Origin of the sequence: Streptomyces sp. NPDC053541 (assembly GCF_044544705.1) — a bacterium.
In the GTDB taxonomy this organism is placed as follows: Bacteria; Actinomycetota; Actinomycetes; order Streptomycetales; family Streptomycetaceae; genus Streptomyces.
In genome coordinates, this window is the sequence record NZ_JBITXM010000002.1 from 283639 (window position 1) to 339433 (window position 55795).

The window sequence follows — 55795 nt, forward strand, 5'->3', positions numbered from 1 at the left end:
CCCGCCGCGGGCGGTGCTCCGGACGTCCGGCATGTTCGGCATGTCCGGCTGACGGCGCCCGGTCGCGGGGCCCGGTCCACCGGATCCCACCGGGCCCCGTCCACCGGGCCCGGTGGACGGGAGGTACCGGTTCCGTACACCCGTCCGACGCCCTTCGGACCCTTTCGTCCACCCCTCGCCCACCCCTATGTCCACCCTTGTCGACCCTTGGAGCGGTCAGCTCGCCGTATAGCGGACGGAGTTGGCCGCCCTTCGGACAACGGTTGGTCAAATCCTTGTTGCATACCTGTCAATCAGGGCTGCTCGCTGGCACGCTGCACCCGCACCACCCCCCACACGAAACCCCCACGCTTCATCAGCGAAGGAGCCCGCGTGATCCGCCAGCAGTCCTCGCGCCGTACCTCTCGTACCACCGCCCGAGCCGCCGCCCTCATCGCGTCCGCCGCCATGGTCGTCGTCGGCGTCCAGACCGGTTCCGCCAACGCCGACGCCCAGCGCGAGGCCGGCGCCACCGCGATCGTGCTCAGCGGTGCCCAGCGCGCCGCCGCCATCCAGGAGGCGCAGAGCGGTGCGGCCGGCACCGCGAAGGCGATCGGCCTGTCCGACCAGGAGAAGCTGGTCGCCCGTGACGTGATCAAGGACGCGGACGGCACCGTCCACACCCGTTACGAGCGCACCTACCAGGGCATCCCGGTGCTCGGTGGCGACCTCGTCGTCCACCAGAAGAAGAACGGCACCCGCTCCACCACCAAGGCGACCAACGCCCGCATAGCCGTGGCCTCCACGAAGGCCGCCGTCGCCCCGGCCGCCGCCGCGGACGCCCGCAAGGTCATCTGGGCGGCCGACGGCAAGCCCGCCCTCGCCTGGGAGACCGTGGTCCACGGCACCCAGCACGACGGCACCCCGAGCGAGCGCCACGTCATCACCGACGCCACCTCGGGCAAGGAGCTGTACTCCTACGAGGCCATCGAGACGGGCGTCGGCAACACCCAGTACAGCGGCCAGGTCACCCTGGGCACCTCCGCCGGCTACACCCTGACCGACGCCGCCCGCGGCGGCCACAAGACGTACGACCTCAAGGGCGGCACGTCCGGCACCGGCACGCTGTTCACCAACAGCACCGACACCTGGGGCAACGGCAGCCCGAGCAACCGCGAGACCGCGGCCGCCGACGCCCACTACGGCGCGGCCGTCACCTGGGACTTCTACAAGAACGAGCTCGGCCGCAACGGCATCCGCGGCGACGGCGTCGCCGCCTACAGCCGCGTCCACTACGGCAACGCGTACGTCAACGCCTTCTGGTCCGACTCCTGCTTCTGCATGACCTACGGCGACGGCACCAACAACCTCAAGCCGCTGACCTCGCTCGACGTCGCCGGCCACGAGATGTCCCACGGCCTGACCGCCTCCACGGCCGGTCTCAACTACCGCCGCGAGTCGGGCGGCCTGAACGAGGCCACCTCCGACATCCTCGGCACCGCGGTGGAGTTCTACGCCAACAACACCACGGACGCCGGCGACTACCTCATCGGCGAGAAGATCGACATCCGCGGCAACGGCACCCCGCTGCGCTACATGGACAAGCCCAGCCGCGACGGCAACTCCGCCGACTACTGGTCCTCCACCGTCGGCCGCCTCGACGTCCACTACTCCTCGGGCCCGGCCAACCACTTCTTCTACCTGCTGGCCGAGGGCAGCGGCGCCAAGACCCTGAACGGCGTCAGCTACAACTCCCCGACCTTCGACGGCTCCACCGTCACCGGCATCGGCCGCCAGAAGGCCTACCAGATCTGGTACAAGGCCCTCAGCACCTACATGACCTCCACCACGGACTACGCGGGCGCCCGCGCCGCCACCCTCTCCGCCGCCACCGACCTGTTCGGCGCCGGCAGCGCGGAGTACAACGCGGTCAACACCGCCTGGGCCGCGGTCAACGTCAAGTAACACCGCCACACGGCACGGGGCCGTACGCCAGGACAGTCCGTCCTGGCGTACGGCCCCGCGGTCGTGCGCTCAGAGCAGTTCCGCCGCCTGCCGCAGCAGCTTCTCGTAGATCTCCGGGCGGTCCTCGTCGACGAACGGGTAGCCCGTGCCGAAGTCGCCGTTGATCCAGCGGGCCCGGATGCCCGGGTTCGCCGCCTCCGTGCCGTCGTGCAGGAAGACGTGCGGGCTGCAGTTGACGCGCCCGTCGCGGGCCGAGTCGTACTGGGCCATGATCGCCGGGCGGGAGGTGCCGCTGTCGAGGGCGGCGGCCAGCGCGGTGGCGTCCACCGCGCCCGTCTCCTCGGCGACCTCCAGGATCACGTGGCGCTGCGAGATGCAGCGGCCCTGCGCCCAGAAGGCGCGGCGCAGGGCGCGGTCCAGCTGCTCGCTGGCGTGCCAGCCCTGGGCCTTGGCCGCGTGGACGGCCTCCAGGGCGGGCAGCGTCGTGACCGGGTAGGTCCAGTCCGGGCCCTGCCAGAGCCGCCAGCCGGCCTCGGGCTCCAGGGAGCCGAGGACGGCGATCTCCGAGTCGACGCCCGGGCGGGCGTTGACCTCGCGGTTGAAAAGCTCCAGCGGGAAGGCGCGGAAGTCGAACCAGATCCTGCCCTCCAGGCCGAGACGCCGGCGCGTCTCGTGCAGCCGGTGCACGGCCACGTGCGCGAAGGAGCAGTTCAGGTCGGTGTAGACGGCGATGGTGTCGGGTGCGGCGGGCAGCCGCGGGTCGGTGGTCGGTGCGGATACGACGTCGGTCATGGACCCTCCTCTACACGGATCAGTCCCCACCAGCCCTCGCTGACACCCCAGTGCATGTTGCTGGTGCGGTACAGGTGGTCGCCCGGGTGCTGCGCGCGGAAGCGCACCGTCCGGGTGCTGCCGGCGGCCAGCGCGCCGATCGTCGACACGTACCAGCCGAGGCCCGTCTCCGAGGCGTCCCACACCTGCCCGTGCACCGTGAAGCCCTGGTTGCGCATCCGGTGCGAGCCGATCGCCAGGTGGACGGCCACCTGGTCGCCCGGGCGGACGGTCAGCAGCGGGGTCGGCGGCTCCGGGTCGGAGAGCACCGGGTCCAGCGGGTGCAGGGCGGCGCTGCGGTAGTTGTACGCCTTCTGGCCGGCGTCGTCCGGGCTGTCCGAGAACAGGTCGGTGACCGGCTGGGTCAGGTCGCCGTCGTGGTAGAGCCGCAGGCCGTCCTGGGTGACCAGGACCAGCTCGCGCACCGGCTCGGCGTGCGGGCGCCGGACCACGGCCCGCTCGCCGGTCCAGCGCTCGCGGCCGGTGTCCGGGTCGTACGGCGTGGCGTCGGCCTCCTCCACGACCAGCACGCCCACCAGGCCGCGCCGCGGGTGCGAGATGACGTCCGCGTGCGAGCGCAGCAGCACCACGCCCGGCTCGGCGGCGTACCACCGGTAGGTCCGCGAGGACCCCGGCTTGACCGTCGAGTCGGAGTTGCGGCCCACGTGCGCGCCGTCGTCCGTCCGCACGTCGAAGTCGAGCAGCGTCGGGTGCAGCGAGACCCGCCCGGAGACCGTACGGGCCCCGGGGTCCTCCTCGTTCATCAGCCGCGGGTCCAGCGGGCTGGCGGGCGGCGGCCCGTCCAGCTCGTTGACCAGGGTGACCTCCACCCACTCGCCGGCCCGGCAGCGCAGCACCAGCGGGCCCTCCTCCGGCCCGCCCTCGCCCTCGGCGGCGAACACCAGCCCGTACGGGTCGGTGCGCAGTGGGCTGTACTCGATGACCTGGGCCCGCGCCCGCACGGTGTGCCGGCGGACCCGGCGGCGCGGCGGCAGCGGCACCGGCGACGGGTGCCCGGGGCCGCGCCCCGGCAGCGGCGGCAGGTCCGGCTGCCGCCGGTCGTGCATCCGTAGCAGGCCCCAGCAGCCCAGCCACAGGTCGTTGCCCGCGCTGAAGGACCACAGGTGGTCGCCGGCGCCCAGGGTCGGGGCGAGCCGCAGCTGCGCCACGTTGGAGATGCCGAAGGTCTGCTGGTTGCGCCAGGCGGTGTCCTCGCGGCCCGCCCACTCCCGCCAGCGCGCCCCGGAGAGGGTGAAGCTGTGCTGGAGGTCGTGCGAGCCCTGCACGACGTGGACGCGCAGGTCCTCGCCGGGGTAGCCGCGCAGCAGCGGGGTGCCCGGGTCGCCGTGCTCGGCGCTGGAGAACCAGTGCGCCGGGTCGCCGCCGCGCTCGGACAGCGGCTCGCTGCGGTAGTTGACGCCCATCACGCCCTGGTCGTCGGGGGCGCCGGGGGCCGGCGGCGGGTTGATCGGGCCGCCGTGGTCGCCGTGCCCGTGCCGGACCATCGGCACGAAGTCGCCGATGGCCAGCACCATCTCGCGGTGCGCGGTGCCGTCGGCGTGCTTGATGACGGCCTGGGTGCCGCGCCGCAGCTCCTTGGTGTGGTCCTGCGGCGAGACCCAGGTCGCGCCCTCCGGCTCGGCCATCAGGGCGCCGAACAGACCGTGCCGCTGCCGGTAGTTGGCGAGCAGGTGGTCGTGGAAGAGGACGGTGCCGAACTCCTCGTCCACGTACCAGCGGTAGGTCCACGAGTTGTACTGGCCGAAGGCCTCCTCGCCCTGGTCGGCCGTGGTGGTCGCGGACAGGTAGTTCCAGCCCACCGCCGAGCCGTCGGAGACCAGCGGGTCGTACTTCACCAGGTGGGTGTGCAGGCCGAGTTCGGGCTGGAAGGGCAGCGGCGGGTCGAAGGCCGACTCCTTCTGCGCCCCGGCCGGCAGGGCGTTGGTGAGGGTCAGCTCCAGGACCTCGCCCTTGTTGGCGCGGATGACCAGCGGCTCCAGGGTCCGCTCGCCCGCGGCCAGCTGCCGCTTGAACGCGTCGAGGCCGCCCGCCTCCTCGATCTCCTCGGCGAGGACGTAGAAGTGCGCGTTGTGGTCGTGCCAGGTCGTGGCGTGCTGGTCGGTCGGGTCCCCGTGGTAGTAGAGGGTGCCGTTGGTGACGACCAGGTGGAAGCGGCGTACGGGCGCGTCGGCCGGCCCGATCTTGGTGAACGCCTCGCCGGGCTGCGGGTCGTCCACGAAGGCGGCGACCTCCAGGGGAGTGGGCTCGCGGCCCATGCCCGGCGGCTGGAGCGGGGTCCGCGGCGGGCGCGGGTTCTTCTGCGGGAAGGTCGCCGACTGGCCGATGAAGCCCGGGAAGCCGGGCCGCTCGGGCGTGGGCTCCGGCGGCGGCGCCCGGTGGGGGAGCGGCACGAGGGCCTGGATGGGCCGCCCGTCCGGGTAGTGGCCGGTGCCGTCCTGGAGGGTGTCGAAGATCCGGAACAGGCCCCACATGCCCATGTGGAAGTGCACGTACATGTGGCAGTGCCAGATCGAGTCGCCGACCGCGCCCTGCTTCGAGCCGAGACCGCCGATGAGTTCGAGGGTCATGGCCTCCTGCGGGCCGATGCTGACGGAGTCGACGATCGGCGCGTTCTCGTCCTCCGGGCGCAGCCGCCACTGGTGCAGGTGGGTGTGGAAGACGTGGGTGTCGCGCATGCCGCCGTGCACCAGGCGGATCACGGTCGGGTCGCCGGAGTAGCCGCGCAGCACGGGCGTGGCCGGGTCGCCGAAGAGCCAGGAGCTGTGGTGCACCTCCTCGCCGATCACGGCGTCGCGGACCGGGTCGATCTTCCCCTGCTCCAGGAGCTGGTGGTAGCGGTACATCCGCCACTCCATCGGCTCGATGCGGTGGTTGACCGGGAGCATCGCGTTGTTGAGCGGGGTGAGGTCGTCGACGGTGTCCGAGGTGCCCGGGCGGGTCGCGGGGGCTCCGGCGGCCGACGGCCGGTAGATGCCCGGGTCGGCGGGGGAGGCGGCCAGGGCGGCGTGGCCCCCGTCGCCGTGGCCGCCGCCGTCCCCGCCCCCGTGGCCGCCGCCGTGACCGTGCATCGGCGGCGGCACCGCCGGGTTGTCGTTGCTCGGGTACTCCATCATGAAGACCACGAACTCGCGGAAGCTGCGGTCCGGCAGATGGATGTCGGCGTACAGGCCGGTGGCCAGCGGCCCGCCCGTCTCCGGGTCGGTCCAGGTCGCCTCCGGCGCCTCGACCACCACCGCGCCGACCATGCCGTGGCTCTGCGAGCCCTCGCCGCGCGCGTCGGACATGTCGCCGAAGTGGAACACGCCCTCGTGCTCGCACACCCACTCGTACACCCGGGTGCCGCCCGGCGCCACGCTGCTGTCCGGGTTCGCGCCCGCCGCGAGACCGTCCATGGTCCGCACGTCGTAGCGCACGCCCTGCAGCGTGATGCCGGCCCGGCGCGAGAGTTCGTTGGTCAGCCGCACCCGCAGCCGCTCCCCGCGCCGGACCCGCAGGACCAGCGGCCGGGCGAGCGGGTGCGGGCCGGGCACCAGCTCGGGGTGCTCCAGGTAGCTGGGGAAGGGCTGCGGCCAGGAGGCCGCCAGCTCCCGCAGCACCGGAGCGTCCGAGGCGAGCGTGTACAGCGCGCCGTTGCGGTCGTGGTCGCCGAAGGCGTTGTACGCGATGGGCACGTTGAGCGCGACCACGTCGTACGTGCGGACCGGCCGCCCGTCCGGGTGCTGCTCCAGCGCCGCCCCCGCCGTTGTGCTGGTTGTCATCCTTGTGAACTCCCCCGTGTGGATTGGTTGTTGAGCCAGACGATCAGGCGTCGGAGGTGGTTGCGACCACCTCGCCGCCGGTCCCCGTGCTCTGATCGAATTCGGCCACCACGCGGCTGCCCGACAGCACCCGCCCCCGCCACGTGTACGTCTGGCCGAAGGGACTGCCGTCCCGCCCGGCCGACCGGGCGAACGTCATCGCGATCCGGTCGCCGCGCCGCACCCGTACCGGCCGCTCGATGGGCAGGTAGCAGTGCTTCCAGCTGTCCGACGTGGTGCGGCCCGCGATGTCGTCGCCGGAGATGTCCAGCGCGACGGTCTCGGAGAGCCGGGCCGCGAAGTAGCCCTTGAAGCCGGTGAGCACCCCGTCCCGCTGCACCGTGTAGACCAGCGGCACCTCGTACGAGGTCGGGGTGGCCTCCGGCCGCTCCGGCTCGTAGCGGCGGACCAGCCGGGGCGAGGACAGGTGCCCGGAGACCGGCAGGACCACGTCGTAGTAGAGGGCGTACGGGTCCTTCGCGCCGCGCTCCGCGAGCAGCGCGGCGAACGCCTCCGGACCGCCCGCGTCCCGCGGCCCCTCGCCGCCCAGCTGGGCGTGCGCCTCCTCGGCGGCCACCGGCACCAGGAAGCTGTCGACGAGCCGCGGCAGCATGGCGCCGCCGGGCCGCAGGAAGCGCTCGCGGGCGTCGTCGAGGATCGCGGAGAAGTTCTCGTTGTCGGCGAGGTTCCCCATGATCTCCGAGATGACGATGTCGACCCGCTCGGGCAGCTCCAGATCGAAGGACAGGCCCAGCAACGGCTCGAAACGATCGCCGAAGCCGGCCGCGTCGAGCCGCTCGACCGCCGCGTCGAGCACCTTCTCGTTGAGGTCGATGCCGTAGACCTTGGCGGCCCCGGCCTCCAGCGCCCACAGGGCCAGGATGCCGGTGCCGGTGCCCAGGTCCAGGACGGTGTCGCCGGGGCGCACCGCCTCCGTCACCGCGGTTCTGAACGCCTCCATACGCAGGTCGTCGCCGAGCATCAGCTCGTGGAACTCCGCTCCCCAGTCGAGCAGTTGCTCCGAGGCCGGCAGCCACACCTCCTCGGTCCGGTAGTAGCCGGGCCACACGCCCGCCCGGTACACCGGCAGCGGGTCCTCGCCCGGGCCGCCGACCGGACAGCCGGTGGCCAGGTCGAAGGCGCTGTGGTGCAGCGGACAGCTGATCCGCAGCGTCCGCGGATTGACGTAGCCGTGCACGAGCCGCCCCTTGCGGTGCGGGCAGGAGGCGCCGACGACGAACTCCTGCCCGGCCACCCGCACCCGGAGCCGGTCGCCCGGCAGCTCCTCCAGGGCCGGCTCGGGGGCGGGCCCGCCGGTGTTCCCCGCGCTCATCCGGTCACCCCGCCCGCCAGCTCCCGGGCGCGGGCCACGGCCGCGTCGAAGGCCCCGCCGATCAGCCGGGACAGCAGCCGGGCCCCGGCCCACAGCCGCGCCGGGTCGAGACCGTACGCCGCCTCGTACTCCTTGATGGCCAGCTGCATCTCCTGCATGTGGAAGGTGTCGATGTGCAGGTGCTCGGTGTAGTAGCGCCCGTGGGCGATGCCGAGCCGCTCGCAGGCCCGCGCCTGGTAGGTGAAGGCGTCCGGTATGGAGGCCTCCAGATAGGCGAGCGCGCCGAGGAAGTACTCGACGTGCGGGGCGCGCTGGGTCAGCCAGTAGAAGACGTTGAGGAACTGGAAGGTCTCGTCCGCGGTGGTGTCGACGAAGTGCTCCGGCTCCGTCGGCAGGCCCAGCTCGGCGAGCAGCAGCCGGTAGAGCTGGGAGTGCGCCTGCTGGAGGTTGCCGCAGCCGAACTCGTCGATGAGCACCCGCATCACGGCCATCTGCGCCTTGATCGGCAGCCGCGGCACGGCGGGGAAGAAGTTCTGCGCCTCGGTCAGCCCGTCGAGCGCGAACTCCCGTACCACCAGGGCGAATTCCTCTCGGCTCGCCTCGTCGGCCAGATAGACGCCGGCCGGGTTCGGCTCCCGCTCCTCGGCGAGGAGCCCGTCGAGCAGCCGCTGCCAGGTGGCCCGGTCCGGCACCGGCTCGCCGGCCGCCTCGACGGAGTCCACCAGGGGCAGGATCCAGTCCCGCTCGATCTCCTCGACCCGGGCCAGCAGCCGGGAGTCGAGCCGGGAGCGGTTGAGCCGGAACAGCTCGCGGTGCGCCGACTCCCCGGCCCGCGGGCCGGGCACGGCGGGTGCGGTGTCCGTGAGCGTGTCGCTCATGCCCGGCCCTCCCCGTGGTCCACGGTCCGGTCCGTCTCCAGGACGCCGCGCTCGTGCAGCGCGGTCTTGACCCGTACGTACCAGTCGTCCTCCTCCAGGCCGTACCGCTCGACGGCCTCGGCCAGCGGCACGGCCGGGTCGTCGAGCCGGCCCGCGAACAGGTCGGCGCACAGCTTCGGTTCGAGGTTGGCGAGCGCCACCACGTACCCGTCGACGGCACCGGACTCCAGCAGCAGGTGCTCCAGCCCCGCGTACACGCGCGCCCCGGGCTTCGCCGCGACGAGCCGCCGGGTGAAGGCGGAGCTGCCGGAGGAGTCCTTGACGCCGACCACGGACGGCAGCTCGCAGATCCGCAGCAGCGTGTCGAAGTCGGCGCAGTTCCCGGCGACTTCGGTGCCGTGGTACGCCACGACCGGGAGCCCGGCGCGGGCGTCGAGCTCCGCGAAGTGCCCGAAGATCCGGTCCTGGGTGACGTCGGCGCCGTACGGGGTGGTGGAGACGAGACCGGTGGCGCCGAGGTCGGCGGCCACCCGGGCCCGCTCCAGGACGCCCTCCGTGGTGGGCCGGAGCACACCGGCGAGGACGGGCAGTCCCCCCGCGTGCTTGACGGTCGCCGTCAGCATGTCCTCCCACTGGCGGTCGGACAGCAGCCGGCCCTCGCCCGTGCTGAGGTTCGGCAGCAGGGCGTCGACGTGCGGTCGGACGGTGTCGAGCAGCCGGGCCACCCCGCTCTCGGAGACCTCTCCGGTCTCCGAGAGCGGCGTCACCAGGGCCGCGATCACTCCCTGGAACATCTCACGCTCCCTCGGGCAGGCGCAGGGCCAGCGATGTGCGGTAGAGCCGCTCCAGCGGCTCGGGGAAGGAGGGCTCCGGCGTGCCGGCCGGCCAGGCGGCGACGGCACGGACCGGAAGCCCCCCGAAGGCGGCGAGCCGGGGCCCCGCCGTGTGCAGCAGGCCCTTGCGGTGGAGCACCTGCCCGAGCAGCAGCCGGTCGGTGAACGGCATGTGCTCGGGAAGACCGGAGTCCTCGGACAGGGCCAGGTACACGTCCGTGGGGTCGTAACCCTCGCGGCTGATGTCCATGACCGTGTGCAGGTGGTCCATGAACGGGTAGTAGAGGTCCTGGAGTTCGCGTGAGAAGCCCCAGATGACGTCGTCGCAGCGGCCGACCTGCTCCAGGCTCATCGTCACCCGCCCGCCGAGGCGTTCCACGAAGAAGGCCTTGCAGGCGATGCGCAGCGCCTCGTCGGCGCTGTTCATGCCGAGGAACAGGTCCGCGTCGATGAACGGTTCGCGGGTCTCGCCCTCGCCGGGCGTCGTCGCGTCAGCCGGCATAGCGGTCCAGCACCTCCCGCAGGCGCTTCATGGCACCGGCGAACATCTCCGGCTCGCGGGCCAGGGCCATGCGGATGAAGGGCTCGCCCTTGCCCGGCTCGTTCCAGAAGAAGAAGCGGCCCGGCAGCACGTACACGCCCTCGGCGCGCAGCTCGCGCTGCAGCTCGGTCGCGGTCAGCTCGGGGTGCCGGATCCGCGCCCAGGCCACGCTCGTCTTGGCCACCGGCTCCTGGTACTCCAGGATCGTGCCGGCCAGCGTCTCCTTGACCGCCGCCCGGTTGACGGCGAGGAGGTCGCGCACCGAGGCCATGCCGTCCTTGGCCGAGTTCTCTATGTACTCGGCGAGCATGTTGAGGACGAAGGGCGAGACGTTGAGCAGGACGCTGGTGTGCAGGTTGTACACGTCCTCCTTGATGTCGTCGCTGGCCGTCAGCATGGCGGCCTTGGCGTCCTGCACGGGCCAGGTCTTGCCGGTGTCCTCGATGACCAGGTAGCGGACGCCCGAGTTCTCCAGGAGCTCGTAGACGTCGAAGCGGGCCAGCTCCTCGTCGTACAGGGTGAAGGACGCGAAGCAGAAGTCGATGACCAGCAGCTTGTCGTGGTCCTTGCAGTACCGGACGACCTCCTCCAGGCCCCGCCGCCCGTGCGACATCAGGCTGAAGCCGGTCGGGTTGTTGGGGTCGACGAGGAAGAGCGCGTCGGTGCGGACCCGGCGCTTGAGCTCGGTGTAGATGCGGTCGACGTCGTGCAGCGCGGACTCGTCGATCGGGTAGAGCGGCACGCCCATGTTGGACAGGACGTCGTGCAGGTTGTCGAAGCAGGGCTCGACCAGGGTCACCGCCATGCGCTGCCGCTTCAGGTACATCGCCACGACCATGGTGGAGATGGAGGCCGCGTACGACAGCAGCGTCTTGTTCTTCTCCAGGGCGGTGTGCTGGCGGTGCAGCCGGAAGAACGCCTCGGTGAACCGCTGCTCGTAGGTGGCCTGGAGGCCCTCCTCGGCCTCGTACCACAGCTGCGGCAGCCGGCTCACGATCTCGTGCTGGCTGGGCGACTGGCGCTGGTGGGTGTGCGCGTCGGCGAGGTTGAACTCGGTGCGCAGCGCCTGGATCTCGTGCTGGGTCAGGTCCAGGAAGCGCTGGTCGTCGCGCTCGGTGCTGAACGTGGTGTCGGCGTGCAAGGTCATCGTTCCTCCGGTCGTACGGCGTACGGATGAGGGACGCGAGCGGCGGGCGGGGCGCACGGCGGCGCGGGCCCTGCTCGTGCCCAAGAGGATTTCTCGTTGCAGGCCGCGGCCTCGGGGCACGCGGAAACCGTCCTCGGGACGGTGGGAGCGGGTGCTGCTGATGTGGCGACGTGCTGATGCGATCTGCTGGTGCCGATGCGGATGGGTGCGGGTGCTCCGGTGTCCTACGGAACGGTGCAGTGAGTGCTTCTACGGGAGGAGGCCACTGGGCTCCTGCCGGAACGCGATTCAGCCATGATTACCCCCGTAAACGGACTGCGGTCCGATTGGGGACTCTGTCACACTCGGCGGCGGCGCGACAAGCGGCTCGCCGAGGCGTGGACCATCTTCCGGACGCCGGTTGCGAGATGGTCGCGTGGCCGTCGCACGATGGTCGGTTGACGGTCGGTTGACGGTCGCGCGGGGACGCGCGACGGGTCGGTCGCGTCGCCCGTGGTGCCGCGTGCCGGGACGGTCCGGACTGGACCATTCGCCGTACACTGCACCTCGACGCCGCCCCCGCTCCGCCATCCCCACGGAGAAAGAACCGAGGCCCCGCGTGCAGAACCTCTCGCCCGCGTCCGTGCCCCTCCCCGCACCGATGACCGCTCCCGCGCCCGGCTCCATGACCGGGCCCGTGCCCCTGCCCTGCGCGCTGCACGAGCCGCCGGCCGAGCGCTCGGACGCCGCCCGCAACCGGCTGCGGATCCTCGCCGCCGCGCAGAAGCTCTTCGACCGGCGCGGCGTGGCGAACGTGTCCATGGACGCCATCGCCGCGGCGGCCGGCGTCGGCAAGGGCACGCTCTTCCGCCGGTTCGGCAGCAAGGCGGGACTGGCCGCCGCCCTGCTCGACGCACAGGACAGCCGCCTCCAGGAGCGCATTCTGCACGGCCCGCCACCGCTCGGCCCGGGCGCCCCGGCGGCGGCCAGGATCGCGGCCTTCTTCGGCGCGTACCTGGACCTCCTGGACGAGAACCTGGAACTCGTACGACTCTCGGAGACGGCCGCGCCGGGCGCCCGCTACGGCATAGGCTCGTACGCCTTCTGGCGGGTGCACCTGACCATTCTGTTGCGCGAGGCTTGTCCGGATCTCGACGCCGACTGCGGCGCGCACCTGCTCCTCGCGCCGCTGGACTCCGACCTCCAGCACGCCCTGCGCGAGGGCGCGTTCGACAGCGAGCGCATCCGGGTCACGCTGCTCGCCCTCGTGGACCGGATCACCGGCCGGTAGCCGGGGGTCCGGCACGGCGCCGCGGGTGGCACGGCGGACTGTGCGGTGGACGGCGGGGCGAACGGCGCGGGGGACGGCGCGGTGGACGTCATCGGGCGCGGCGCCGGGTGCGAGGCGAGGGCCCCGGCCGTGCCGGCTTGCACGACCGAGGCCCTCACCGGGCGTCAGGAGGTCAGTTCTCCTTGATCGCCTCGAGCTCCAGGGAGAGCTCGATCTCCTTGGAGACGAGGATGCCGCCGGAGTCCAGGACCATGTTCCAGGTCAGACCCCAGTCCTCGCGGTTCACCTTGCCGTGCGCGGAGAAGACCGTGCGGTCGTTGCCCCACGGGTCACGGGCGTGGCCCAGGTAGTCGACCTCCAGGGTCACCGGCTTGGTGACGTCCTTGATGGTGAGGTCGCCCTCAAGGGTGCCGCGCTTGCCGTCCCAGGTCACCCGCGTGGAGGTGAAGGTGGCCTTCGGGTACTGCTCCACGTCGAAGAAGTCGCCCGAGCGCAGGTGGTCGTCGCGCGTCTTGTCGCCGCTCTCCACGCTGGCCATGTCGATGACGGCGGACACCTTGCTGTCCTCGGGGCGCTCGCCGATCTCGATGGTGGCGTCCACGCCGGTGAACCGGCCGCGGACCTTGGTCAGCATGAAGTGACGACCGAGGAAACCGACCTCGGCGTGACCCGGGTCGATCTTCCAGATGCCGGCGGCGGGCAGCTCCACGCCGTCGACCGTACGGATCGGGGAAGTGGTCATGTCAGTCGCGTCCTCTGATCGGAGGTGTCAGGCGCCGGACTCGGTCGGCAGACCGGCCTCGACCCAGTCGGCCTTGCCCTCGTAGTACTCGCGCACGTCGGTGTAGCCGAGCTCCACCAGGCGCTCCGCGGCGATGCCCGAGTTGGGGCAGGGGCCGTCGGCGCAGTAGGTGACGATCGCCGCGTCCTTGTTCGGGAGCAGGGTCGGGGCGAGCTCGTCGACCTTGTCGAGCGGCAGGTTGAGGGCGCCGGGCAGGTGCTTGTCGGCGTAGTAGGAGAGCGGCAGCGCCTCGACGACCGTCACCAGACCCTCGTCGATCTTCTTCTGCAGCTCGTCGCGCGTGATCTTCTGGACCATGTCCGTGCCTCCGGTATGTGGGACTTAATCAGTGCGTCCGCACACACATTAATCAATGCGTGCGCACGCACGCAAGTCCCGTTACACTCGACCCTGTGAACGAAGGTGAGCACCGACTCGAGGCCTGGCGAGCCCTGCTTCTCGCCCACAGCGCCGCCGTGCGCGCCATCGAGAGTGATGTGGCGCGCAACGGCACCATTCCGCTGACCTGGTACGACGTCCTGCTGGAAGTCAGGAGCGGCGGCGACCAGGGCCTGCGCATGCAGGAGGTCGCCGAGCGGGTGGTCCTCAGCCGGACCCGCGTCAGCCGCCTGGTGGACGAGATGGCCCGCGCGGGCCTGGTCACCAAGCGCCCCGACCCCATGGACAAGCGCGTGACCTGGGCCGTCATCACCGACGCCGGCCGCGCCGCCATCCACGCGACGGCCCCCGCCTACATGGCCGGCATCTGGGAGCACTTCTCCCGCCACCTCACCGACGAGGAGTCCTCCGTCATCGCCGAGGCCCTGCTGCGCGTGGCGCAGGCACCCCAGGAGATCCGGCTGGGCTGAGCGCGTCCGGGGCCGGGGGCCCCGGTGTCCAAAAGCGCGGAAGCTCCGGGGGCCGCAGCCGTCAGGCTGTGCCCCGCGGAGCTTCCGCGGTTTCGCTCGTGTACCGGTCAGGCGTGGGCGCGGGCCTCGGCGCCGGACCCGGTCGCCGCCTCGCCCTCGTTCGTGTGCTCGGCCTCGCCCTTGCGTCCGGCCTCGGCCCCGGTGGTCGCCCGGGCCTTCGCCTCTCCGCCGTCGGCCGCCTTCGTCCGCCGCCCCACCCAGAGCAGCAGCAGGCCGAGCGTGCCGGCGAGCGCGGGCCAGTAGAAGTAGCGGAAGTCACCGGCGGGCACCGTCGGCAGGTAGCCGGCCATGTACAGGGCCGCGCTGATGCCGAGCACCCGCACCTGCGTGGCGTACTGCCCGCGGCCCGGCCGGATCGACAGGGTGACGCCGACCGCCAGCCAGAACCAGCCCGCGAAGAGGAAGGGCAGGTCACGGAACATGCCCGTCACGTAGTAGCGGAGCATCGCCGTGCGGCGCGCGTCGGGCTCGCCGATGCCCGGGGCGTTCGCCAGGCTGCCGTTCTGGAACTGGTACCGGCCCTGGAACATGACCTTCGAGAAGACCTGGAGCCGGTACTCGGCGTACTGCGGCAGATGGCGGGGGATCTCGCTGATCCACATCGCGTTCAGCTCGTCCGCGTGGCGGCCCAGGTCGGCGAGGCCCGCCGAGAGGTCGCGCGGGTAGCAGCGCCAGTAGGCGTCGGACAGGTTCTTCTCGGGCTTGCAGCGCTCGGCCGTGGTGACCATGGCCTGCTGGAAGTCCGGCGTGGTCGCGGCCTCGCCGGCGGCCTTGCGCACCTGGTCGACGCTCAGCACGTGGACCAGGTCGTCCAGCAGGATCTGCGAGAGCTGACGGGTCTCGACCGGCTTGCCGACGGCGGACACGAGGCCGCTCGACATCACGGCGGCGGCGATCAGGGCGACGACCGAGACCAGCCACTTCCGGCGCCCGGGCGTCGGCCACAGGGCGCGTACGAGCAGGTAGAAGACCGGGAGGCCGGCCAGCACGGCGTTCTTGCGGACCAGGATCGCGTACGTGATGAAGAGGACGCCGACCACCAGGAGCACCCAGCGGGTACGGGTGCGGTCGGCCGGCAGGTCGCGGGCGACGAAGGCGACGGCACAGGCGGCGAGGAGGGTGAACGCCATCTCGACGTCCTTCCACACCACGCCGGTGAAGTTCACGATGTACGGGGCGACGCCGATCGCCAGGACGGCGAGGGAGCCGCCCTTCCGGCCGGTACGGGCCCAGACCCGCCAGGCGATGACCCACAGCGCCGACCACAGGACGAGGGCCTGCAGCGCGGCCAGGGCGCCCGGGCGGCCGGTCAGCTCGATGAGCGCACGCCACAGCAGGGCCATGACGGGGGGGTGCCAGTCGGTCAGGGTCTGCTTGCCCAGCGCCTGCTGGAGCTGGTCGACGCTGTCCAGGCTGAGGTAGCCGGGGGAGAACACCATGGCCGTGCCCCAGCAGCAGAACGCGGCGACGGCGGCGAGGACCCACGGCCACAGCGGTCGATCGGACAGATATGACCTCATCCGCAAGATCGGTCGCGCGGGTCGCTCAGGTGTCATGAGGTGGGAGCCTAACAGCACGGGATCGGCACGCCGCGGGCACCGAACCCGCACGTGGAGGGGGCCTCAGCCGGCCTGGAACACATAGCGCCGGTACACCACGAAACGGACCAGCGTGGCCGCCGCCCAGCCGATGAGGCGGGTGATGTTGTCGCTCAGCGCGGAGTCCAGTCCGAGCAGCTCGCGCGAGAGGTAGACGGGTGCCGCGGTGATGAGGATGCCGGCGATGTTGACCAGGACGAAGACCACGACCTCGCGCGGGGTCGTCGCGGTGCGCTGCTCGCCGTAGGTCCAGTACCGGTTGCCGTACCAGCCGACCACCATCGCCGCGGCCGTGGCGACGACCGAGGCCAGGACCGGGTAGGACGCCATGGGGCCGCCGCCGAGCCCGGGAAGGCCGAAGACCAGCAGGTTGAAGCCTCCGGCGTCCACGACGAAGGCGACCGCCCCGACGACCCCGAACTTGGCGACCTCACGCCACAGACCGCGGATGACGTCGCTCAGGCGGAGACGCAGGGACAGATGATCCGACATGAAAGAGAGCCTAACCGCAGGGTATTCTCGCGTGACTCCACACATGACTACTTCGTCGTATCAGGTGCCCGCTGCGGCGTGGAGCTACGACAAGCCTAAAGGATCAAGACATGAGACCCACGATCGCCTGCGTCGTCCCCTGCTACAACGAGGAGGCGGCCATCGGCAAGGTGGTCAGTGATCTGCGTGCGGCGCTTCCCGAGGCCGAGATTTACGTGTACGACAACGCCTCGACCGACCGCACCGTCGAGGTCGCGCTCGAGGCCGGAGCGATCGTCCGGCACGAGCGCCGCAAGGGCAAGGGCAACGTCATCCGCCGCGCGTTCGCCGATGTCGACGCGGACGCCCTGCTCATCATCGACGGCGACGACACCTACGACGCCTCACGCGCCCGCGACCTGGTGGACCTGCTCTTCGAGGGCCCGTACGACCACGTCGTCGGCGCCCGCCGCGAGACCGTCGAGGGCGCCTACCGCCCGGGCCACGCGGTCGGCAACAAGATGCTCACGGGCGCCGTCCGCAAGCTCTTCGGCAACGACGTGACCGACATGCTGAGCGGCTACCGCGTGTTCTCGCGCCGCTACATCAAGTCCTTCCCGGCGCTGTCGCACGAGTTCGAGACCGAGACCGAGATGACGGTCCACGCGCTCAACCTGCGGCTCCCCACGGCGGAGATCCCCGTCGACTTCAAGGACCGCCCGGCCGGCAGCGAGAGCAAGCTGCGCACCTACCGCGACGGCTGGCGCATCCTGAAGATGATCCTCGGCCTGGCCCGCCGCCAGCGCCCGTCGCTCTTCCACAGCGTCGTCGCGGGCCTGCTCGCGCTGATCTCGCTGGGCCTGGGCACGCCGGTGATCGTCGACTACATCAACACGGGCACGGTGCCGCGCTTCCCGACGGCCATCCTCGCCGCGGCGATCATGACCATCGCGGTCCTGGTGCTCCTGGTGGGCTACATCCTGGAGTCCTTCATGCACCTCCGCCAGGAACAGTCCCGCCTGGCCCACCTCGCCTACCCCGCCCCCACCCGCTCCCCGCAGCCCCGCGAAGCGGACCAGGCCGAGAAGACCCTGGCCCGCTCGTAACGCGACCCGAGAGCACACGCAAGCCCCCGCCGGTCCTTACCGGCGGGGGCTTCACCGTGACGCGGGCGGGAAGCGGGAAAGGCCGGGAAGGGCGTCCATCGCTTCCCGCCGGCCCGCCGCACGTCGGTCACGCCCCCCGGACTGTCAGTGCGGTCTCCTACGCTGCGCTTGCATCTGGACGGTTCGAAGGGGAGGGACAGCGATGGGCGGCAACGCGTGGACGCAGACGGGCCCGTATCAGCTTGATCTGGCGGCGGCCTTCCGGCAGGCCCAGGAGGCGAGCCTGGCGGAGGACGACCACGGCTTCGGAGGGCGCACGGTCGAGGAGCTGTGGTGCGACCCGGACTGGCACGAGTACGTCTTCACCGGCGGCACGTGCACCGTGCTGGACTTCCCCCAGATGATCGATCCCACGGACCGGAGCGACGGCCCGTTCATGCGCCCGCTCACCGACACGGAAGTCCGCGCCTGGTCCCCCAGCGGCCAACCCACCTACGAGGAATGGAACGAGGCCCTCGACACAGGCCGCCTCGACTTCCCCGACCGCGCCCAGGGCAACTGCACGGTGCTCTACCACGACGGCCGCCCGACCCTGATCGGCTACTGGGGCGTGACCGCCGACTAGCCGCACGGCGCCGCACTACCGGGCACGGCAGGAGGCCCGAGAGTTCGCACTCCCGCCGGCCGTGGTCGCCTCACCCGTTCGCCCGGCGCCCCTACGACCTGCGGCAATCCGCACTCTCGACATGGCTGAACGCGGGCGTGGATGCCACTGAGGTCGCCGAGCGAGCGGGCAACAGTGTGGAGGTGCTGTTGAGCCGGTACGCGAAGTGCCTCGACGGCCGTCAGGAAGTGGCGAACCGGCGCATCGAGGACCTGCTGTGCGAGTACGAGTGAGAGTCCCTGATCGCTAGGCTTCGTGGCCCCTGGACTGTCCAGGGGCCTTCGTCGTTCAACGCGGTCGCCTGAAGACCGTGCTGCTGAGGTCGGTACCTGGCTGGGGTCTGTCCAGTGCGTCAGACGCGATCGCCCTGTCTCGAAAAGCCTGGAAGTCAGCCCAGCTGGAGGAGGCGTCGTCCTTGAGCAGTTCGCCGGTCGAGCAGTCGAAGGGGCGACAGCCGAGGGTTCGGGAGATGTGGAAGATCACGGGGAGCACGTCGTTCTCCCCGCCCCGGACATGGAGCATGACCGACTCGACAGGGTCGCCTTCACCGATGCCGATTTCGATCACCCAGGTAGGGCCGAGCAACTCGCCCCAAGTGGGATCGGTGAGATCGACGTCGCCAGCGGCTGACCTGAGCGCCTTGTGAACGTTGGACCGGCTGCCGATGGGAGGCGGCTCGTGATCGGCGGGGAGATCATCGATCGATGCGAGGTCCGCAGGTAGCGGCAGCAGCAGAACGTCCCAGCTCATGGCACTCCCCACTCGAGGTTCGCGAGAGACGCTATCTGCCGGCGCTGACGCTCGTCTCCACGAGCCCTCGTCACTCCTGGGGTTGACCTGCGCCGATGCCCCGAGAATCTGTCCACGAATAGTCCACGGACCCCGACATACGGCCGCTCACCCCGGCACATGCCTGCACATAGAACAAGACCCCGCGTCCAGCGTTTCCACTGATCACGGGGTCTGTCTGGCACTTCTGCGAAGTGCCCCCGGCAGGATTCGAACCTGCGCACACGGCTCCGGAGGCCGTTGCTCTATCCCCTGAGCTACGGGGGCGTTCACCGCTTCTCGCGGCGACGGGAAGAACACTACCAGCTCTCGGAGCGTGCCTGTGAACAGGTATTTCCGGGGCGTCATCGCGGGCCGCGTCCCCCGCACGGGTCAGAAGTGGGCAAAAGCCGGACGCAGTGGGTGTGCGGGACCTACTCTCGAGGTGTGTCAGGGGTGTCGGGGCGGGTGCTGGTTGTGGATGACAACCGGGTGATCCGTCAGCTGATCAGGGTCAATCTCGAACTCGAGGGGTTCGAGGTGGTGACCGCGGCCGATGGTGCCGAGTGTCTGGATGTCGTGCATGAGGTCCGTCCTGATGTCGTCACCCTGGACGTCGTCATGCCCCGGCTCGACGGGCTGAGGACCGCCGCGCGGCTGCGCGAGGATCCGCGGACGCGGGACCTGCCGGTCGCGATCATCAGCGCCTGCACCGAGTACGACACCGACGGCGGCGACCTCTCCGGCGTCGACGCCTTCCTCGCCAAGCCCTTCGAGCCGGCCGAGCTCGTTCGGGTCGTACGGCAGCTCCTGCACCGCGAGCGGCGCGGGCCGCGGGACGGTGGGGGAGCGGGGGCCGGGCAGGACGGCGCCGAGGAGCCGTCCGCAGTGAGCTCCAGCCACTGTGCCGGCGAGGCCTGAGCCCCGTACACCACAGGCCCGGCCCCCGGGCGTGCCCACGACCGAACCTCCAGCTTGCCGAGCCCCTCCTCACCCGAGCCCCGGCCCCACCACCGCCGACGCCGGGCCCCGGGCGCGCCCATGACCGAACCTCCAGCCTTGGCCGCGCCGCGCTTCGCCTCGCCGCACCCGAGCCCCGGCCCCACCACCGCCGACACCGGCCCCCGGGCGTGCCCATGACCGAACCTCCAGCCTTGGCCGCGCCGCGCCTCGCCTCGCCGCACCGGGCCCCAGCCCCCGCCCCGCGCCGCCCCCACCGCCCACATGCCGAAACCCGTTCGCGTTCGTACCCCCCTCCTCCCCTACGCTTGTCCCGTGACCCCCGCGGACCTCTCCCTCACCGTGCTGCACGCCGTGCGCCGTGCGGTCGACGAGGGTGCGTTGCGGGTCGACGTGCCCGCGCGCGTGAAGGTCGAGCGGGCGCGGCCCGGGGGGACCGGGGAGTACGCCAGCAGTGTCGCCCTCGGGCTCGCGCGGCCCGCCGGGCTCGACGCGCGGGACGTGGCCGCGATCCTGCGGGAGCGGCTCCAGGGGAGTCCCGGGGTGCGGGCCGTCGACATCACCGGGCCCGGGTTCCTGAACTTCACGCTCGACGGCGACAGCGGGCGGGAGCTCGTACAGGAGATCCTGCGGCAGGGCGAGGCGTACGGGCGGCGCGGGCCGACCGGGGAGGTCGCGCAGCCCGTGCACCGGGCCGACGTCCGGGCCGCCGTCACCGCCGACGCCGTACGCCGGATCCTGGTCTCCCAGGGGACCCTCGTCCGGGTCGCCTGCGAGGACGCCGCCGACCCCGACTGGGCCCTGCTCGGCGCGCTGCCCGAGGCGCAGCACGCCCGGGGGCGGCTCACCACCGACATCGTGCCGCTGCCCGTCCCCTTCGGCGCCGCCGAGCTGCACCGCCGGTTCGGCCGCGACGCCGCGCGCTGGGGGCTGCTGAGCGCCGCCGGCCACGACCACGCCCCGCTCGGCGACGAGCTGCTGCGGCAGCACGAGGACAACCCCCTCTTCCGGGTGCGGTACGCGCACTCCCGCGCCCGCGCCCTGGTCCGCAACGCCGAGCGGCTCGGCTTCCGCGCCGAGCCGGCCGAGCCCGCCCGGAACGCCGACGCGCCCGAGCTCCTCGCACTGCTCCGCGACCACCCCGAGGTCCTCGCCTCCGCCGCCCGCCACCGCGCCCCCGACCGGGTCGCCCGGCACCTGGAGGCCGTCGCCGACGCCCTCCTCGCGTACCAGCACACCGTCCTGCCCCTCGGCGACGAGAAACCCTCGGCCGCCCACCGCGCCCGGCTCGCGCTCGCCGAAGCCGCCGGGACGGTGCTCGCCGGTGGCCTCTCCCTGCTCGGCATCAGCGCACCCGACCAGATCTGAAAGAGCCAGTCGTCATGAGCCGTTCCGCCCACCCCGCCGGGCCCCGTCACGCCGATGTCCTCCCCGAGGGCCACTACTCCGCGCCGCCCACCGACCTCAACCGGCTCGACCCCAAGGTGTGGTCCCGGACCGTCGCGCGGGACGAGCGCGGGCAGCTCACCGTCGGCGGGCTGACCGTCACCGAGCTGCGCGAGCGCTTCGGCACCCCCGCCTACTTCCTCGACGAGGACGACTTCCGCGCCCGCTGCCGCGCCTGGGCGGACGCCTTCGGCACGGAGGCCGACGTCTTCTACGCGGGCAAGGCCTTCCTCTCCCGGGCCGTCGTGCGCTGGCTCAAGGAGGAGGGGCTCAACCTCGACGTGTGCTCCGGCGGCGAACTGACCACCGCCCTGTCCGCCGGGATGCCCGCCGAGCGGATCGCCTTCCACGGGAACAACAAGTCCGAGGAGGAGATCCACAAGGCCGTGTCCGCCGGCGTCGGGCGGATCGTCCTCGACTCCTTCCAGGAGATCGTGCGCGTCGCGCACGTCGCGCAGTCCCTCGGCAAGCGCCAGCGCGTGCAGATCCGGGTCACCGTCGGCGTCGAGGCGCACACCCACGAGTTCATCGCCACCGCCCACGAGGACCAGAAGTTCGGCATCGCGCTGGCCGGCGGACAGGCCGCGGAGGCGGTCCGCCGGGCCCTGAAGCTCGACGGCCTGGAGCTCATCGGGATCCACTCCCACATCGGCTCCCAGATCTTCGACATGGCCGGCTTCGAGGTCTCGGCCCGCCGGGTGGTCCAGCTGCTCGCCGAGGTCCGCGACGAGCACGGCGTCGAGCTGCCCGAGATCGACCTCGGCGGCGGCCTCGGCATCGCGTACACCTCCGAGGACGACCCCCGCGAGCCGCACCACATCGCCAAGGCGCTCACCGAGATCGTGACCCGCGAGTGCGAGGCCGCCGGCCTGCGCACCCCGCGGATCTCCGTCGAGCCCGGCCGCGCGATCGTCGGCCCGACCGCCTTCACCCTGTACGAGGTGGGCACGGTCAAGCCGCTGGAGGGGCTGCGCACCTACGTCTCCGTCGACGGCGGGATGTCGGACAACATCCGCACCGCGCTGTACGACGCCGAGTACAGCGTCGCGCTGGTCTCCCGTACGAGTGACGCCGAGCCGATGCTGTCCCGGGTCGTGGGCAAGCACTGCGAGAGCGGCGACATCGTGGTGCGGGACGCGTTCCTGCCGGCCGACCTGGCGCCCGGCGACCTGATCGCGGTGCCCGCGACCGGCGCGTACTGCCGCTCCATGGCCAGCAACTACAACCACGCGCTGCGTCCGCCGGTCGTGGCCGTGCGGGACGGCGAGGCGCGGGTCATCGTGCGACGCGAGACGGAGGAAGATCTCCTGCGTCTCGACGTCGGGTGATGAAATAGTCACGTGATGGAAACCATGTCTCGCCATTCGGACCAAGCGCTGAAACGGGCGTCCGGTGAGTGAGACTGGTTTCCACCGTAGGGATCCCAGAGGGACAGGTCCGTGACCCACGGACCAGTAGGTTCGAAGAGACGAGGTCGGATGATGCGTACGCGTCCGCTGAAGGTGGCGCTGCTGGGCTGTGGAGTGGTCGGCTCAGAGGTGGCGCGCATCATGACGACGCACGCCGACGACCTCGCCGCGCGCATCGGCGCGCCGGTCGAGCTCGCCGGCGTGGCCGTCCGCCGTCCCGACAAGGTGCGCGGCGGCGTCCCCGCCGAGCTCATCACCACCGACGCGACCGCCCTCGTCAAACGCGGCGACATCGACGTGGTCGTCGAGGTCATCGGCGGCATCGAGCCCGCCCGCACCCTCATCACCACCGCCTTCGAGCACGGCGCCTCCGTGGTGTCCGCCAACAAGGCGCTGCTCGCCCAGGACGGCGCGACCCTCTACGAGGCCGCCGAGCGGCACGGCCAGGACCTCTACTACGAGGCCGCCGTCGCCGGCGCCATCCCGCTCATCCGCCCGCTGCGCGAGTCCCTCGCCGGCGACAAGATCAACCGCGTGATGGGCATCGTCAACGGCACCACCAACTTCATCCTCGACAAGATGGACACCTCCGGGGCGGGCTACTCGGAGGCCCTGGACGAGGCCACCGCGCTCGGGTACGCCGAGGCCGACCCGACCGCCGACGTCGAGGGCTTCGACGCCGCCGCCAAGGCCGCCATCCTCGCCGGGATCGCCTTCCACACGCGCGTGCGCCTCGACGACGTCTACCGCGAGGGCATGACCGAGGTCACCGCCGCCGACTTCGCCTCCGCCAAGCAGATGGGCTGCACCATCAAGCTGCTCGCCATCTGCGAGCGGGCCGCCGACGGCGGCTCCGTCACCGCGCGCGTGCACCCCGCGATGATTCCGCTCAGCCACCCGCTGGCCTCCGTCCGCGAGGCGTACAACGCGGTCTTCGTCGAGGCGGAGGCCGCCGGGCGGCTCATGTTCTACGGCCCCGGCGCGGGCGGCGCTCCGACCGCCTCGGCCGTGCTCGGCGACCTGGTCGCCGTGTGCCGCAACAAGCTCAGCGAGGCCACCGGCCCCGGTGAGTCCGCGTACACCCAGCTGCCCGTGAGCCCCATGGGCGAGGTCGTGACGCGGTACCACATCAGTCTCGACGTGGCCGACAAGCCGGGCGTGCTCGCCCAGGTGGCGACGGTCTTCGCCGAGCACGGCGTGTCGATCGACACCGTCCGTCAGACGGGCAAGGACGGCGAGGCCTCCCTCGTCGTCGTCACCCACCGCGCGCCCGACGCCGCCCTCTCCGGGACCGTCGAGGCGCTGCGCAAGCTCGACACCGTGCGCGGTGTCGCCAGCATCATGCGTGTTGAAGGGGAGTAAGGACCCATGACCGACAAGGGCACCCACCAGTGGCGCGGCATCATCGAGGAGTACCGGGACCGTCTTCCGGTCACGGACACGACGCCGGTCGTCACGCTCCGTGAGGGCGGCACGCCGCTCGTACCCGCTCAGGTCCTCTCCGAGCGCACGGGCTGCGAGGTGCACCTCAAGGTCGAGGGCGCCAACCCCACCGGTTCCTTCAAGGACCGCGGCATGACCATGGCCATCTCGAAGGCGAAGGAGGACGGCGCCAAGGCCGTCATCTGCGCCTCGACCGGCAACACCTCGGCCTCCGCCGCCGCCTACGCGGTGCGCGCCGGGATGGTCTCCGCGGTGCTCGTCCCGCAGGGCAAGATCGCGCTGGGCAAGATGGGCCAGGCCCTCGTGCACGGCGCGAAGATCCTCCAGGTCGACGGCAACTTCGACGACTGCCTGGACCTGGCCCGCGCGCTGTCCGACAACTACCCGGTCGCGCTGGTCAATTCGGTCAACCCGGTCCGCATCGAGGGCCAGAAGACCGCCGCGTTCGAGATCGTGGACATGCTGGGCGACGCCCCCGACATCCACGTCCTGCCGGTCGGCAACGCGGGCAACATCACCGCGTACTGGAAGGGCTACAAGGAATACGCGGCGGACGGCCTCGCCGGCCGCACCCCGCGCATGTGGGGCTTCCAGGCCTCCGGCTCCGCCCCGCTGGTGCGCGGCGAGGTCGTCAAGGACCCGTCGACGATCGCCACCGCGATCCGCATCGGCAACCCGGCCTCCTGGGAGTACGCGATCGCCGCGCGCGACGAGTCCGGCGGCTTCATCGACGAGGTGACGGACCGTGAGATCCTGCAGGCCTACCGCCTGTTGGCCGCGCAGGAGGGCGTCTTCGTCGAGCCCGCCTCGGCCGCCTCGGTCGCCGGTCTGCTGAAGGCCGCCGCGCAGGGCAAGGTCGACCCGGGCCAGCGGATCGTCTGCACCGTCACCGGCAACGGCCTCAAGGACCCCGACTGGGCCGTGGCCGGCGCCCCGCAGCCGGTGACCGTCCCGGTCGACGCCGCGGCTGCCGCCGAGCGCCTCGGTCTGGCCTGATCCGGTCCCCCCGACCGGGGGACCCGGCCGTTCCGAAACCCGATCAGGAACGTACATAGGCGCACAGGTTGGCGCGCGACACGCATCGTGCGCCTCCTGTGCGCCCTATGTCGCCACAGAACCTTCCTTCGATAGGCTGTACCGAACCCGCCCCGACGCATATGCGCGGTGTCGTTGCCGTTGTCGCCCCCGTGGCCGAAACGGCCCCCGGGTCCCCGTGTACTTCTCTTGAATACCCGCTGTCTGAAACACCGTTTTCGCAATCAAGGAGAGTCAACGAGCGATGGCCGGTCCAGCGTTCCGCGCCGCCGCCGTACGGGTGCGCGTTCCCGCCAGCAGCGCCAACCTCGGCCCGGGCTTCGACGCCTTCGGGCTGTCGCTGGGGCTCTACGACGACGTGGTCGTCCGGGTCGCCGACTCCGGCCTGCACGTCGACATCGCCGGCGAGGGCGCCGACACCCTGCCCCGCGACGAGAGCCACCTGCTCGTACGCTCCCTGCGCACGGCCTTCGACCTGCTCGGCGGACAGCCGCGCGGCCTCGAGGTCGTCTGCGCCAACCGCATCCCGCACGGCCGCGGCCTCGGCTCCTCCTCCGCCGCCATCTGCGCCGGCATCGTCGCCGCCCGCGCCGTGACCATAGGCGGCGACGCCCGCCTCGACGAGACGGCGCTGCTCGAACTCGCCACCGAGATCGAGGGCCACCCCGACAACGTCGCCGCCTGTCTGCTCGGCGGCTTCACGCTCGCCTGGACCGAGGGCGGGGCCGCCCGGGCGATCAGGATGGACCCCGCCGATTCCATCGTTCCGGTGGTTTTCGTCCCCGGGAAGCCGGTGCTCACCGAGACCGCCCGCGGTCTGCTCCCGCGCACCGTCCCGCACGTGGACGCCGCCGCCAACGCCGGCCGCGCCGCCCTCCTCGTCGAGGCCCTGACCCGGCGCCCCGAGCTGCTGCTCGCGGCCACCGAGGACCGGCTGCACCAGGAGTACCGGGCCCCCGCGATGCCGGAGAGCATCGCCCTCGTGAACCGGCTGCGGGCGGACGGCATCCCCGCGGTCATCTCCGGCGCGGGCCCCACGGTGCTCGCGCTGGCCGAACCCGGGACGGCCGACAAGGTCGCCCTGCTGGCGGGCGAGGGCTGGGCCGCCAACCGGCTCGAGCTCGACATGCCCGGTGCGAGCGTGCTGCCGCTCGCGACCTGACGGACGTGCCCGCGCGGTCACCGAGCCGGACCGCGCGGACACGGGATTGCCGGTGACGGAGAGGGGGAATGTTTGTTGGAGCCGGTAGTGTTAACCTCAAGTCTGCACCCGACGTCTTCGAGACGCGGTGCTGAGTGTCCCCATCCGGGACCACTGATTCTTCCGGGAGCCTCCTCCACTGCCTGAGCAGCCTGCCTGAGCAGTTTCGAGCACGCTCCGGAACCGGCGCGACACCCCTCGTTCTTTCTCGTCGAGGGCCGAGCAGGGGGCGCTCGGGCCGGACACGCATGTTTCTCTCTTCCGCCGCACCCGGCGGGACCACCGCCCCGACACGGTCCACCAAGCAGGACCGCTGACGGACAGCACAACCGGTCGCCGAGCCAGATGGCCGACGTCCGCTCCAGGGAAGGACCCTTCGTGAGCGACACCACCGATCTGATGGGCGTGACTGCCGACAACAGTGTCGACACCACCGCGCCCGCCGCAGGTGCTGCCACTGGCACCACCGCACGGCGCCGCCGCTCCGGCACCGGCCTCGAGGGCATGGTCCTGGCCGAGCTGCAGCAGGTCGCGTCCGGCCTCGGCATCAGGGGCACCGCGCGGATGCGCAAGAGCCAGCTGATCGAGGTCATCAAGGAGGCGCAGGCCGGGGGCTCCGCCGCCGGTTCCGCCGCGCCCGCCGCGTCCGGCGACGCCGCCGAGACCAAGCCGAAGCGCCGCGCCACCTCCAAGGCCCGTACGGGCGAGACCGCTGCCGAGGCCGCCGCGCCCAAGGCCGAGAAGGCCGAGCAGGGCGAGAGCGCCGCCCAGCAGCAGATCGAGATCCCGGGCCAGCCGGCGGGCGAGGCCCCGGCCGGCGAGCGCCGCCGCCGGCGCGCCACCGCCCCCGCCGGTTCGCCGGAGGGCGCCGAGCCCAAGGCGGAGACCGCGCAGGCCGTCAAGACCGAGGCCCGCGTCGAGACCCGCACCGAGACCAAGGCCGAGCCGCAGGCCGACGCCAAGGCCGAGGCCGACGGCGCCGAGGGCCGTGGCCGCCGCGACCGCGGCGAGCGCGGTGACCGCCGCGACCGCCGGGACCGGCAGCGCGACCGCAAGGGCGACGACCAGCAGGGCGGCGGCCAGGGCGGCCAGCGCCAGCGTCAGGGCCAGGGCGGCGGCCAGCAGGGCCAGGGCCAGGGCCAGCAGGGCGGCGGCCAGCAGGCCGGCGGCCCGCAGGACGAGGACGACTTCGAGGGCGGCCGCCGGGGCCGTCGCGGCCGCTACCGCGACCGCCGTGGCCGCCGTGGCCGTGACGACTTCGCGGGCGAGCCGCAGGTCTCCGAGGACGACGTGCTGATCCCCGTCGCGGGCATCCTCGACATCCTCGACAACTACGCCTTCATCCGGACCTCCGGCTACCTGCCCGGCCCGAACGACGTGTACGTCTCCCTCGCCCAGGTCCGCAAGAGCGGCCTGCGCAAGGGCGACCACGTCACCGGTGCCGTGCGCCAGCCGAAGGAGGGCGAGCGCCGCGAGAAGTTCAACGCGCTGGTGCGCCTCGACTCGGTCAACGGCATGGCGCCGGAGTCCGGCCGCGGCCGCCCCGAGTTCAACAAGCTCACCCCGCTGTACCCGCAGGACCGCCTCCGTCTGGAGACCGACCCGGGCGTGCTGACCACGCGGATCATCGACCTCGTGTCGCCGATCGGCAAGGGCCAGCGCGGTCTGATCGTGGCCCCGCCGAAGACCGGCAAGACCATGATCATGCAGGCGATCGCCAACGCGATCACCCACAACAACCCCGAGTGCCACCTGATGGTCGTCCTCGTCGACGAGCGTCCGGAAGAGGTCACCGACATGCAGCGGTCGGTCAAGGGCGAGGTCATCTCCTCGACCTTCGACCGTCCCGCCGAGGACCACACCACCGTCGCCGAGCTGGCCATCGAGCGCGCCAAGCGCCTCGTGGAGCTGGGTCACGACGTGGTCGTCCTGCTGGACTCCATCACCCGCCTGGGCCGCGCGTACAACCTCGCGGCGCCCGCCTCCGGCCGCATCCTGTCCGGTGGTGTCGACTCGACCGCGCTCTACCCGCCGAAGCGCTTCTTCGGTGCCGCGCGCAACATCGAGGACGGCGGCTCGCTGACCATCCTGGCCACCGCGCTGGTCGACACCGGCTCGCGGATGGACGAGGTGATCTTCGAGGAGTTCAAGGGCACCGGCAACATGGAGCTCAAGCTCGACCGGAAGCTCGCCGACAAGCGCATCTTCCCGGCCGTCGACGTCGACGCCTCGGGCACGCGCAAGGAGGAGATCCTGCTCGGCAGCGAGGAGCTCTCCATCACCTGGAAGCTGCGCCGGGTGCTGCACGCGCTCGACCAGCAGCAGGCGATCGAGCTGCTGCTCGACAAGCTCAAGCAGACGAAGTCGAACGCCGAGTTCCTGCTGCAGATCCAGAAGACGACCCCCGGCGCCAACAACGACTGACGCCGAGACGCTCGTCACACGGCGACGCCCTGACCTCCGGGTCGTGATCTCGCCGTGACCTGCGTAAACGACTGCGCCCACCGTGTCCGCACGGTGGGCGCAGTCGCGTTACGGTCCGTCGTCCGCCCAAACCTCACAGCCTCATATGCAACCCTTTCGGGTGCTTCGCCGTCACACAAGGTGAACCATAGGGCTGAGGGAAGACGATGACCGAGCAGAACCAGAGCGGCCGAATACGCCCCCGACGCCGGGGCGGCGTGGGGGTGCCCGCAGCCACCGGCCGCCGCCGCAAGCCGCCCGCCAAGGGCCGCCGCGCCGCGGTCGTCGCCGCGTGGAGCGCCGCCGTGCTCGTCCTCGCCGGCGGCTCCGGACTGGGCTACGTCTACTTCACCCTCAACGGGAACCTGAAGAGCGTCGACATCAACGGCGCGCTCGGCAAGGACCGCCCCGACGACGTCGACAACGGCTCGATGGACATCCTGGTCCTCGGCTCCGACTCCCGCTCCGGCGCGAACTCCGCGTACGGCAGGGACGAGGGCGGCGCCCGCTCCGACACCGCGATGGTCGTGCACGTCTACGAGGGCCACAAGAAGGCCTCCGTGGTCTCCGTTCCGCGCGACACCCTGATCGACCGCCCCCGGTGCACCGCCCCCGACGGCACCCGGGTCCCCGCCGAGCACCGCGCCATGTTCAACACGGCGTACGAGGTCGGCGGCCCCGCCTGCGCCGTGAAGACCGTCGAGGCCATGTCCGGCATCCGCATGGACCACTACATCGAGGTCGACTTCACCGGCTTCCGCAAGCTCATCGACAAGCTCGGCGGCGTCGAGATCACCACCACGAAGGCCATCAAGGACCCCAAGAGCCACCTCGACCTCGCCCCGGGCACGCACACCCTCGACGGCGAGCAGTCCCTCGGCCTGGTCCGCACCCGCAAGAGCGTCGGCGACGGCAGCGACCTCGGCCGCATCCAGCTCCAGCAGGCCTTCATGAAGGCCTTCATCGACCAGGTGAAGAGCGTCGGCGTCTTCTCCAACCCCGCGAAGCTGTTCGACCTCGCCGACACCGCCACCAAGGCCATCACCCCGGACTCCGAGCTGGACTCGGTCAACGAGCTGACGGGCTTCGCCAAGGGCCTGTCCGGGCTCGGCGCCGACGACGTCCACATGATCACGCTGCCGGTCCGGTACGACCCCCGCGACCCCAACCGCGTGGTGCCCCTGGAGGCACAGGGCCGGCAGGTCTGGTCGGCGCTCAAGGCGGACCGCCCGATCCCCGCCTCCGCGACGGCGGACGCGGCCACCGGCAAGGCCGACGGCCTCGTGAAGTAGTCCCCGGGGACCCCCCCCCGAGGGCAAGCGCGGGCCGCCGGGAATAGTTCCGCACCGACCCCGGTTTTGGGAGATGCGGCCGGTCCTGGCAGACTGGTACGTCGGCCCCGGTTCACGCATGTGCATCCCGCACGGGCGACCCGGAGCCCTCCCGGAACTAGGAGACACCTTGAAGCGCGAGATCCACCCCGAGTACGTCGAGACCCAGGTCAGCTGCACCTGTGGCGCGTCGTTCACCACCCGTAGCACCCTGACCGAGGGCACCATCCGTGCCGAGGTCTGCTCCGAGTGCCACCCGTTCTACACGGGCAAGCAGAAGATCCTCGACACCGGCGGCCGCGTCGCCCGCTTCGAGGCCCGCTTCGGCAAGGCTGCCGGCTCCGCCAAGAAGTAGCGAGCCACTGCGCCGGTCTTCGGCTGCCCCTGCGCGGGGCGGCCGGGACCGGCGCTTTGCCGTCCCGTAGCAACTGACGAAGACCCCAGGAGCCCCCGATGTTCGAGGCCGTCGAGGAACTGGTCGGCGAACAGGCCGACCTCGAGAAGAAGCTCGCCGACCCTTCGGTCCACGCCGACCAGGCCAACGCGCGCAAGCTGAACAAGCGTTACGCCGAGCTTTCCCCGATCGTCGCCACCTACCGCTCCTGGAAGCAGACCGGTGACGACATCGAGACCGCGCGCGAGCTGATGCACGACGACCCCGACTTCGCCGCCGAGGTCAAGGAGCTGGAGAAGCAGCGCGAGGAGCTCACCGAGAAGCTCCGGCTGCTGCTGGTCCCGCGCGACCCCAGCGACGACAAGGACGTCATCCTGGAGATCAAGGCCGGAGCCGGCGGCGACGAGTCCGCCCTCTTCGCCGGCGACCTGCTGCGCATGTACCTGCGCTACGCCGAGCGGGTCGGCTGGAAGACCGAGATCATCGACGCCACCGAGTCCGAGCTCGGCGGCTACAAGGACGTCCAGGTCGCCGTGAAGACCAAGGGCGGCAACGGCGCCACCGAGCCCGGCCAGGGCGTCTGGGCCCGGCTGAAGTACGAGGGCGGGGTGCACCGCGTGCAGCGCGTGCCCGCCACCGAGTCGGCCGGCCGCATCCACACCTCCGCCGCGGGCGTGCTCGTCACCCCGGAGGCCGAGGAGGTCGACGTGGAGATCCACGCCAACGACCTGCGCATCGACGTCTACCGCTCGTCCGGCCCCGGCGGCCAGTCGGTCAACACCACCGACTCCGCGGTCCGCATCACGCACCTGCCGACCGGCATCGTCGCCTCCTGCCAGAACGAGAAGAGCCAGCTCCAGAACAAGGAGCAGGCCATGCGCATCCTCCGCTCCCGGCTGCTCGCCGCCGCGCAGGAGAAGGCCGAGGCCGAGGCCGCCGACGCCCGCCGCAGCCAGGTCCGCACCGTCGACCGCTCCGAGAAGATCCGGACGTACAACTACCCGGAGAACCGCATCTCGGACCACCGCGTCGGCTTCAAGGCGTACAACCTGGACCAGGTGCTCGACGGCGACCTCGACGCGGTCATCCAGGCCTGCGTCGACGCCGACTCGGCCGCCAAGCTCGCCGCGGCGTAACGGCGCCGCCCCCGTACCGCCCCCACCCGCACCACGGAGGACCAGCGTGAACCTGCTGCTTGCCGAGGTGGCCCAGGCCACCCAGCGGCTGGCCGACGCCGGCGTTCCCTCACCGCGTTTCGACGCCGAGGAGCTCGCCGCGTTCGTGCACGGCGTCAAGCGGGGGGAGCTGCACAACGTCAAGGACGCGGACTTCGACGCCCGCTACTGGGAGGCCGTCGCGCGCCGCGAGGCGCGCGAGCCGCTCCAGCACATCACCGGCCGCGCGTTCTTCCGCTACCTGGAGCTCCAGGTCGGCCCCGGCGTCTTCGTACCGCGCCCGGAGACCGAGTCCGTGGTGGGCTGGGCCATAGACGCCGTACGGGCGATGGACGTCGTCGAACCGCTCATCGTCGACCTGTGCACCGGCTCCGGCGCGATCGCGCTCGCCATGGCGCAGGAGGTGCCGCGCTCGCGCGTGCACGCCGTCGAGCTGTCCGAGGACGCGCTGGTGTGGACCCGGAAGAACGCCGAGGGCTCCCGGGTCACCGTGCACCGCGGCGACGCGCTCACCGCGCTCCCGGAGCTCAACGGCCAGGTCGACCTGGTCATCTCCAACCCGCCCTACATCCCGCTCACCGAGTGGGAGTACGTGGCGCCCGAGGCCCGCGACCACGACCCGGAGATGGCCCTGTTCTCCGGCGAGGACGGCCTCGACACCATCCGCGGCATCGAGCGCACCGCGCACCGGCTGCTGCGGCCCGGGGGACTGGTCGTGATCGAGCACGCCGACACCCAGGGCGGCCAGGTGCCGTGGATCTTCAACGAGGAGGCCGGCTGGGCGGACGCCGCCGACCACCCCGACCTGAACAACCGGCCGCGCTTCGCGACCGCGCGCAAGGCCACACCATGACGACCACCAAGCCAATGGACGACGTGTACGAGGAGGACCGGGACTGATGGCTCGGCGATACGACTGCAACGAGGCGACGGACCGGGCGACGGGTCTGCGTGAGGCCGCGTCCGCCGTACGCCGCGGCGAGCTCGTCGTCCTCCCCACCGACACGGTGTACGGGATCGGGGCGGACGCCTTCTCGTCGGAGGCCGTCGCGGACCTCCTCGCGGCCAAGGGCCGGGGCCGCAACATGCCCACGCCTGTGCTCATCGGCTCCCCGAACACCCTGCACGGCCTGGTCACGGACTTCTCCGAGATGGCCTGGGAGCTCGTCGACGCCTTCTGGCCGGGCGCGCTGACGCTGGTCGCCAAGCACCAGCCCTCGCTCCAGTGGGACCTCGGCGACACCCGCGGCACCGTCGCGATCCGCATGCCGCTGCACCCGGTCGCGATCGAGCTGCTCACGGAGGTCGGCCCGATGGCGGTCTCCTCGGCGAACCTGACCGGCCACCCGTCGCCGGAGACCTGCGACGCGGCGCAGGGCATGCTCGGCGACTCCGTCTCCGTCTACCTCGACGGCGGCCCGACGCCCGGCAACGTGCCCTCGTCCATCGTGGACGTCACGGGCAAGGTGCCGGTGCTGCTGCGCGAGGGCGCGCTGTCGGCGGAGGAGCTCCGGAAGGTGGTACCCGACCTCGAGGTGTCCAATTGACCGCCCCTGAGGGGCGTGGCATAGCGGGGCACGAGCACGACGGCAAGACCTTCCGCATCCTCCACGTCAGCACCGGCAACGTCTGCCGCTCGCCGATCACCGAGCGGCTGACCCGGCATGCCCTGATCGACCGCCTCGGCGACCCCATGGGCGGCGGCCTGATCGTGGAGAGCGCGGGCACCTGGGGCCACGAGGGCGCCCCGATGGAGAGCAACGCGGAGCAGGTCCTCGCGGACTTCGGCGCGGACTACAGCGGCTTCACGGGCCGCGAGCTCCTCGATGAGCACGTCATCCGCGCGGACCTGGTCCTCACCGCGACCCGCGACCACCGCGCGCAGGTCATCTCGATGGGCCACTCGGCGGGCCTGCGCACCTTCACCCTGAAGGAGTTCACCCGCCTGGTCCGCGCCATAGACCCGGCGACCCTCCCGGACCCCCGCGACGGCCACGGCACGGTCGACCGCGCCCGCGCCCTGGTCCGCGCGGCCGCAGCTCTACGCGGGTGGCTCTTGGCCCCCTCTGCGGAAGCGGACGAGGTCAACGACCCGTACGGGGCCCCCATCACCTTCTTCCGTTCGATCGGCGACGAGATCAACCAGGCGCTGGATCCGGTGGTGACGGCGCTCACGGGGGTGCGGGCGCGGGGGTGACGACCGTCCGGCCGGCCACCCCGGATCGCCGGTCGGAGGCCGGCGCAGCGGCCCGAAGCCTGTGAGGCCCCCTGGGGCCGAGCAGTGCGAGGGGCGCGTCGGGGATCGGGTCCGCGCCCGCGCCCTGGTCCGCGCGGCCGCAGCTCTACGCGGGTGGCTCCTGGCCCCCTCTGCGGAAGCGGACGAGGTCAACGACCCGTACGGGGCCCCCATCACCTTCTTCCGTTCGATCGGCGACGAGATCAACCAGGCGCTGGATCCGGTGGTGACGGCGCTCACGGGGGTGCGGGCGCGGGGGTAGAAGCCCCCCGTAGGGGGCCTCGGGGCGGCTGGAGCAGTCCAGGGGGCGGGGGCGGAGGTCGGTGCCTAGAGTGGGGGGTCAAGGCCCCCTCACGCCCGGAGTGCGCCATGTCGGTCACCGCTCCCACCCACGCCGAGCACGGGCTCGACGTGCTGCGCCGCCAGGACCCCGAGGTCGCCGACGTGATCCTGGGGGAGGTGCGGCGGCAGGGGGACAGCCTGCAGCTGATCGCCGCCGAGAACTTCACCTCGCCGGCCGTGCTCGCCGCGCTCGGCTCGCAGCTCGCCAACAAGTACGCCGAGGGCTATCCCGGCGCCCGGCACCACGGCGGCTGCGCGTACGTCGACGCCGTCGAGCGGATCGCCGTCGAGCGGGCCACCGCCCTCTTCGGGGCCGAGCACGCGAACGTGCAGCCGCACTCCGGCTCCTCCGCCGTGCTCGCCGCCTACGCGGCCCTGCTGCGCCCCGGCGACACCGTGCTCGCCATGGGGCTCGCCCACGGCGGGCACCTCACGCACGGCTCGCCCGCGAACTTCTCCGGACGCTGGTTCGACTTCGTCCCGTACGGCGTCGACGCCGAGACCGGGCTCGTCGACTACGAGCAGGTCGCCGCCCTGGCCCGGCACCACCGCCCCAAGGCGATCGTGTGCGGCTCGATCTCCTACCCCCGGCACCTCGACTACGCCGTCTTCCGCGCCATCGCCGACGAGGTCGGCGCCTACCTCATCGCCGACGCCGCCCACCCCCTCGGCCTGATCGCCGGCGGCGCCGCGCCGAGCCCCGTCCCGTACGCGGACATCGTCTGCGGCACCACCCACAAGGTGCTGCGCGGCCCGCGCGGCGGGCTGCTGCTGTGCGGGGGCGAGCTGGCCGAGCGGGTGGACCGGGCGGTGTTCCCGTTCTCCCAGGGCGGTGCGCAGATGCACACGATCGCGGCCAAGGCGGTCGCCTTCGGCGAGGCGTCCACGCCCGCCTTCACCACGTACGCCCATCAGGTGGTCGAGCACGCCCGGGTGCTCGCCGCCGCCCTCGCCGCCGAGGGCTTCGCGCTCACCACCGGCGGCACCGACACCCACCTGATCACCGCCGACCCCGCCCCCCTCGGCCTCGACGGGCGCACCGCCCGCGCCCGGCTGGCCGCCGCCGGCATCGTGCTCGACACCTGCGCCCTGCCGTACGGCGACGGCCGCGGCATCCGGCTGGGCACGGCCGCCGTCACCACCCAGGGCATGGGGGCCCCGGAGATGGCGAGAATTGCCGCACTGTTCACCGCCGCGTTGCGGGACGACGCGGAGGAGACGGCCCGGGTACGCGCGGAAGTACGGCAGCTGGCCGGCCGATTTCCCCCGTATGGCCGGTAAAGCGCCGTACCCCGCAACCGTTCGCGGCACCCGGGTGTCCTCAACCAGGGGGACGGCCCGGCTAGGGTGTGGGGCTGAGATGGCCAGCGATTCCTGTGGGGCAGCCCGTGCGTGATTACCTGCTGACGCTCTGTGTCACGGCCGCGGTGACCTATCTGCTCACCGGTCCGGTGCGGAAGTTCGCCATCGCGACCGGAGCGATGCCGGAGATCCGCGCGCGCGACGTGCACCGAGAACCGACTCCGCGGCTCGGTGGCATCGCCATGTTCTTCGGGCTGTGCGCGGGCCTGCTGGTCGCCGACCACCTGCAGAACCTCAACAGCGTCTTCGAGCTGTCCAACGAGCCCCGCGCGCTGCTCTCCGGCGCCGCCCTGATCTGGCTGATCGGCGTCCTCGACGACAAGTTCGAGCTGGACGCGCTGATCAAGCTGGGCGCGCAGATGATCTCCGCGGGCGTGATGGTCATGCAGGGTCTGACCATCCTGTGGCTGCCCATCCCGGGCGTCGGCACGGTCGCGCTCACCCAGTGGCAGGGCACCCTGCTGACCGTCGCCCTGGTCGTCCTCACCATCAACGCCGTGAACTTCGTCGACGGCCTCGACGGCCTCGCCGCCGGCATGGTGTGCATCGCGGCCGCCGCGTTCTTCCTCTACGCGTACCGGATCTGGTTCAGCTACGGCATCGAGGCCGCCGCCCCCGCGACCCTGTTCGCGGCCATCCTGATGGGCATGTGCCTGGGCTTCCTGCCGCACAACATGCACCCGGCGCGGATCTTCATGGGCGACTCGGGCTCGATGCTCATCGGTCTGATCCTGGCGGCCTCCGCGATCTCCATCACCGGCCAGGTCGACCCGGACGCGCTGCGGATCTTCGAGGGTTCGACGAAGGCGGCCACGCACGCCGCGCTGCCCGTCTTCATCCCGCTCGTGCTGCCGCTGACCATCATCGCGATCCCGATGGCCGACCTGATCCTGGCGATCGTGCGGCGCACCTGGAAGGGCCAGTCGCCGTTCGCGGCGGACCGCGGGCACCTGCACCACCGGCTCCTGGAGATCGGGCACTCGCACAGCCGCGCGGTGCTGATCATGTACTTCTGGTCGGCGCTCATCGCCTTCGGCACGCTGGCCTACTCGGTGCACTCGACCTCGATGTGGATCGTCCTCTCCGTGGTCTTCCTGAGCGCCGTCGGCCTGGTGCTGCTCCTGCTGCCGCGCTTCACGCCGCGCGCCCCGCGCTGGGCCGAGGCGGTCGTGCCGCCGCGCTACCGGCGCCGCGGCGTCCCCGTGGAGCCCGAGCGGGAGCCGGCCGCCCCGGCCGCCGGCCCGGAGGAGCGCGAACCCGTGCCGGCCGGAGTCAACGGGGCGACCGCCATCGGTCACCGTTCGCGCTTCTCCGACCGGAGTAAGGCCGGGGCGCGCGGTTGACGAAAGCCGCAACCACGGCCAATACCAGACACTTCGCATCGATGTCGTGCACACACGCGCGGGGTCACTCTCACGTGTGAGAGTTGGCACACCCACGGGTAAAGACCTATTCAAATAGTTTGTGATACGGTTCACGAGACCCGGCGACAGTGCCGAAAGACCGTAGTGCGACGGTCTGTTGGCCCCGAGACCCACCTCGGACCGGGCTTACGCTCGTCCCTGACGACACCATCGCCCCCACCAGCAAGCGGAGACACCGCCATGCCGTCCAACGACGCACGCACCCTGCTGCACACCGCAGTGCCCACCGCCGCCGTAGGCGTCATCGCCACGGTCGTCAGCGGTGTGGTCGCCGGTGGCAAGGGCGCGCTCGGCGCCGTCGTCGGCACCGCGGTGGTCCTTCTCTTCATGGGTATCGGGCTGGTGGTCCTGCAGCGGACGGCGAAGAAGCTTCCACAGCTGTTCCAGGCCATGGGCCTCATGCTCTACACGGCCCAGCTGCTGGTCCTCTTCATCTTCCTGGCCTTGCTGAAGGACACTTCGGCGTTCGACTTCAAGGCCTTCGCCTTCACGCTGCTCGCCACGACCATCGTGTGGGTCGCCGCCCAGGCCCGGGCCTATATGAAGGCCAAGATCATGTACGTCGAGCCCGAAAAAACGGGACCGAAGTCGTGAAGGGTAGGGCCGGGATAAAGAGCCGTTCGGCTTCCTGCTATCGTCCGGTGCCAACTGCGGCACTGCGGGCGCGGGCATCCGAAGCGGCGCCTGTCCCAGCGCGAGGCTCGATGCCGAACCGCCGCCCCCTTATCCGTAAGACCAGTCCAGTGCCGACCCGCGGCTGCGTGCCGCGCCGACACAACGAGGTTGCCGTACCTATGCGCCACGCTGAAGGAGCCCGCGGTGAGTGCTGACCAGACGCTTGCCTTCGACCCGGATTGCCACATCTTCACCGGATGTGGTTTCCCGGCGCCGGGCCTGCACACGTTCATGTACGAGCCCATCTTCCACGTGGGCAGCTTCGAGTTCACCAAGCCGATGCTGCTCGCCATCCTGGGCTCGCTCGTGGTCGTCGGGTTCTTCTGGGCCGCCTTCAACAAGCCCAAGCTGATCCCCGGCAAGATGCAGATGGTCGGCGAGGCCGGTTACGACTTCGTGCGCCGCGGCATCGTCTACGAGATCATCGGCAAGAAGGACGGCGAGAAGTACGTCCCGCTGATGGTGTCGCTGTTCTTCTTCGTCTGGATGATGAACCTCTGGTCGATCATCCCGCTCGCCCAGTTCCCGGTCACCTCGCTGATCGCCTTCCCGGCGGCCCTCGCGCTGATCGTGTACGTGCTGTGGATCTCGCTGACCTTCAAGAAGCACGGCTTCGTCGGCGGCTGGAAGAACATCGTCGGCTACGACAAGTCGCTCGGCCCGATCCTTCCCCTGGTCGTCGTCCTCGAGTTCTTCTCGAACCTGCTCATCCGGCCCTTCACGCACGCGGTCCGACTGTTCGCGAACATGTTCGCCGGTCACCTGCTCATCGTGATGTTCTCGCTGGCCACCTGGTACCTCATGAACGGCATCGGCTTCGTCTACGCCGGCGCCTCGTTCGTGATGGTCATCATCATGACCGCCTTCGAGCTCTTCATTCAGGCCGTCCAGGCGTACGTCTTCGTCCTCCTGGCCTGCAGCTACGTCCAGGGCGCGCTCTCCGAGCACCACTGAGCCGGCCCGGCAGCAGCCAAGAACCACTCACCCAACCCACAGTCGTCCGGTGGCCAACCCCCACCGGGTCCTTGAAAGAGAAGGAAGAACCGGCATGTCCGCTCTCGAGACTCTCGCCGCCGTCAACGGAAACGTCGCCTCCATCGGCTACGGCCTCGCGGCCATCGGCCCCGGCGTCGGCGTCGGCATCATCTTCGGTAACGGCACCCAGGCCCTCGCCCGTCAGCCCGAGGCGGCCGGCCTGATCCGTACCAACCAGATCATGGGTTTCGCCTTCTGTGAGGCGCTCGCCCTCATCGGCATCGTCATGGGCTTCGTCTACAAGTAAGCCGGACCGACAGCCCGATTCTTTTTACGGAAGGCACTGATGTGAACGCTCTGCTTCTTGCGGAAGCGGCGGAGGAGCAGCCTCCGCTCATCCCGCATCTCGACGAGCTCGTCATCGGCCTGATCGCCTTCGTCATCGTCTTCGGCTTCCTCGCCAAGAAGCTCCTCCCGAACATCAACAAGGTTCTGGTCGAGCGCCGCGAGGCCATCGAGGGTGGCATCGAGAAGGCCGAGTCGGCCCAGATCGAGGCTCAGAGTGTGCTGGAGCAGTACAAGGCTCAGCTCGCCGAGGCCCGCCACGAAGCCGCGCGTCTCCGCCAGGAGGCGACGGAGCAGGGCACCGCGATCATCCAGGAGATGAAGGCGGAAGGCCAGCGCCAGCGCGAGGAGATCATCGCGGCCGGTCACGCCCAGATCGAGGCCGACCGCAAGGCCGCGTCCGCCGCGCTGCGTCAGGACGTCGGCAAGCTCGCCACGGACCTGGCCGCGAAGCTGGTCGGCGAGTCCCTCGAGGACCACGCCCGCCAGAGCCGCACCATCGACCGGTTCCTCGACGAGCTCGAGGAGAAGGCCGAGGCCGTCCGATGAACGGAGCGAGCCGCGAAGCACTGAGCGCCGCACGTGAGGCCCTCGACGCGCTGACCGACAACACGTCGGTCGACGCCGGCAAGCTCGCCGGCGAGCTTGCCGCCGTCACGGCGCTGCTCGACCGCGAGGTGTCGCTGCGTCGGGTCCTGACCGACCCGGCGCAGGCGGGCGAGGCCAAGGCCGAGCTCGCCCAGCGCCTCCTGTCGGGTCAGGTGGACGGCCCCGCCGTCGACCTGGTCTCCGGAATGGTGCGTTCCCGCTGGTCGCAGTCGCGCGACCTGGTGGACGGCCTCGAGGAGCTGGCGAACACCGCCGACCTCACCGCCGCCCAGAAGGCGGGCGCCCTCGACGACGTCGAGGACGAGCTGTTCCGTTTCGGCCGGATCGTCTCCTCCAGCACCGAGCTCCGCTCGGCGCTGACGGACAAGACCGCCATGGCCTCCGCCAAGGGTGAGCTGCTCGGCAGCCTGCTCGGCGGCAAGGCCAACCCCGTCACCGAGCGCCTGGTCGTCCGTCTGGTGACCCAGCCCCGGGGACGTAGCCTGGAAGCGGGACTCGAGTCCCTGTCCAAGCTCGCCGCGGCGCGCCGGGACCGCATGGTCGCCGTCGTCACCTCGGCGGTGCCGCTGACCGACCAGCAGAAGCAGCGCCTCGGCGCCGCTCTGGCCAAGCTGTACGGCCGCGACATGCACCTGAACCTGGACGTGGACCCCGAGGTCCTCGGCGGGATCGCGGTGCGCGTCGGTGACGAGGTCATCAACGGCACGATCGCGGAGCGTCTCGACGAGGCGACCCGTCGCCTGGCCGGCTGACCTCGGCCACAACTCAACACGCATGACCAGCGGCCCGGTTGGGCCGTGCAGAGATTGCAGAAGATTCCTGGGGGTCGCCCCCAGACCCCTAAGAAACTTCGGGCCCAACAAGGAGAGCAGGGAACCCAGATGGCGGAGCTCACGATCCGGCCGGAGGAGATCCGGAACGCGCTGGAGAACTTCGTCCAGTCGTACCAGCCGGACGCGGCCTCGCGCGAGGAGGTCGGCACGGTCAGCCTGGCCGGCGACGGTATCGCGAAGGTCGAGGGTCTTCCCTCGGCCATGGCGAACGAACTGCTGAAGTTCGAGGACGGCACCCTCGGCCTCGCCCTCAACCTCGAGGAGCGCGAGATCGGTGCCATCGTCCTCGGCGAGTTCAGCGGCATCGAGGAGGGACAGTCGGTGCAGCGCACCGGCGAGGTCCTCTCCGTCGGTGTCGGCGAGGGATACCTGGGTCGCGTCGTCGACCCGCTCGGCAACCCGATCGACGGTCTCGGCGAGATCGCGACCGAGGGCCGCCGCGCCCTCGAGCTGCAGGCCCCCGGCGTCATGCAGCGCAAGTCGGTCCACGAGCCGATGGAGACCGGCTACAAGGCCGTCGACGCCATGACCCCGGTCGGCCGTGGTCAGCGTCAGCTGATCATCGGTGACCGCCAGACCGGCAAGACCGCCCTGGCCGTCGACACGATCATCAACCAGCGCGACAACTGGCGCTCGGGCGACGTGAACAAGCAGGTGCGCTGCATCTACGTCGCCGTCGGCCAGAAGGGCTCCACCATCGCGTCCGTGCGCGCGGCCCTCGAAGAGGCCGGTGCGCTCGAGTACACGACGATCGTCGCCGCCCCGGCGTCCGACCCGGCCGGCTTCAAGTACCTCGCCCCGTACACCGGCTCGGCCATCGGCCAGCACTGGATGTACCAGGGCAAGCACGTCCTGATCGTCTTCGACGACCTGTCGAAGCAGGCCGACGCCTACCGCGCCGTGTCGCTGCTGCTGCGCCGCCCGCCGGGCCGTGAGGCCTACCCGGGTGACGTCTTCTACCTGCACTCCCGCCTGCTCGAGCGCTGCGCCAAGCTCTCGGACGAGCTGGGTGCCGGTTCGATGACCGGTCTGCCGATCGTCGAGACCAAGGCCAACGACGTCTCGGCGTTCATCCCGACCAACGTCATCTCCATCACCGACGGCCAGTGCTTCCTGGAGTCCGACCTGTTCAACGCCGGCCAGCGTCCGGCCCTGAACGTCGGTATCTCGGTCTCCCGTGTCGGTGGCTCCGCCCAGCACAAGGCGATGAAGCAGATCTCCGGCCGTCTCCGCGTGGACCTGGCCCAGTTCCGTGAGCTGGAGGCGTTCGCCGCCTTCGGTTCCGACCTGGACGCCGCGTCGAAGGCGCAGCTGGAGCGCGGTCAGCGCATGGTCGAGCTGCTGAAGCAGGCCCAGTACCAGCCGATGGCCACCGAGAACCAGGTCGTCTCGATCTGGGCCGGCACCACCGGCAAGATGGACGACGTCCCGGTCGCGGACATCCGCCGCTTCGAGGCCGAGATGCTGGCGTACCTGCGTCAGAACCACTCGGGCCTCATGACCTCCATCCGTGAGGGCGGCAAGATGTCGGACGACACGCTGCAGTCCGTCGCCGACGCGATCGCGGAGTTCAAGAAGCAGTTCGAGACCTCTGACGGCAAGCTGCTCGGCGACGACGCCTCCGCCGTCAACGTCTCGAAGTGACGACGGAAGGGACCTGACTCATGGGAGCGCAGCTCCGGGTCTACAAGCGTCGCATCAAATCCGTCACCGCGACGAAGAAGATCACCAAGGCGATGGAGATGATCGCCGCCTCGCGCGTCGTCAAGGCGCAGCGCAAGGTGCAGGCGTCGACGCCGTACGCCACCGAGCTCACCCGCGCGGTGACCGCGGTGGCCACCGGCGCCAACGACAAGCACCCGCTGACCACCGAGGCGGACAACCCGAGCCGCGCCGCGGTCCTGCTCCTCACGAGCGACCGCGGTCTGGCCGGCGCGTTCAACTCCAACGCCATCAAGGCGGCGGAGCAGCTCATCCGTAAGCTGGAGGGCGAGGGCAAGGAGGTCGACATCTACGTGGTCGGCCGCCGTGGCGTCGCGCACTTCAACTTCCGTGAGCGCAAGCTGGCCGACTCGTGGACCGGCTTCACGGACGAGCCGACGTACGCGGACGCCAAGAAGATCGGCGAGCCGCTGATCAAGGCGATCGAGAAGGACACGGCGGAGGGCGGCGTGGACGAGCTCCACATCGTCTACACCGAGTTCGTCTCGATGATGACGCAGACGGCGGTCGAGGCCCGGCTGCTGCCCCTCAGCCTCGACGAGGTCGCGAAGGAGGCCGGCGAGCCGGACACCCTCCGTCCGCTGTACGACTTCGAGCCGTCGGCGGAGGACGTCCTGGACGCCCTTCTGCCGCGCTACGTCGAGAGCCGGATCTACAACGCGCTGCTGCAGTCCTCGGCGTCGAAGCACGCCGCCACGCGGCGCGCGATGAAGTCGGCGACCGACAACGCGGGTGAGCTGATCACCAACCTCACCCGACTTGCCAACGCGGCCCGCCAGGCCGACATCACCCAGGAAATCAGCGAGATCGTCGGTGGCACCGCAGCCCTGGCCGACGCGACCGCGGGGAGTGACAAGTAATGACGACCACTGTTGAGACGGCCGCCGCCACGGGCCGCGTCGCCCGGGTCATCGGCCCGGTCGTCGACGTGGAGTTCCCCGTCGACGCGATGCCGGAGATCTACAACGCGCTGAACGTCGAGGTGCCGGACCCGGCCACCGGCGGCACCAAGACGCTGACCCTCGAGGTCGCGCAGCACCTCGGTGACGGCCTGGTCCGCGCCATCTCCATGCAGCCCACCGACGGTCTGGTCCGCCAGGCCCCGGTGACCGACACGGGCGCGGCCATCTCCGTGCCGGTCGGTGACGTCACCAAGGGCAAGGTGTTCAACACCCTGGGCGAGGTCCTCAACGAGGACGCGTCCACGGTCGCGGACGCCGAGCGCTGGCCGATCCACCGCAAGGCCCCGGCCTTCGACCAGCTCGAGTCCAAGACCGAGATGTTCGAGACCGGCCTGAAGGTCGTCGACCTCCTCACCCCGTACGTCAAGGGTGGAAAGATCGGTCTGTTCGGTGGTGCCGGTGTCGGCAAGACCGTTCTGATCCAGGAAATGATCATGCGTGTGGCGAAGCTGCACGAGGGTGTGTCGGTCTTCGCGGGCGTCGGTGAGCGCACCCGTGAGGGCAACGACCTCATGGTCGAGATGGAGGAGGCCGGCGTTCTCGACAAGACCGCGCTGGTCTTCGGCCAGATGGACGAGCCCCCGGGCACCCGTCTGCGCGTCGCCCTGGCCGGTCTGACCATGGCGGAGTACTTCCGCGATGTGCAGAAGCAGGACGTGCTGTTCTTCATCGACAACATCTTCCGCTTCACCCAGGCCGGTTCCGAGGTGTCGACCCTGCTCGGCCGCATGCCGTCCGCGGTGGGTTACCAGCCGAACCTGGCCGACGAGATGGGTCTCCTCCAGGAGCGCATCACCTCGACCCGTGGTCACTCGATCACCTCGATGCAGGCGATCTACGTCCCCGCCGACGACCTCACCGACCCGGCGCCGGCGACCACCTTCGCCCACCTTGACGCGACGACGGTTCTGTCCCGTCCGATCTCCGAGAAGGGCATCTACCCGGCCGTGGACCCGCTGGACTCCACGTCCCGGATCCTGGACCCGCGCTACATCGCGCAGGACCACTACGACACCGCCATGCGGGTCAAGGGAATCCTGCAGAAGTACAAGGACCTCCAGGACATCATCGCGATCCTCGGTATCGACGAGCTCAGCGAGGAGGACAAGCTCGTCGTGCACCGCGCGCGTCGTGTCGAGCGCTTCCTGTCCCAGAACACCCACGCGGCGAAGCAGTTCACCGGTGTGGACGGTTCGGACGTTCCGCTCGACGAGTCGATCGCCGCGTTCAACGCGATCTGCGACGGTGAGTTCGACCACTTCCCGGAGCAGGCCTTCTTCATGTGTGGTGGTCTCGAGGACCTCAAGAAGAACGCCAAGGAGCTCGGCGTCTCCTGAGCCCCGTGCTCGCCTGAAGGGGGCGGGATCGGTCCCGCCCCCTTCTTCACGCCCCTTAGAATTGATCCCAACACCCGGCAGCACCGCCGGGTGGTGACCCGAGGAGCCACCCTTGGCTGCTGAGCTGCACGTCGAGCTGGTCGCCGCGGACCGGAGTGTCTGGTCCGGCGAGGCCACCCTGGTCATCGCGCGTACCACCTCCGGCGACATCGGCGTCATGCCTGGTCACCAGCCGCTGCTCGGTGTGCTGGAGTCCGGCCCCGTGACGATCCGTACGAGCGAGGGCGGCACGGTCGTGGCCGCCGTCCACGGTGGGTTCGTCTCCTTCGCGGACGACAAGCTGTCGCTGCTCGCGGAGATCGCCGAGCTGTCGGACGAGATCGACACCCAGCGCGCCGAGCGTGCGCTGGAGCGCGCGAAGGCCGACGAGGACGCCGCCGCCGAGCGGCGCGCGGAGGTCCGGCTGCGCGCGGTAGCGGTCCGCTAGCGGACCGCGCCGAGAGCCCCAGACCTCAGCCGCGGCACGGCTGGAACCTTCCAGACCGTGCCGCGGCTGAGGCGATGCATAGCAGGTCGTATTCGGTCAGGCCGGTTCCGCCGGCCACGGGACGCAGCGAGGAGGTCGGTGAAGATGTTCCTCGCGCTGCTCGTGTGCGGCCTGGTCGTCGCGACTCTGGTGATCGGGCTCTTCGTCTTCGGCTTGCGCCGCAGACTCATCCAGCGGGCCGGCGGCACCTTCGACTGTTCGCTGCGCACCCCCGTGGCGGAGGTCCCGGACACCAGCGGCAAGGGCTGGTCCTACGGGGTCGCCCGGTACAGCGGTGACGAGATCGCCTGGTTCCGCGTCTTCTCGTACGCGCCCCGGCCCAAGCACGTCATGGAGCGCTCGGCCATCGAGGTCCTGGAGCGCCGGATGCCGGAGGGCGAGGAGGAGCTGGCGCTGCTCTCGGACTCCGTGATCCAGGGCTGTCGGGTGAACGGCACGCGCCTGGAGCTGGCGATGAGCGAGGACGCCCTGACCGGTTTCCTGGCCTGGCTGGAGGCGGCGCCGCCCGGCCAGAGGGTGAATGTCGCCTAGTCGATGCCGCCCGAGATCTGTGTACGGCCCGGTGAGTGCCATGTGTGGACCGCCCGGGCCGTTTCCGTTTCCGAGGACCTGGCGGTCCTCCTCGACGCCGCCGAGCGCCGGGTGTACGAGGCGCTGACCGGTGAGCGGGTGCGCGCGCAGTACGTGACCGCGCACGCTCTGCTGCGGACGGTGCTGGGCCGGGTCCTGGACCGGGATCCGGCGTCCCTGGACTTCGCGGCGGGCCCGCACGGCAAGCCGTATCTGAGGGACGGGTCCGTGGAGTTCTCGCTGTCCCACTCGGGCGAGCTGGTGGCGGTCGCCCTCGCCCTGGGCGCCCCGGTCGGGGTGGACGTCGAGCGGGTGCCGGAGCCGGCGGCCGAGCTGCCGCTGCCGGTGCTGTCCGCCGAGGAGCGGGCGGTCTTCGACCGGGTCCCGGGGCCGGAGCGGTCGGCGGCCTTCGCCGCGTACTGGGTGCGCAAGGAGGCGGTGCTGAAGGCGACCGGGGTGGGGCTCCGGGTGGATCCGGCGCGCCTGACGGTGTCCGCCCCGGACCGGCCGGCCGAGCTGCTCGGCTGGCGGGGACGCGAGGAGGCCGTGCGGGCGGCGGCCGGACGCGAGGAGGCCGTACCGCCGCACCCTTCGGTGCGGCTGTACGACCTCGACGCGGGGAGCGGCTACCGGGGGGCCGTCGCCCTGCTGGGCGGGGCCCACCGGATCGTGCCGCGGGTGGTCAGCTCAGTCCGCTGTTGATGGCGCCGACGAGCTCGCCGCCCGTGGTGTCACCGCTGAACTCCCAGAAGAACGCGCCGCCGAGGCCCTGGTTCTTGGCCCAGCTCATCTTGGAGGTGACGGTGGCGGGGGTGTCGTAGCTCCACCAGTTGGTGCCGCAGTGGGCGTAGGCGGTGCCGGCGACGGTGCCGTTGGCCGGGCAGGAGGTCTTGAGGACCTTGTAGTCCTCGATGCCCTGCTCGTAGGTGCCCTGGGCGGGGCCGGTGGCGGTGCCGCCGGGGGCGGACTGGGTGACGCCGGTCCAGCCGCGGCCGTAGAAGCCGATGCCGAGCAGCAGCTTGTTGGCCGGGACGCCCTTGGCCTTGAACTTGGCGATCGCCTCGGCGGAGTTGAAGCCCTGCTGCGGGATGCCGGCGTACGAGGTGAGCGGGGAGTGCGGGGCGGTCGGGCCCTTGGCCTCCCAGGCGCCGAAGAAGTCGTACGTCATCACGTTGAACCAGTTCATGTACGGCGCGGCGCCCGCGTAGTCGGTGGCGTCGATCTTGCCGCCGGCGGAGGCGTCGGCCGTGACGGCCGCGGTGACGATCCCGTTGGCGCCGAACTTGGCGCGCATCGCCTGCATCATGTTCTTGAAGGCGTTCGGGCCGCTGGTGTCGCAGGTCAGGCCACAGGCGTTGGGGTACTCCCAGTCCAGGTCGATGCCGTCGAAGACGTCGGCCCAGCGCGGGTCCTCCACCAGGTCGTAGCAGGACTGCGCAAAGGCGGTCGGGTTCTGCACGGCCTGGCCGAAGCCGCCGGACCAGGTCCAGCCGCCGAAGGACCAGATGACCTTGATGTTCGGGTACAGCTTCTTCAGCTTGCGCAGCTGGTTGAAGTTGCCGCGCAGCGGCTGGTCCCAGGTGTCGGCGACGCCGTCGACGGACTGGTCGGCGGTGTAGGCCTTGTCGTAGTCGGCGTAGGAGTCACCGATGGTGCACTTGCCGCCGGTGACGTTGCCGAAGGCGTAGTTGATGTGGGTGATCTTGGACGCGGAGCCCGAGGTCACGATGTTCTTCACGTGGTAGTTGCGCCCGTAGACGCCCCAGTTGGTGAAGTAGCCCATCTTCACCACGTTCGGGGGCGGGGTGCCGCCTCCGCCGCCGGTGGTGCGGACCGGTGTGGCGGCGCTGGCCGGGCCGGTCTGGTCGATGGTGTCGCGGGCGACGACCGTGTAGCTGTAGTCGGTGCCGGCGGACAGTCCGGTGTCGGTGTAGGTGAGGCCGGTGGTCGTGGTGACCTTGGCGCCGTCGCGCAGGACGTCGTAGTTCTTGACGCCCTTGTCGTCGGTGGCCGCGGTCCAGGTGAGCTTCACCGAGGTGTCGGTGACGCCCGAGGCGACCGGGGCGCCGGGGGCGGACGGCGGGTTGTCGCCGGGCTGGGTGGAGCCGTCGCAGGAGGCGCCGTTGACCTTGCAGCCGGTGGGGGCGCCGGAGCCGGTGCCGTTGTAGCCGAAGGAGACGCTGGCGCCGGGGGCGAGGGTGCCGTTCCAGCCGACGTTCTTGGCGGTCCAGTGGTTGCCGGAGCTGGTGACGGTGGCGTCCCAGGCGGAGGTGACGGAGGTGCCGGCCGGGTAGTCCCACTCGACGGTCCACGAGCTGATCGTCGTGGTGCCGGTGTTCTTCACGGTCCAGCTGGCACCGAAGCCGGTGCCCCAGTCCTGGGTCTTGGTGTACGTGGCGGTGACGGAGGTCGCGGCCTCGGCGGGGGCGGCGAGCCCGACCATCGCGGCCAGTGGCAGGACGAGGGCGGTCAGACCGGCGGCGGCCCGGCGTCTGAAGCCTGTTCTGCGCGTCGGTGCTTGAGTGCTCAACGGTGCTCCTCAAGTTGCGGACGACAAGGGTGGGGGTGGTCCGGAAAGGGTGCGCGCGCCCCGCGAGCGTAGAAAGGTCTGGACCAACCGTCAAGAGGTCCAGACCAAAGCCGGGCGGTCCCGGGTCAGATCCCCAACTCCCTTGCGAGCACCGCCGCTTGGACCCGACTGCGCAGCTCCAGCTTGCCCAGCACCTTGCTGACGTGCGTCTTCACCGTGGCCTCCGCCATGTCGAGCCGGACCGCGACCTCCGCGTTCGACAGGCCCGCCCCGAGCGCCGCGAGCACCTCCCGCTCGCGCGGGGTCAGCCGGTCGAGCAGCGCCGGATCGGGGCCGTCCGGCGCCCGGACCGGCCGGCTCGGCGCGGCGAACTCGGCGATCAGCCGCCGGGTCACCGCCGGGGCGATCAGGCCCTCGCCGCGCGCCACCGTGCGCACCGCCTCGACCAGGTCCCGCGCCTCCGTGTTCTTCAGCAGGAAGCCGGCCGCGCCCGCGCGCAGCGCCCCGAACACGTACGCGTCCAGGTCGAAGGTGGTGAGCACCAGGACGTCGGCGAGACCCTCGGCCACCACCCGCCGGGTCGCCGACACCCCGTCCAGCTTGGGCATCTGGACGTCCATCAGGACCAGGTCCGGGCGCAGTTCGCGGGCGAGGCGGACCGCCTCCTCGCCGTCGGTGGCCTCGCCGACCACCTCGATGCCGGGCGCGCTGCCCAGGATCAGCACGAGCCCCGCCCGTACCGCGCTCTGGTCCTCGGCGACCACGATGCGGATCGTCATGCGTCCGGTGTCCTCTCCTCCGCGGGCAGCACGGCCCGCACCTGCCAGGTCTTCGCCCCGTCGCCGGCGGCCGCCGGGCCCGCGTCGAACTCCCCGCCGAGCAGCGCCACCCGCTCCCGCATCCCGACGAGCCCGGCCCCCGAGCCGGGCGCGCGCGGCCCGGGCCGGTCGCCGAAGGGGCTGGTCACCCGTACCGTCAGGGCCCGCGCGTCCCGGGCCAGGAAGACGGTGACCGGGCCCGGGGCGGCGTGCTTGAGGGCGTTGGTCAGCGACTCCTGCACGATCCGGTACGCGGCCAGCTCGACCGGCGCCGGCAGCGGCTCGCCGTCCTCCTCCCGGGTGTCGTCGAGGGCGAAGACGAGTCCGCTGGGCTCCCCGTTGGCGCGGGCCTGGGCGAGCAGCGCCTCCAGACCGGCCAGGGTCGGCGCCGCGGCAGGTTCGGCGTCGCCGCCGCTGTCCCGGAGCAGCCCGATGAGCCGCCGCATCTCGGCCAGGCCCTCGACGCTGTTCTCCCGGATCACGGTCAGCGCCTGCCGGGTGGTGGCCTCGTCGTCGATCGACAGCGCGGCCGTGGAGTGGATGGCGATCGCCGACAGGTGGTTGGCGACCATGTCGTGCAGCTCGCGGGCCATCCGGGCGCGCTCGGCGGTCACCGCCTGCGCGCGGTCCATCTCGGCCAGCAGCGCCGTCTGCTCGGCCCGCAGCCGGGCGGCCTCGGCGGCCTGCCGGTGGTTGCGCACGATGGCCCCGGTGAGGGCCGGCAGGAAACTGATCATGCCGGAGAGCACGCCGACCAGCAGGGCGACCGCGTTCTGCCACCAGATCAGCAGGCCCACCGTGAGGGCGACGGTGACCAGGCCGGTGGTGTACGGGATGCGGCGGGCCGAGGCCGGTGGGCCGTACACGACCGACGCGTAGACCACGTCCGTGAACATCAGCACGGTGGCGATGTTGCCGTTGGTGAACTGGTCCGCCGCGATGGCCGCGGTGCCGACGAACAGCGCGGTGCGCGGCGCGGTGCGCCGCAGGGCCTCCATCGCCGACATCACGGTCAGCGGGACCAGGGTGGCCCAGCGGGCCTCGACGACCCGGTCGGTGTTCACGAACAGTCCGAAGGACCACATGACCAGGCCGCCGGCCAGGCCGGCGAGGGCGATCAGCAGGTCGTCGCGGTGGGGTCGGGGGAGGCGCACGTCCCCATCCAACACGCCCGGCTCGGCCCGGACGTCCTCGTCCGGGCCGAGCCGCGCCTCCGTCGAAGGATGTAGCCGGGTTTCCTCACCGGCGACGACGAGGGAGCCCCGGACGGCCGGGACGCTGGGAGGGTGTGAAAGGGGACTGCCGTGATCGTCACGCTGATCGTGATCTGCGAGGTCGGCTTCTGGGTGCTGCTCGCCGCCGGCCTCGCGGCCCGCTACCTGCTGCGGATGCCGCGCCTCGGTCTCGCCCTGCTGCTGTGCGAGCCGCTCCTGGAGCTCGTGCTCCTCGTCGTCACCGCGATCGACCTGAAGAACGGCGCCGAGCCGAGCTGGAAGCACGGCCTCGCCGCGCTCTACCTCGGCTACACCGTCGGCCACGGCCACCGCACGGTGAAGTGGCTGGACGGCCACGCCGCCCACCGCCTCGCGGGCGGCCCGCCGCCGGTGCGGCCGCCGCGCTACGGGACGGCCAGGGCCCGGCACGAGGGCCGGGTCTGGCTGGGCTCCCTGGTCGGCGGCGCCGTGGCGTCCGTCCTGCTGCTGGCGGCGATGGCGTACGTCGGCGACGACGGCGACACGGCCGGTTTGCGCAGCTGGATGTACGGGGCCTGGCGGGCCGTCGGCATCCACGGCCTGATCGCGCTGTCGTACGCGCTCTGGCCGAAGAAGGACCCGACGGCGGGCCGGGCCGCGCGGGAGGAGGGCTCAGCGCTCCCCGCCCGGGACCCAGAGCACGTCCCCGACCTCCCGGTTCGCGATCCGCGCCAGGATGAACAGCAGGTCTGAGAGGCGGTTGAGGTACGTGGCGGTGAGCGGGTTCATCGTCTCGCCGTGCACCTCCATCGCCGCCCAGGTGGACCGCTCGGCCCGCCGGACCACCGTGCACGCCTGGTGCAGCAGGGCCGCACCGGGCGTGCCGCCGGGCAGGATGAAGGAGCGCAGCTTGTCGAGCCGCTCCAGGAAGGCGTCGCAGTCGGCCTCCAGCTTGTCGACGTACGACTGCTCGACGCGCAGCGGCGGGTACTGCGGGTTCTCCACCACCGGGGTCGACAGGTCGGCGCCCACGTCGAACAGGTCGTTCTGCACGCGGACGAGGACCTTCACCACGTCCTCGTCGAGCTGCCCGAGGGCGATGGCCGTGCCGATGACGGCGTTGGCCTCGTTGGCGTCGGCGTAGGCCGAGATCCGCAGATCGGTCTTGGCGGTCCGGCTCATGTCGCCGAGGGCGGTGGTGCCCTGGTCGCCGGTGCGGGTGTAGATGCGCGTCAGATTGACCATGACCCCAGCGTAGTTACGCCCCGGCCGTGCGGAACGTGCGTGTGCCGACCGTCACGGCGAGCGCCGCGAGCCCGAGGGCGACCAGCACCCCGTGGAGCATCGCCGGGGTCGCGTAGTGGCCGACGAAGGCGTCCCGGACCGCGTCGACCAGATAGCGGAAGGGCATGAAGCGCGAGAGCAGGTCGAGCCAGCCGGGTGCCAGGGTCATCGGCAGCAGCAGTCCGGACAGCAGCATCGAGGGCATCGCCAGGGTGTTGACCGCCGGGCCGAACTCCTGCGGGCTCGGCAACCTGAGCGCCAGCGCGTACGAGAGCGAGGCGAGCGAGAAGGTCAGCAGGGCGACGAAGCCGAAGCCGACGAGCAGTCCGGCGAGCGGTGCCCGCAGGCCCATCACCAGGGCGGCCAGGACCAGCAGCACGGCCTGGAAGACGAAGAGGGCGGTGTCGCGCAGCACCCGGCCGAGGAGCAGGGCGAGCCGGCTGACCGGGGTGACCCGGAGCCGTTCGAGGACGCCCCAGTTCTTCTCCATGACGACCGCGAAGCCGGCGAAGGAGGCCCCGAACAGACCGAGCTGGAGCAGCAGCCCGGGCACCAGGACCTGCCAGGAGTCGCCCTCGCGGCCGAGCGGCAGGCGGGTGAGCAGGGGGCCGAAGAGGAAGAGGTAGAGCAGCGGCATCAGGGTGCCGAAGAGGATCTGGAACGGCGAGCGCAGGGTCTGCCGGGCGTAGCGGCCGAAGAGGACCGCGGTCTCGTGGAGCGGCATCGCGGGTCTCCTAGACGGCGACGGGGGAGGGGGCGGCGGGCGCCGGGCCGCGCCCGGTGATGGCGAGGAAGGCCTCCTGGAGGGTGTCCGCTCCGTGCGCGGCCTTGAGCGCGGCGGGCGTCCCCTCGGCGACGACCGCGCCGCCGTCGATGATCACCAGGCGGTCGGCGAGGGCGTCGGCCTCGTCGAGGTAGTGGGTGGTGAGCACGACGGTGGTGCCGTGCTCGTCGCGCAGCCGGCGCACCAGCGCCCACAGGGCGCTCCGGCTGGCCGGGTCGAGGCCGGTGGTGGGCTCGTCGAGGAAGAGCAGCGCGGGACGGTGGGTGAGGCCGAGCGCGATGTCGAGGCGTCGGCGCTGGCCGCCGGAGAGCGCGGTGGCGCCGCGGCCCTGCAGCTCGGTGAGGTCGAGCTCGTGGGCGAGCTCGACGGCCCGTTCGGCCGCCTCGGCGCGGGAGAGGCCGTACAGCCGGCCCTGGAGGACGAGTTCGGAGCGCACGGTCTCCTGCGGGTCGACGCCGCCGGACTGGGCGACGTAGCCGATCCGGCGGCGCACGCCGACCGGGTCGCGCAGCAGGTCGTGGCCGGCGACGGTGGCGGCCCCGCCGGTGGGCGGGAGCAGCGTGCTGAGCATCCGCAGGGTGGTGGTCTTGCCCGCGCCGTTGGGGCCGAGGAAGCCGAGGATCTCGCCGGGCCGGACGGTGAGGTCGATCCCGCGGACCGCCGTCACCTCGCCCTTTTTCGTACGGAAGGTCCGGGACAGCCCGGACGTGCTGATGATGGGCATGGTGACCACAAAAACAGAGTCACTGGAATTTTGCAATGCCTCCAAAATTTCAGCGGGCCCAGCTCCGCCTAGGATGGCGGCATGGCTGAAGGGCTCAGGGAGCGCAAGAAGCGCCAGACGAAGCAGCGGATCTCGGACCTCGCGACCGGGCTCTTCCTGGAGCGCGGCTTCCAGTCCGTCACGGTGGCGGAGATCGCGGAGGCGGCGGACGTCTCCGTCAACACCGTCTACAACTACTTCCCCGCGAAGGAGGACCTCTTCCTCGACCGGATGGAGGGCGTCACCCACCGGCTCGCCCGGATGATCCGCGGCCGGGACGCGGGGGAGTCCGCCGCGGCCGCCGTGCTGCGCGAGATCCGCGGCCATGTCGCCGCCGTCTCGCCCGCCTACGGGCTGATGGACGGGTACGCCGCCTTCATGCGGGTGATCGACGAGGCCCCCACCCTCCAGGCCCGGCTCCTCGCCCTCCAGCAGGAGGTCCGCCGGATCACCGTCGCGGCCCTGCGCGAGGAGGCCGGCACCGGGCCCGAGGACCCGATGCCGCTGCTCGTCGGCGGCCAGATCTGCTGGATCCAGGACACCGTGGTGGAGTTCATCAGCGGCGAGATGACCGCCGGCCGCCCGGCGAACGAGGTGTCCCGCGAGGCCCTCGACCTGCTCGACGAGATCGAGGACCTGCTCGGCGCGCCCGTCCTCGGCTACGCCGTGCGCACCGGCTGACCGGCCCGCACCCCGGCCGCCAGCGCCCGCGCCGCGCGGACCGCGTCCTCCTCGGTGGAGAACCGCCCGAAGCCCACCCGGATGCTGCCCCGGATCCGCTCCGGCGCCAGCCCGATCGCGGTCAGCACGTGCGAGGGCTCCTGCGCCGAGCTGTTGCAGGCCGAGCCCGAGGACACCGCCACCTCCGTCACCTCCAGGAGCAGCGTCTGCGCGTCCGTGCCCGGGAAGGACAGGTTCACCGCGTGCGGCAGGAAGCCCGGTCCCGTCCCGCTGTTCGGCGTGTACGGCACGAGCCCGGCCAGCTCCCCGAGGAACCGCGCCCGCAGGCCGGCCAGCCGGACCGCCTCCCGCTCCCGGTCCGCCGCGACCAGCTCCACCGCCGCCGCGAGGCCGAGCACCGCCGAGGTGTTCAGGGTGCCCGCCCGCAGCCCGCGCTCCTGGCCGCCGCCGTGCAGCAGCGGCGCCAGCGGCGCCCGGTCGGACAGCGCGTTCGACACGTAGAGCACGCCCACGCCCTTGGGGCCGTAGATCTTGTGCCCCGAGAGGGTCAGCAGGTCCACGCCGAGCGCGCGCACGTCCACCGGGAGGGTGCCCACGCCCTGGGTCGCGTCGCAGTGCAGCGGCACCCCGGCGGCCCGGGTCAGCGCGGCGATCTCGGCCACCGGCTGGACGGTGGCGATCTCGTTGTTCGCCAGCATCACCGACACCAGCGCGGTCTCCGGGCGCAGCGCCGCCGCCACCGCCGCCGGGTCCACCCGGCCCTCGGCGTCGACCGGCAGCACGGTCACCTCGTGGCCCGCCGCGCGCAGCGAACGGCAGGTGTCGAGCACCGACTTGTGCTCCACCGCCGTGGTCACCACGTGCCTGGGCGCCGCGTCCTGGCCGCTGCCGACCACGCCCTTGACGGCCAGGTTGTTGCCCTCGGTCGCCCCCGAGGTGAAGTAGATCTCGCTGCGCGCGGCCCCGAGGAACCGGGCCACCGTGCCGCGGGCCCGCTCGACCTCGCGGAAGGCCCTGATGCCGTCCGCGTGCGGACTGGACGGATTGGCGAAGCACTCGGTGGCGGCGTGGAGCATCGCCGCCGCGACCGCCGGGTCCATCGGAGTGGTCGCCTGGTGGTCGAGATAGATCGCTGCCATGTCGCTCTCCCCTTCCGGTGGGTGACGGGTGCTCAGAAGTCCTGCGCGGTGTACGGGAGCGCGATCGGGTCCGCGCACTCCGCGTCGGCGAAGACCAGCACGATCTCCTCCTCGGGCGTGCCCTGGGTGCGCAGGTAGATCTCCGCGCCCTTGGTCACCTTGTCCCGGTCGGCGAGCGAGTTGATGTCGAGGACGTGGCGCCGGGCGCAGTCGGGGAAGGCGCGCAGCCGCGCGAAGTGGCGGGCGAAGTACTCGGCGACGATCAGCGGGCAGCGCGGCACCACGTGGTCGTCCTTGACGACCCCGGCCAGCACCTTGGCGTAGGTCCGGGAGCGGAACAGGATCTCGTCGCCCTCGCGCGCGAACGGCGGGTCGAGCTCCGGTGCCCTCAGGGCCGGTTTCATGGCGCGGGCGGCGCGGTTGCGCAGGGTCCGCTCGCGGGTGACGGAGTACGAGACGCCCGCCGCGGCGGCGGCCGCGTCGAGCGGGGCGAGGTCGAGCGCCCCGGCGGCCGGTGCGCCCGGCGCCGGGACGGTACAGGCGTCGGCGGAACAGGACATGCCGAGGTCGTTGACGATGACGTCGTACACCACCTTGTTGCCGCGGTGCAGCCGGCGGGCGGCGCGCCCGGCCCGGAGGCCCAGGTCGAAGGAGTTGCGGGAGAAGGCGCCGATGCCGGCGGCGGTGTCGAAGTAGCCGCCGGCCACCAGGACGGCGGAGCGGGTGGTGCGGGAGACGGTCTCCAGGAGGGGCGCGACGCGGGGGTCGGCGGTGCCGGTGGTGCCGGTGCGCAGGGTCGTCAGGGTCATGGCTGGTGCACTCCGTTCTCTTTCCGGGCAGGGGATCGATCGGGTGGTGCGGGGGTGGTTCCGGGCGGGGGAGCGGGTTCGGCGGG

General features: G+C 71.4%; 55 protein-coding genes, 1 tRNA gene and 2 pseudogenes (2 of these 58 running past the window's edge). 36 read left to right on the plus strand and 22 right to left on the minus strand.

Going from position 1 to position 55795, the window contains the following annotated elements:
• A protein-coding gene (locus ACIGW2_RS05380; protein ID WP_399841239.1) for a 4'-phosphopantetheinyl transferase family protein crosses the window boundary here: on the plus strand, positions 1–52 show its final stretch. It extends 707 nt beyond the left edge of the window; only the last 52 of its 759 coding nucleotides appear in the window; its start codon lies off the left edge, out of view; it ends in the stop codon at positions 50–52.
• Between the two features lie 395 nt (positions 53–447).
• The gene (locus ACIGW2_RS05385) at positions 448–1944 is read left to right on the plus strand and encodes a M4 family metallopeptidase (RefSeq protein WP_391652931.1); all 1497 of its coding nucleotides are present in this window, start codon (positions 448–450) and stop codon (positions 1942–1944) included.
• Positions 1945–2013: 69 nt separating this feature from the next.
• On the opposite strand, the gene ACIGW2_RS05390 is transcribed toward ACIGW2_RS05385, so the two are convergent.
• Genes ACIGW2_RS05390 through ACIGW2_RS05420 form a run of 7 tightly spaced genes read right to left on the minus strand, consistent with a single transcriptional unit; the run spans position 2014 to position 11325 of the window.
• The gene (locus tag ACIGW2_RS05390; protein ID WP_356064003.1) at positions 2014–2736 is read right to left on the minus strand and encodes a DsbA family protein; all 723 of its coding nucleotides are present in this window, start codon (positions 2734–2736) and stop codon (positions 2014–2016) included.
• Positions 2733–6554: a multicopper oxidase domain-containing protein gene (locus tag ACIGW2_RS05395; RefSeq protein ID WP_399841243.1), complete on the minus strand. Its 3822-nt coding sequence runs from the start codon at positions 6552–6554 to the stop codon at positions 2733–2735. The genes ACIGW2_RS05390 and ACIGW2_RS05395 overlap by 4 nt, the downstream gene beginning before the upstream one ends.
• Positions 6555–6597: 43 nt before the next feature.
• A complete protein-coding gene (locus ACIGW2_RS05400) occupies positions 6598–7926 on the minus strand; it encodes a methyltransferase domain-containing protein (RefSeq protein WP_391652522.1) in 1329 nt (442 codons plus the stop codon).
• Positions 7923–8804: an iron-containing redox enzyme family protein gene (locus ACIGW2_RS05405; RefSeq protein ID WP_399841247.1), complete on the minus strand. Its 882-nt coding sequence runs from the start codon at positions 8802–8804 to the stop codon at positions 7923–7925. The genes ACIGW2_RS05400 and ACIGW2_RS05405 overlap by 4 nt, the downstream gene beginning before the upstream one ends.
• Positions 8801–9598, minus strand: a complete 798-nt coding sequence (locus tag ACIGW2_RS05410) for a dihydrodipicolinate synthase family protein (protein WP_391652524.1) — start codon at positions 9596–9598, stop codon at positions 8801–8803. The genes ACIGW2_RS05405 and ACIGW2_RS05410 overlap by 4 nt, the downstream gene beginning before the upstream one ends.
• A gap of 1 nt (position 9599) precedes the next feature.
• Positions 9600–10139, minus strand: coding sequence for a DUF6190 family protein (locus tag ACIGW2_RS05415; RefSeq protein ID WP_356064018.1), 540 nt, complete (start codon positions 10137–10139; stop codon positions 9600–9602).
• On the minus strand, positions 10129–11325 hold the full coding sequence (locus ACIGW2_RS05420) for a pyridoxal phosphate-dependent aminotransferase (RefSeq protein WP_356064021.1): 1197 nt from the start codon (positions 11323–11325) through the stop codon (positions 10129–10131). Before ACIGW2_RS05420 ends, ACIGW2_RS05415 begins: the two co-directional genes overlap by 11 nt.
• A 622-nt stretch (positions 11326–11947) precedes the next feature.
• Between ACIGW2_RS05420 and ACIGW2_RS05425 the strand changes: the two genes are divergently transcribed.
• Positions 11948–12595, plus strand: a complete 648-nt coding sequence (locus tag ACIGW2_RS05425) for a TetR/AcrR family transcriptional regulator (RefSeq protein ID WP_399841253.1) — start codon at positions 11948–11950, stop codon at positions 12593–12595.
• Between the two features lie 172 nt (positions 12596–12767).
• On the opposite strand, the gene ACIGW2_RS05430 is transcribed toward ACIGW2_RS05425, so the two are convergent.
• Positions 12768–13337 carry a YceI family protein gene (locus ACIGW2_RS05430; protein WP_356064027.1) on the minus strand — a complete coding sequence of 190 codons (570 nt, stop codon included), beginning with the start codon at positions 13335–13337 and terminating at the stop codon, positions 12768–12770.
• Between the two features lie 27 nt (positions 13338–13364).
• Positions 13365–13694, minus strand: coding sequence for a rhodanese-like domain-containing protein (locus tag ACIGW2_RS05435; RefSeq protein ID WP_356064029.1), 330 nt, complete (start codon positions 13692–13694; stop codon positions 13365–13367).
• Between the two features lie 95 nt (positions 13695–13789).
• Between ACIGW2_RS05435 and ACIGW2_RS05440 the strand changes: the two genes are divergently transcribed.
• Complete coding sequence (locus ACIGW2_RS05440; RefSeq protein WP_356064030.1) at positions 13790–14245, plus strand: MarR family transcriptional regulator; 456 nt, start codon at positions 13790–13792, stop codon at positions 14243–14245.
• Positions 14246–14352: 107 nt separating this feature from the next.
• Here ACIGW2_RS05440 and ACIGW2_RS05445 read toward each other — a convergent pair whose 3' ends face one another.
• The gene (locus ACIGW2_RS05445) at positions 14353–15825 is read right to left on the minus strand and encodes a hypothetical protein (RefSeq protein ID WP_391652526.1); all 1473 of its coding nucleotides are present in this window, start codon (positions 15823–15825) and stop codon (positions 14353–14355) included.
• Between the two features lie 102 nt (positions 15826–15927).
• A complete protein-coding gene (locus ACIGW2_RS05450) occupies positions 15928–16395 on the minus strand; it encodes a GtrA family protein (RefSeq protein ID WP_391652527.1) in 468 nt (155 codons plus the stop codon).
• Between the two features lie 110 nt (positions 16396–16505).
• Here ACIGW2_RS05450 and ACIGW2_RS05455 point away from each other — a divergent pair, with 110 nt between their 5' ends.
• From ACIGW2_RS05455 to ACIGW2_RS05465, 3 genes and pseudogenes are all read left to right on the plus strand, one after another.
• On the plus strand, positions 16506–17480 hold the full coding sequence (locus ACIGW2_RS05455) for a glycosyltransferase (protein WP_361579467.1): 975 nt from the start codon (positions 16506–16508) through the stop codon (positions 17478–17480).
• Between the two features lie 202 nt (positions 17481–17682).
• The gene (locus tag ACIGW2_RS05460) at positions 17683–18105 is read left to right on the plus strand and encodes a hypothetical protein (RefSeq protein ID WP_399841259.1); all 423 of its coding nucleotides are present in this window, start codon (positions 17683–17685) and stop codon (positions 18103–18105) included.
• Positions 18106–18121: 16 nt separating this feature from the next.
• A pseudogene (locus ACIGW2_RS05465) lies at positions 18122–18377 on the plus strand (site-specific integrase); the annotation flags it as partial.
• Between the two features lie 55 nt (positions 18378–18432).
• Here ACIGW2_RS05465 and ACIGW2_RS05470 read toward each other — a convergent pair.
• Both ACIGW2_RS05470 and ACIGW2_RS05475 read right to left on the minus strand, forming a co-directional pair.
• Positions 18433–18894 carry a hypothetical protein gene (locus tag ACIGW2_RS05470; protein WP_399841262.1) on the minus strand — a complete coding sequence of 154 codons (462 nt, stop codon included), beginning with the start codon at positions 18892–18894 and terminating at the stop codon, positions 18433–18435.
• 234 nt (positions 18895–19128) lie between these two features.
• A tRNA-Arg gene (locus ACIGW2_RS05475) sits at positions 19129–19200 on the minus strand.
• Positions 19201–19311: 111 nt separating this feature from the next.
• Between ACIGW2_RS05475 and ACIGW2_RS05480 the strand changes: the two genes are divergently transcribed.
• The 27 genes and pseudogenes from ACIGW2_RS05480 to ACIGW2_RS05610 all read left to right on the plus strand — a co-directional run bounded on the left by ACIGW2_RS05480 (position 19312) and on the right by ACIGW2_RS05610 (position 46410).
• The gene (locus ACIGW2_RS05480; RefSeq protein WP_391652531.1) at positions 19312–19833 is read left to right on the plus strand and encodes a response regulator; all 522 of its coding nucleotides are present in this window, start codon (positions 19312–19314) and stop codon (positions 19831–19833) included.
• 354 nt (positions 19834–20187) lie between these two features.
• Entirely contained in the window at positions 20188–21240 is a 1053-nt protein-coding gene (gene nrtL / locus ACIGW2_RS05485) for an ArgS-related anticodon-binding protein NrtL (protein WP_399841266.1), read from the plus strand.
• 14 nt (positions 21241–21254) lie between these two features.
• Entirely contained in the window at positions 21255–22646 is a 1392-nt protein-coding gene (lysA, locus tag ACIGW2_RS05490; protein WP_361579473.1) for a diaminopimelate decarboxylase, read from the plus strand.
• Between the two features lie 150 nt (positions 22647–22796).
• A complete protein-coding gene (locus ACIGW2_RS05495) occupies positions 22797–24089 on the plus strand; it encodes a homoserine dehydrogenase (RefSeq protein ID WP_356064048.1) in 1293 nt (430 codons plus the stop codon).
• A 6-nt stretch (positions 24090–24095) separates the two neighbouring features.
• Positions 24096–25166 carry a threonine synthase gene (gene thrC / locus ACIGW2_RS05500; protein WP_391652533.1) on the plus strand — a complete coding sequence of 357 codons (1071 nt, stop codon included), beginning with the start codon at positions 24096–24098 and terminating at the stop codon, positions 25164–25166.
• Positions 25167–25449: 283 nt separating this feature from the next.
• The gene (thrB, locus tag ACIGW2_RS05505; protein WP_356064054.1) at positions 25450–26367 is read left to right on the plus strand and encodes a homoserine kinase; all 918 of its coding nucleotides are present in this window, start codon (positions 25450–25452) and stop codon (positions 26365–26367) included.
• A 417-nt stretch (positions 26368–26784) separates the two neighbouring features.
• Positions 26785–28830: a transcription termination factor Rho gene (gene rho, locus ACIGW2_RS05510; protein WP_361579477.1), complete on the plus strand. Its 2046-nt coding sequence runs from the start codon at positions 26785–26787 to the stop codon at positions 28828–28830.
• A 206-nt stretch (positions 28831–29036) separates the two neighbouring features.
• Positions 29037–30161 carry an LCP family protein gene (locus ACIGW2_RS05515; RefSeq protein WP_399841273.1) on the plus strand — a complete coding sequence of 375 codons (1125 nt, stop codon included), beginning with the start codon at positions 29037–29039 and terminating at the stop codon, positions 30159–30161.
• A 169-nt stretch (positions 30162–30330) separates the two neighbouring features.
• A complete protein-coding gene (rpmE, locus tag ACIGW2_RS05520; RefSeq protein WP_030761597.1) occupies positions 30331–30555 on the plus strand; it encodes a 50S ribosomal protein L31 in 225 nt (74 codons plus the stop codon).
• Between the two features lie 98 nt (positions 30556–30653).
• Positions 30654–31730 carry a peptide chain release factor 1 gene (gene prfA / locus ACIGW2_RS05525; protein WP_356064064.1) on the plus strand — a complete coding sequence of 359 codons (1077 nt, stop codon included), beginning with the start codon at positions 30654–30656 and terminating at the stop codon, positions 31728–31730.
• 46 nt (positions 31731–31776) lie between these two features.
• On the plus strand, positions 31777–32622 hold the full coding sequence (prmC, locus tag ACIGW2_RS05530; RefSeq protein WP_356064067.1) for a peptide chain release factor N(5)-glutamine methyltransferase: 846 nt from the start codon (positions 31777–31779) through the stop codon (positions 32620–32622).
• 46 nt (positions 32623–32668) lie between these two features.
• A complete protein-coding gene (locus ACIGW2_RS05535) occupies positions 32669–33316 on the plus strand; it encodes an L-threonylcarbamoyladenylate synthase (RefSeq protein WP_361579482.1) in 648 nt (215 codons plus the stop codon).
• Entirely contained in the window at positions 33313–33966 is a 654-nt protein-coding gene (locus ACIGW2_RS05540; RefSeq protein ID WP_391652536.1) for a protein-tyrosine-phosphatase, read from the plus strand. The genes ACIGW2_RS05535 and ACIGW2_RS05540 overlap by 4 nt, the downstream gene beginning before the upstream one ends.
• 112 nt (positions 33967–34078) lie before the next feature.
• A pseudogene (locus ACIGW2_RS05545) lies at positions 34079–34267 on the plus strand (protein-tyrosine-phosphatase); the annotation flags it as partial.
• Between the two features lie 107 nt (positions 34268–34374).
• Positions 34375–35628: a serine hydroxymethyltransferase gene (gene glyA, locus ACIGW2_RS05550; RefSeq protein ID WP_391652537.1), complete on the plus strand. Its 1254-nt coding sequence runs from the start codon at positions 34375–34377 to the stop codon at positions 35626–35628.
• Positions 35629–35735: 107 nt separating this feature from the next.
• The gene (locus ACIGW2_RS05555) at positions 35736–37052 is read left to right on the plus strand and encodes an MraY family glycosyltransferase (RefSeq protein WP_391652538.1); all 1317 of its coding nucleotides are present in this window, start codon (positions 35736–35738) and stop codon (positions 37050–37052) included.
• A gap of 261 nt (positions 37053–37313) precedes the next feature.
• Entirely contained in the window at positions 37314–37727 is a 414-nt protein-coding gene (locus tag ACIGW2_RS05560; RefSeq protein WP_356064081.1) for a hypothetical protein, read from the plus strand.
• Positions 37728–37952: 225 nt separating this feature from the next.
• The gene (gene atpB / locus ACIGW2_RS05565; protein ID WP_356064084.1) at positions 37953–38762 is read left to right on the plus strand and encodes a F0F1 ATP synthase subunit A; all 810 of its coding nucleotides are present in this window, start codon (positions 37953–37955) and stop codon (positions 38760–38762) included.
• Between the two features lie 94 nt (positions 38763–38856).
• A complete protein-coding gene (gene atpE, locus ACIGW2_RS05570; protein WP_010474382.1) occupies positions 38857–39090 on the plus strand; it encodes an ATP synthase F0 subunit C in 234 nt (77 codons plus the stop codon).
• 41 nt (positions 39091–39131) lie between these two features.
• A complete protein-coding gene (locus ACIGW2_RS05575) occupies positions 39132–39677 on the plus strand; it encodes a F0F1 ATP synthase subunit B (protein WP_356064087.1) in 546 nt (181 codons plus the stop codon).
• Positions 39674–40489: a F0F1 ATP synthase subunit delta gene (locus ACIGW2_RS05580; RefSeq protein ID WP_399841280.1), complete on the plus strand. Its 816-nt coding sequence runs from the start codon at positions 39674–39676 to the stop codon at positions 40487–40489. Before ACIGW2_RS05575 ends, ACIGW2_RS05580 begins: the two co-directional genes overlap by 4 nt.
• Before the next feature lie 129 nt (positions 40490–40618).
• Positions 40619–42214: a F0F1 ATP synthase subunit alpha gene (gene atpA / locus ACIGW2_RS05585; RefSeq protein ID WP_356064092.1), complete on the plus strand. Its 1596-nt coding sequence runs from the start codon at positions 40619–40621 to the stop codon at positions 42212–42214.
• Between the two features lie 20 nt (positions 42215–42234).
• Positions 42235–43152, plus strand: coding sequence for a F0F1 ATP synthase subunit gamma (locus ACIGW2_RS05590; protein WP_356064094.1), 918 nt, complete (start codon positions 42235–42237; stop codon positions 43150–43152).
• Positions 43152–44591, plus strand: coding sequence for a F0F1 ATP synthase subunit beta (gene atpD, locus ACIGW2_RS05595; protein ID WP_356064096.1), 1440 nt, complete (start codon positions 43152–43154; stop codon positions 44589–44591). The genes ACIGW2_RS05590 and atpD overlap by 1 nt, the downstream gene beginning before the upstream one ends.
• Before the next feature lie 112 nt (positions 44592–44703).
• Entirely contained in the window at positions 44704–45078 is a 375-nt protein-coding gene (locus ACIGW2_RS05600; RefSeq protein WP_356064098.1) for a F0F1 ATP synthase subunit epsilon, read from the plus strand.
• A 144-nt stretch (positions 45079–45222) separates the two neighbouring features.
• Positions 45223–45669, plus strand: coding sequence for a DUF2550 domain-containing protein (locus ACIGW2_RS05605; RefSeq protein ID WP_361579764.1), 447 nt, complete (start codon positions 45223–45225; stop codon positions 45667–45669).
• A 42-nt stretch (positions 45670–45711) separates the two neighbouring features.
• Positions 45712–46410, plus strand: coding sequence for a 4'-phosphopantetheinyl transferase family protein (locus tag ACIGW2_RS05610; protein WP_399841285.1), 699 nt, complete (start codon positions 45712–45714; stop codon positions 46408–46410).
• On the opposite strand, the gene ACIGW2_RS05615 is transcribed toward ACIGW2_RS05610, so the two are convergent.
• From ACIGW2_RS05615 to ACIGW2_RS05625, 3 genes are all read right to left on the minus strand, one after another.
• A complete protein-coding gene (locus ACIGW2_RS05615) occupies positions 46391–48238 on the minus strand; it encodes a glycosyl hydrolase family 18 protein (RefSeq protein WP_391652541.1) in 1848 nt (615 codons plus the stop codon). The genes ACIGW2_RS05610 and ACIGW2_RS05615 overlap by 20 nt on opposite strands.
• A gap of 125 nt (positions 48239–48363) precedes the next feature.
• Positions 48364–49017: a response regulator gene (locus ACIGW2_RS05620; RefSeq protein WP_399841288.1), complete on the minus strand. Its 654-nt coding sequence runs from the start codon at positions 49015–49017 to the stop codon at positions 48364–48366.
• Positions 49014–50210 carry a sensor histidine kinase gene (locus ACIGW2_RS05625; protein ID WP_399841291.1) on the minus strand — a complete coding sequence of 399 codons (1197 nt, stop codon included), beginning with the start codon at positions 50208–50210 and terminating at the stop codon, positions 49014–49016. The genes ACIGW2_RS05620 and ACIGW2_RS05625 overlap by 4 nt, the downstream gene beginning before the upstream one ends.
• 150 nt (positions 50211–50360) lie before the next feature.
• Here ACIGW2_RS05625 and ACIGW2_RS05630 point away from each other — a divergent pair, with 150 nt between their 5' ends.
• Complete coding sequence (locus tag ACIGW2_RS05630) at positions 50361–51002, plus strand: hypothetical protein (RefSeq protein WP_399841293.1); 642 nt, start codon at positions 50361–50363, stop codon at positions 51000–51002.
• Here ACIGW2_RS05630 and ACIGW2_RS05635 read toward each other — a convergent pair.
• Genes ACIGW2_RS05635 through ACIGW2_RS05645 form a run of 3 tightly spaced genes read right to left on the minus strand, consistent with a single transcriptional unit; the run spans position 50922 to position 53041 of the window.
• Positions 50922–51494: a cob(I)yrinic acid a,c-diamide adenosyltransferase gene (locus ACIGW2_RS05635; protein WP_356064109.1), complete on the minus strand. Its 573-nt coding sequence runs from the start codon at positions 51492–51494 to the stop codon at positions 50922–50924. The genes ACIGW2_RS05630 and ACIGW2_RS05635 overlap by 81 nt on opposite strands.
• A 13-nt stretch (positions 51495–51507) precedes the next feature.
• On the minus strand, positions 51508–52257 hold the full coding sequence (locus tag ACIGW2_RS05640; RefSeq protein ID WP_399841297.1) for an ABC transporter permease: 750 nt from the start codon (positions 52255–52257) through the stop codon (positions 51508–51510).
• Positions 52258–52267: 10 nt separating this feature from the next.
• The gene (locus ACIGW2_RS05645) at positions 52268–53041 is read right to left on the minus strand and encodes an ABC transporter ATP-binding protein (RefSeq protein ID WP_399841299.1); all 774 of its coding nucleotides are present in this window, start codon (positions 53039–53041) and stop codon (positions 52268–52270) included.
• A gap of 81 nt (positions 53042–53122) precedes the next feature.
• Here ACIGW2_RS05645 and ACIGW2_RS05650 point away from each other — a divergent pair, with 81 nt between their 5' ends.
• Positions 53123–53761: a TetR/AcrR family transcriptional regulator gene (locus ACIGW2_RS05650; RefSeq protein WP_391652547.1), complete on the plus strand. Its 639-nt coding sequence runs from the start codon at positions 53123–53125 to the stop codon at positions 53759–53761.
• Here ACIGW2_RS05650 and ACIGW2_RS05655 read toward each other — a convergent pair.
• The 3 genes in view from ACIGW2_RS05655 to ACIGW2_RS05665 are tightly spaced (at most 32 nt apart) and all read right to left on the minus strand, a layout consistent with a single transcriptional unit that may run on beyond the window.
• A complete protein-coding gene (locus ACIGW2_RS05655) occupies positions 53740–54900 on the minus strand; it encodes a cysteine desulfurase family protein (protein WP_391652548.1) in 1161 nt (386 codons plus the stop codon). The two genes, ACIGW2_RS05650 and ACIGW2_RS05655, sit on opposite strands and share 22 nt — an antisense overlap.
• 32 nt (positions 54901–54932) lie before the next feature.
• Positions 54933–55709, minus strand: a complete 777-nt coding sequence (locus ACIGW2_RS05660) for a hypothetical protein (protein ID WP_399841303.1) — start codon at positions 55707–55709, stop codon at positions 54933–54935.
• Positions 55706–55795, minus strand: the 3' portion of a protein-coding gene (locus ACIGW2_RS05665) for a DMT family transporter (RefSeq protein ID WP_391652550.1). The gene runs 852 nt beyond the window's last position; only the last 90 of its 942 coding nucleotides appear in the window; its start codon lies beyond the right edge, outside the window; the stop codon is at positions 55706–55708. Before ACIGW2_RS05665 ends, ACIGW2_RS05660 begins: the two co-directional genes overlap by 4 nt.

Excerpts from the sequence above, each read along its gene's own strand:
- ACIGW2_RS05650 (WP_391652547.1), top strand. The coding sequence starts at position 53,123 with ATGGCTGAAGGGCTCAGGGAGCGCAAGAAGCGCCAGACGAAGCAGCGG.
- ACIGW2_RS05405 (WP_399841247.1), bottom strand. The coding sequence starts at position 8,804 with ATGAGCGACACGCTCACGGACACCGCACCCGCCGTGCCCGGCCCGCGG.
- ACIGW2_RS05385 (WP_391652931.1), top strand. The coding sequence starts at position 448 with ATGGTCGTCGTCGGCGTCCAGACCGGTTCCGCCAACGCCGACGCCCAG.
- ACIGW2_RS05535 (WP_361579482.1), top strand. The coding sequence starts at position 32,669 with ATGGCTCGGCGATACGACTGCAACGAGGCGACGGACCGGGCGACGGGT.
- ACIGW2_RS05390 (WP_356064003.1), bottom strand. The coding sequence starts at position 2,736 with ATGACCGACGTCGTATCCGCACCGACCACCGACCCGCGGCTGCCCGCC.
- ACIGW2_RS05460 (WP_399841259.1), top strand. The coding sequence starts at position 17,683 with ATGGGCGGCAACGCGTGGACGCAGACGGGCCCGTATCAGCTTGATCTG.
- thrB (WP_356064054.1), top strand. The coding sequence starts at position 25,450 with ATGGCCGGTCCAGCGTTCCGCGCCGCCGCCGTACGGGTGCGCGTTCCC.
- ACIGW2_RS05395 (WP_399841243.1), bottom strand. The coding sequence starts at position 6,554 with ATGACAACCAGCACAACGGCGGGGGCGGCGCTGGAGCAGCACCCGGAC.
- ACIGW2_RS05495 (WP_356064048.1), top strand. The coding sequence starts at position 22,797 with ATGATGCGTACGCGTCCGCTGAAGGTGGCGCTGCTGGGCTGTGGAGTG.
- ACIGW2_RS05470 (WP_399841262.1), bottom strand. The coding sequence starts at position 18,894 with ATGAGCTGGGACGTTCTGCTGCTGCCGCTACCTGCGGACCTCGCATCG.
- ACIGW2_RS05640 (WP_399841297.1), bottom strand. The coding sequence starts at position 52,257 with ATGCCGCTCCACGAGACCGCGGTCCTCTTCGGCCGCTACGCCCGGCAG.
- ACIGW2_RS05415 (WP_356064018.1), bottom strand. The coding sequence starts at position 10,139 with ATGCCGGCTGACGCGACGACGCCCGGCGAGGGCGAGACCCGCGAACCG.
- atpD (WP_356064096.1), top strand. The coding sequence starts at position 43,152 with ATGACGACCACTGTTGAGACGGCCGCCGCCACGGGCCGCGTCGCCCGG.
- ACIGW2_RS05445 (WP_391652526.1), bottom strand. The coding sequence starts at position 15,825 with ATGAGGTCATATCTGTCCGATCGACCGCTGTGGCCGTGGGTCCTCGCC.
- ACIGW2_RS05430 (WP_356064027.1), bottom strand. The coding sequence starts at position 13,337 with ATGACCACTTCCCCGATCCGTACGGTCGACGGCGTGGAGCTGCCCGCC.
- glyA (WP_391652537.1), top strand. The coding sequence starts at position 34,375 with ATGTCGGTCACCGCTCCCACCCACGCCGAGCACGGGCTCGACGTGCTG.
- lysA (WP_361579473.1), top strand. The coding sequence starts at position 21,255 with ATGAGCCGTTCCGCCCACCCCGCCGGGCCCCGTCACGCCGATGTCCTC.
- ACIGW2_RS05410 (WP_391652524.1), bottom strand. The coding sequence starts at position 9,598 with ATGTTCCAGGGAGTGATCGCGGCCCTGGTGACGCCGCTCTCGGAGACC.
- ACIGW2_RS05620 (WP_399841288.1), bottom strand. The coding sequence starts at position 49,017 with ATGACGATCCGCATCGTGGTCGCCGAGGACCAGAGCGCGGTACGGGCG.
- prfA (WP_356064064.1), top strand. The coding sequence starts at position 30,654 with ATGTTCGAGGCCGTCGAGGAACTGGTCGGCGAACAGGCCGACCTCGAG.
- ACIGW2_RS05455 (WP_361579467.1), top strand. The coding sequence starts at position 16,506 with ATGAGACCCACGATCGCCTGCGTCGTCCCCTGCTACAACGAGGAGGCG.
- ACIGW2_RS05605 (WP_361579764.1), top strand. The coding sequence starts at position 45,223 with ATGTTCCTCGCGCTGCTCGTGTGCGGCCTGGTCGTCGCGACTCTGGTG.
- ACIGW2_RS05645 (WP_399841299.1), bottom strand. The coding sequence starts at position 53,041 with ATGCCCATCATCAGCACGTCCGGGCTGTCCCGGACCTTCCGTACGAAA.
- ACIGW2_RS05590 (WP_356064094.1), top strand. The coding sequence starts at position 42,235 with ATGGGAGCGCAGCTCCGGGTCTACAAGCGTCGCATCAAATCCGTCACC.
- ACIGW2_RS05580 (WP_399841280.1), top strand. The coding sequence starts at position 39,674 with ATGAACGGAGCGAGCCGCGAAGCACTGAGCGCCGCACGTGAGGCCCTC.
- ACIGW2_RS05515 (WP_399841273.1), top strand. The coding sequence starts at position 29,037 with ATGACCGAGCAGAACCAGAGCGGCCGAATACGCCCCCGACGCCGGGGC.
- atpA (WP_356064092.1), top strand. The coding sequence starts at position 40,619 with ATGGCGGAGCTCACGATCCGGCCGGAGGAGATCCGGAACGCGCTGGAG.
- ACIGW2_RS05450 (WP_391652527.1), bottom strand. The coding sequence starts at position 16,395 with ATGTCGGATCATCTGTCCCTGCGTCTCCGCCTGAGCGACGTCATCCGC.
- ACIGW2_RS05400 (WP_391652522.1), bottom strand. The coding sequence starts at position 7,926 with ATGAGCGCGGGGAACACCGGCGGGCCCGCCCCCGAGCCGGCCCTGGAG.
- ACIGW2_RS05660 (WP_399841303.1), bottom strand. The coding sequence starts at position 55,709 with ATGACCCTGACGACCCTGCGCACCGGCACCACCGGCACCGCCGACCCC.
- ACIGW2_RS05655 (WP_391652548.1), bottom strand. The coding sequence starts at position 54,900 with ATGGCAGCGATCTATCTCGACCACCAGGCGACCACTCCGATGGACCCG.
- ACIGW2_RS05435 (WP_356064029.1), bottom strand. The coding sequence starts at position 13,694 with ATGGTCCAGAAGATCACGCGCGACGAGCTGCAGAAGAAGATCGACGAG.
- atpE (WP_010474382.1), top strand. The coding sequence starts at position 38,857 with ATGTCCGCTCTCGAGACTCTCGCCGCCGTCAACGGAAACGTCGCCTCC.
- ACIGW2_RS05420 (WP_356064021.1), bottom strand. The coding sequence starts at position 11,325 with ATGACCTTGCACGCCGACACCACGTTCAGCACCGAGCGCGACGACCAG.
- thrC (WP_391652533.1), top strand. The coding sequence starts at position 24,096 with ATGACCGACAAGGGCACCCACCAGTGGCGCGGCATCATCGAGGAGTAC.
- ACIGW2_RS05635 (WP_356064109.1), bottom strand. The coding sequence starts at position 51,494 with ATGGTCAATCTGACGCGCATCTACACCCGCACCGGCGACCAGGGCACC.
- ACIGW2_RS05560 (WP_356064081.1), top strand. The coding sequence starts at position 37,314 with ATGCCGTCCAACGACGCACGCACCCTGCTGCACACCGCAGTGCCCACC.